Here is a 57,671-nt window from a genome sequence, read left to right on the forward strand (position 1 = left end):
AAAGATCTCACCCTGACAAGATTGCCTGAGTGAGCTGTGTATAAGAGACAGCCCTCAGGGAGAGGGGTGTTTTTAAACAAAACCCCTCGATTTCCCCCCAGCTTCCGGTTTACATTGGTTGTTCGCAACACTGTAAACCAGGAGAACCTCACCGTGTTTCAAAAAGTTGACGCCTATGCTGGCGACCCAATCCTTTCCCTTATGGAACGTTTCAAAGTCGATCCGCGCAGCGACAAGGTAAATCTCAGCATTGGTCTCTATTACGATGAAAATGGGGTCATCCCACAGTTACAGGCTGTTGCTCAAGCGGAAGAACGCCTGAATGCCAGTCCGCATGGCGCATCAATTTACCTGCCGATGGAAGGCCTGAACAGCTACCGTAGCGCGATTGCCCCGCTGCTGTTTGGTGCTGAACACCCGGCGTTGCTCGAAGGGCGTATCGCCACTATTCAAACACTTGGCGGATCAGGTGCGTTGAAAGTGGGTGCGGATTTCCTGAAAACTTATTTCCCAAGTTCTCAGGTATGGGTCAGCGACCCGACCTGGGAAAACCACGTCGCCATCTTTGGCGGTGCGGGTTTTGAAGTGAACATTTACCCTTGGTTTGATAATGAAACCAACGGCGTGCGTTTCGAAGCGCTGCTGGAAACCCTGCAAACGCTGCCTGCACAAAGTATTGTGTTGCTGCACCCATGCTGCCATAACCCGACGGGCTCTGATCTGACGGATGCGCAATGGGATGTGGTGGTTGAAATTCTCAAGGCGCGCGAGTTGATTCCATTCCTTGACATCGCCTACCAGGGCTTTGGTGCGGGCATGGAAGAAGATGCCTATGCGATTCGCGCGATTGCCAGCGCCGGGCTGCCAGCGTTGGTCAGTAACTCATTCTCGAAGATTTTCTCTATGTATGGCGAGCGCGTGGGCGGCCTGTCTGTCGTTTGTGAAGATGCTGATGCCGCAGGCCGCGTATTAGGCCAGTTGAAAGCAACCGTGCGCCGTAACTACTCCAGCCCGCCAAACTTTGGTGCGCAAGTGGTATCGGCCGTGCTCAATGACGAGCAGCTGAAAGCCAACTGGCTGGCAGAAGTTGAAACCATGCGTCGTCGTATTCTCGATATGCGCCAGGCACTGGTTTCGGTGCTGAAAGCTGAAATGCCAGAGCGTAACTTTGATTATCTGTTGCAACAGCGCGGGATGTTCAGTTACACCGGCTTGAGTGCTGCTCAGGTTGACCGTCTGCGCGACGAGTTTGGTGTGTACCTGATTGCCAGCGGGCGCATGTGCGTGGCCGGGCTGAACAGCCATAACGTTCAGCGCGTGGCACAGGCGTTTGCAGCTGTAATGTAAGTACTTACTGACATGCGTTAAGCCCTCACCCTAGCCCTTTCCCCCAGGAGAGGGAACTGGTCTGGTTCACTCCTTCTCCCTCAGGGAGAAGGCTGGGATGAGGGTGGTTCTTCACAAATCCCATTCTGTGATTCATCACCTTTTTCTATGACAAATCCTGAAAAATTCCTTCCTCTGGCGCTTTTGCATCGGTATGGTCGAATTGATTTTTTACCATCTGTTCTGCTTTATCACCCTCACTAATCATAATTAAAGGGAAAATGATGCGTAAGCTAACTATGGCATTGAGTGCCGTTTGTTTGTTATTGGGATTGAACCAGTCTGTTGTTGCTAAGGAATCTGCACCCGTACCACTCAACCCCGGCGTAACCGTCGCGCAACTGGCGCAGCAAGTTCCGATTCACTGGGTTTCTGTCGCTCAAATCGAAAACAGCCTGCTGGGACGCGCGCCGATGGCGGTGGGTTTCGATATCGACGACACGGTTCTGTTCTCTAGCCCTGGCTTCTATCGCGGGCAAAAAGAGTTTTCGCCAGGCAAGCAGGATTACCTGAAAACCCCGGCGTTCTGGGAAAAAATGAACAACGGCTGGGATGATTTCAGCATGCCGAAAGAAGTAGCGAAAAACCTGATAGCCATGCACCTGAAACGCGGTGACAGCATTTACTTCGTTACTGGCCGCAGCCCGACCAAAACAGAAACCGTGACTAAAACGCTGCAAAATGATTTCCAGATCCCGCAGGCCAGCGTGAATCCGGTTATTTTCGCGGGCGACCAGCCAGGGCAAAACACCAAAACGCAGTGGCTGAAAGATAAGAAAATCAAAGTATTCTATGGCGATTCTGACGGGGATATTACTGCCGCTCAGGATGTTGGCGCACGCGGTATTCGTCTGTTACGTGCTTCAAATTCCAGCTATCAGCCATTGCCAAAAGCAGGGGCATTTGGCGAAGAGGTTATCGTTAACTCCGAATACTAATTTTACCCGTCATACTTCAAGCCGCAGGTGCGTTGGCTACACTCACTCACCCCAGTCACTTACTTTAGTAAGTGACTGGGGATGAAGTTCTCTTGCCGCGTTACTCGGCAAAGCCTCGCCTCTGTCGAGGTCAGCGCAAGCGCTGCTCAAAAGGCTAAAGCCTTTTGTCCTTCAGCTCGAATTATTAGGGTAAAATCGGTTTTAATGACGCAATACTAATCCCGCTGCCGTTTTTTTCATCAAATTCCCCCGGTTGAATTTTACTTTTGGCGAGTTGCTCGCACACTTAGAGATGCCAGTTTCTTAAACTGGTTAGCACATCCTTTTCACGGGAGTCTCTCAAGGGGAATCAAAATGACCAATTCGGAGCTATTGCAGTACTGCATGAACAAATCCGGAGCGGAACAAACTGTTCATAGCGACTGGAAGGCGACACAAATCAAAGTTGCGGATGTGATGTATGCGATGGTGCATGACGTTGAGGCTCGCCCGGCTGTGTCGTTAAAAGCCAGCCCGGAACTTGCAGATTTACTTCGTGAAAGCCATTCAGACGTTTTCCCAAGCGCGCATCTCAACAAAGCACACTGGAGCACGATTTATCTGGATGGCTCGCTGCCAGATTCGCAGATTTATTACCTGGTAGACGCCTCCTACCAACAGGCATTATCGCTGCTGCCTCAACAGACAAGGCAGCAGCTTTCTGACTGACTACTTCATACCCGTCATACTTCAAGTTGCATCATTGTTGGTTACGTTCTCTTACCGCCTCGATGCCACTCGAATTATTTTCGGTATAGCAAAGGTTTAAGGAAGCGCGCGGTATGTGATGCTTCACACTCTGCGACGGTTTCTGGCGTACCAGAAACGAGGATTTCGCCGCCGCCGCTACCGCCTTCCGGGCCAAGGTCAACAATCCAGTCCGCGGTTTTAATCACGTCCAGGTTATGCTCGATAACCACAATGGTATTGCCCTGGTCGCGCAACTGATGCAGAACTTCCAGCAACTGCTGAATATCGGCAAAGTGCAGGCCAGTGGTTGGCTCATCAAGAATATACAGCGTTTGGCCGGTACCGCGTTTGGACAGCTCACGCGCCAGTTTCACACGTTGCGCTTCACCACCGGATAGCGTGGTTGCCGACTGACCCAGGCGAATGTAGGACAGGCCCACGTCAATCAAGGTTTGCAGCTTACGCGCCAGCGCCGGTACGGCATCAAAGAACTCGCGGGCATCTTCGATAGTCATATCCAGCACTTCGTGGATGCTCTTGCCTTTATACTTAATTTCCAGCGTTTCGCGGTTATAGCGTTTGCCACGGCACTGGTCGCACGGCACATAAATATCCGGCAAGAAGTGCATCTCGACTTTGATTACGCCATCACCCTGGCAGGCTTCACAACGCCCGCCGCGCACGTTAAAGCTGAAACGACCTGGCGTATAACCACGCGCACGAGATTCCGGCACACCGGCAAACAACTCACGCACTGGCGTAAACACGCCGGTGTACGTCGCCGGGTTTGAACGCGGTGTACGGCCAATTGGGCTTTGGTCGATATCAATAACTTTGTCGAAATGCTCCAGGCCGTGAACTTCGCGGTATGGCGCAGGTTCCGCAAGCGTCGCCCCGTTCAGTTGGGTTTGCGCAATCGGGAAAAGCGTATCGTTAATCAGCGTCGATTTACCGGAGCCTGAAACCCCGGTCACACAGGTAAACAAGCCGACGGGCAGCGTCAACGTCACATCTTTCAGGTTGTTGCCCTTGGCGCCAACCAACTTCAACACCTTCTCTGGGTCAGCCGGAACGCGGTTTTTCGGCAGTGCAATTTCACGCTTACCGCTGAGGAACTGCCCGGTCAGTGATTCTGGCGCATCGATAATATCCTGCATCGTGCCCTCGGCAACGACATAGCCGCCGTGAACACCCGCTCCCGGGCCGATATCAATAATATGGTCTGCGGCACGAATCGCATCTTCGTCGTGCTCGACCACAATCACGGTATTCCCGAGGTCGCGCAGGTGAATCAGAGTTTCCAGTAAACGTTCGTTATCGCGCTGATGCAGGCCAATTGAAGGTTCATCAAGCACATACATCACACCGACAAGGCCTGCGCCAATCTGGCTTGCCAGACGAATACGCTGTGCTTCACCGCCCGACAGTGTCTCTGCGGAACGGGAAAGCGACAGGTAATTCAGGCCGACGTTCACCAGGAATTTCAGGCGATCGCCAATCTCTTTCAAGATTTTTTCAGCGATTTGCGCACGCTGGCCGCTCAATTTCATGTTCTGGAAAAATTCCATCGCATGGCCGATGCTCATATCCGAAATGGTTGGCAACGGCGTGTTTTCAACAAACACATGGCGTGCTTCGCGACGCAGACGCGTGCCTTCACAGCTTGCACATGAACGGTTGCTGATAAATTTCGCCAGCTCTTCGCGCACCGCGGAAGATTCGGTTTCTTTATAGCGGCGTTCCATATTGTGCAACACGCCTTCAAATGGATGGCGGCGCACCGAGGTATCACCACGGTCATTAATGTATTTAAATTCAATACTTTCTTTGCCAGAACCATTGAGCACTACGTTTTTCACGCTGGCGCTCAGCTCGTCCCATGGCGTTTCGATATCAAATTTATAATGCTCCGCCAGCGATCGCATCATGGTGAAGTAATAAAAATTACGGCGATCCCAGCCGCGAATGGCACCGCCAGCAAGGGAAAGCTCGCCATTTTGTACGACACGTTCCGGGTCGAAATATTGCTGCACACCAAGCCCGTCACAGGTTGGGCAGGCACCGGCCGGGTTGTTGAACGAGAACAGACGTGGTTCAAGCTCACGCATGCTGTAGCCACAAATTGGGCAGGCAAAGTTTGCGGAGAACAGCAGCTCTTCGGCTTTTGCGTCGTCCATATCGGCGACAACCGCAGAACCACCGGATAAATCCAGCGCGGTTTCAAAGGATTCGGCCAGACGCTGCGCGATATCTTCGCGCACTTTGAAACGGTCAACCACCACTTCAATGGTGTGTTTTTTCTGTAATTCTAGTTTTGGTGGATCCGAGAGATCGCACACCTCACCGTCGATCCTGGCGCGGATGTAGCCCTGGCTTGCCAGGTTTTCCAGCGTTTTGCTGTGCTCGCCTTTTCTATCTTTAATGATTGGAGCAAGCAGCATCAGGCGCTTGCCTTCTGGCTGCGCTAAAACGTTATCAACCATCTGGCTGACCGTTTGCGCCGCAAGCGTAACATCGTGATCCGGGCAGCGCGGTTCGCCCACGCGGGCATACAGCAGGCGCAGGTAATCGTGAATTTCAGTAATGGTGCCGACGGTTGAACGTGGGTTATGCGACGTGGATTTCTGCTCGATAGAAATCGCAGGCGATAAACCTTCAATGTGGTCGACATCCGGCTTTTCCATCAACGACAGGAACTGACGCGCATAGGCGGAGAGGGACTCAACGTAACGACGCTGCCCCTCGGCGTATAAGGTGTCGAAAGCCAGTGAGGATTTGCCAGAACCCGAAAGCCCAGTCACGACAATCAGCTTGTCGCGTGGAATGACGAGGTTAATATTTTTGAGATTGTGGGTGCGGGCGCCCCGAACTTCGATCTTATCCATTCACCTTTCCCGGTTTAAACGCTTTTTGCCAGGCCGCACAGGAGGCCGCCGACGATCACAAACGGCTAATTATGACACAATAAAACCTGAATGAATATCCAGTGTTTTAATGCAACAATGTATACCCCTACGACATTCTGGAATGCACGCCGCAGCTATAAACATTATGGGTGGCGTGGTAGAATCGAGGGTTTACACTATTTATAAAACGTATCAGGAGACACGACCATGGCCAGCAGAGGCGTAAACAAGGTGATTCTCGTCGGGAATCTGGGTCAAGACCCGGAAGTACGCTACATGCCAAATGGTGGCGCAGTTGCCAACATTACTCTGGCCACGTCAGAGTCCTGGCGCGATAAGCAAACCGGCGAAACTAAAGAAAAGACTGAATGGCACCGTGTTGTGCTGTTCGGCAAACTGGCGGAAGTGGCGGGTGAATACCTGCGTAAAGGTTCCCAGGTTTATATCGAAGGCGCATTGCAGACGCGTAAATGGACTGACCAGGCTGGTGTTGAAAAATTCACCACTGAAGTTGTGGTTAACGTTGGCGGCACCATGCAAATGCTGGGTGGACGTGCAGCGGGTGGTGCTCCTGCCGGCGGCGGTAACGCTGGCCAGCAGCAGGGTGGTTGGGGTCAACCTCAGCAACCGCAGCAAGGTGGCAACCAGTTCAGCGGCGGCGCGCAACAATCTCGCCCGCAGCAGAGCGCTCCAGCGCCATCTAACAATGAACCACCAATGGACTTCGATGACGATATTCCATTCTGATAATGGTTCTGGCATTTAGCATTATCTAAAACCCCGCTTGCGGGGTTTTTTGTTTTTTAGCGCTTGTAAAAACGACTATTAATAACCCGAATGTATTGCCCCGCGTCATAAGTAATCCTGCTTGCATTAAAACGTTATCCAGCTAAGTTGTTTATGCAAACACAAACACTTATAACTCCACCGGAGCGCAGCATGACGGATTTTGTGATACCAGAAATAAAAGCCTCTGAAGATGAGATGATTGCAATACGTCATTATCTGCATGCAAACCCAGAATTAAGTTTGGAAGAGTTTAAAACCAGTGATTTAGTAGCAAAGCAACTTGAAACGTGGGGATATAAAGTCACACGAGGAATTGGCACTACTGGTGTTGTGGGTTCGTTGAAAAAAGGGGATTCGAATAAATCTATTGGCCTGCGTGCTGATATGGATGCACTGCCTATTTTTGAAGAAACCAACTTACCCTGGGCAAGTACGGTGCCAGGTAAAATGCACGCCTGCGGTCATGACGGGCACACCACCATTTTATTAGCGGCAGCGAAGTATATCGCGTCGCAAGCCTGTGACTTTAACGGCACGGTCCACCTGATTTTCCAGCCAGCCGAAGAAGCGATTGGCGGTGCAGATTTAATGATTAAAGACGGATTATTCGACCGTTTCCCATGCGACCGTGTTTTTGCTCTGCACAATATGCCAGGCTTGCCGACTGGGAAGCTCGGGTTCTATTCAGGCAATTTTATGGCCTCGGCGGATACGGTAAAAATCACCATCAAGGGTTATGGCGGCCATGGCGCTTATCCGCATCGCACCGTTGACCCCATCGTAACCGGGGCTACATTAATTACCGCGCTGCAAACCATTGTTTCCCGCAATGTCACGCCGGGTGAAACCGCGATTGTTACCGTGGGAACATTCCAGTCGGGTATTGCTTCCAACGTTATCCCAGACACTGCGGTGATGGAGCTGACCGTGCGTGCGATGAAACCTGACATCCGCGATCTGTTAATTAAACGAATCGAAGAATTAGCGGACTTTACCGCTAAAAGCTTTGGTGCGAGCTGTGAAGTGGAAGTTTACGACTCCTACCCGGTACTGATTAACGATGATGAGCAAACGGCGTTTGCCCGGGAACTGGCCGTCGAGTTCTTTGGCAAAGATGCGGTGCTCGATAAAGTGCTTCCGTCGACCGGCAGCGAAGATTTTGCGTTTATGCTGCAAGAGCGTCCGGGCAGTTATTTCTTGTTGGGGAATGGAGAGAAGGGCGATAAGGGTGGCTGCATGGTGCATAACCCAGGGTACGATTTTAATGATGACATTATTTCTACCGGTGCCTCATTCTTTTCCTGCTTAGTCCAAACGTATTGTCGCTAATCCCTGGAGCTAATATGAAGAAATATATACTGCCGTTAATTGCTCTGCTGGCGACCAGTTCGGCACTGGCGAATAATATTAAAGAAATTCGTTTTGGTGTTGATCCTACATTTGCGCCGTTTGAGTCGAAAGATGCGTCGGGAAAAGTGGTGGGGTTTGATATTGATTTAGGCAACGCGATTTGTGAGAAACTTCAGGCCAAATGTGTCTGGGTAGAAAATAATTTCGATGCGATTATTCCTGCACTGCAAGCCAGAAAGTTTGATGCAATTCTTTCAGGTATGTACATGACAGAAAAACGAAAAGAGCAGGTCGCCTTTAGCGATAAAATTTATAACGGCCCGGTATTCCTGGTGGCGAATAAAAACACTGCGATTAAGTCAGATATTGAACAACTGAAAGGGAAAACTATTGGCGTCGAACAAGGTTCAGCGCAGGAAACCTATGCCAACAAAAACTGGCGCAGTGCGGGTGTGAATGTTGTGGCCTATCAGGGCGCTGACCATGTTATTCAGGATCTGGAATCCGGGCGCATTGATGGCGCGGTTCTGTCAGGCGTGATGGCTGAATACAGTTTTCTGAAGAAACCACAGGGCAAAGATTTTGCATTTGTTGGCGGCGCACTGCAGGACCCTGAACTGTTTGGCGCAGGTGCGGCAATTGGCCTGAGAAAAGATGACACCGAGCTGCGTGAAGCAATTAATAGCGCGATTAGCCAGATTCTTGCAGACGGCACCTATAAAAAACTGGCCGCAAAATATTTTAGCTTCGACATCTATTCCGGGACGTAATGCGTTAACGGCTCGCTGTTAACACAAAAAAGGCCTCGCGCTATGCAGAGGCCTTTTTTATGTTCAAATCATACCAATCAGGTTAGCACCATCGGCCATTCAGGCGGAGCATGGCTTGAGATCTCAATCATAATGTCTTTGAACGACGCCCAGATAACCGGGAAATCGGCCAGCGTCAGTCCCAGTAAACCGGTCGCAAACCACAGCGATGCGGCGATGCCCAGACCACTGCTCACGACAGCCAAAAACGTGTAGTCGGATTTGCGAAACTGGATATTCAGCGTGCTGGCTAAAAACATCAAAACCGCACTGACTAAAGGCCAACGCATAAGCAAAACGCTGGTAGTGATTGCCGCCATGAAAACTGTTCCTCGATGATTACGTAACTCATTACGCTCAACGGTTATGCGCGACACAAGGTGCGCCAATACAGCTCAGGGACCGTCAGGGAAATGAGTGGGTGCAGAAAATGTAATAAGAATCCTGTCTCACAGGATTTGTGAACTATATCACACTTGTTCTTTTAATCGCCAGTGGGCGGCGTATTTTCTGACCCAATTCTTCGAGTATTCAGGCAACAATATCTGTGCAAACAACGTCAGGCGTGGTGACGGTAATCGGTTGGCGTCCGGTCAAACTCACGGCGGAAAACGCGTGAAAAAGTCTGCTGGGAAACGTAACCGTAATCCATCGCAATATCAAAAATGGGCCGCTGGGTGCTGCGTAATTCTTTGGCTGCCATCAACAGGCGGCGCTGTCTAATGTATTCACCCAATGTCTGGCGCTTCACCGTACGGAACATCCGCTGAAGATACCATTTTGAATAACCAGATTTTTTTGCCACAACATCAATGTTCAGCGGCTGATCAATATGATCGTCAATCCATTGAGTCAAAGTTTGAATAATATCCTGGTGTGCCATAAACCATTCCCATAGCCGGATGTGTTGGCAGCGAGTATAATTCCTCAAGTTAACTTGAGGTAAAGAGCATTATGGAAAAGAAATCACCGCGCTTTAAATCTTTACTTAGCCCGGGCGAAGTTGCGAAGCGCAGCGGCGTGGCTGTTTCTGCTTTGCACTTTTATGAAACCAAAGGGCTTATCAAAAGCGTGCGTAATAGCGGCAACCAACGGCGCTACACGCGTGATGTGCTGCGAAATGTGGCGATCATTAAAATCGCGCAGCGCATCGGAATCCCGTTGGCGACAATTGGTGAAGAGTTTGGTGTCTTGCCTGATGGGCACAAAATTAATAAAAACGACTGGAAAAAGATGTCATCACAATGGCGTGAAGAACTGGAGCGGCGTATTCATACGCTGACGGCATTGCGTGATGAGTTAGATGGCTGCATTGGTTGCGGCTGTTTGTCCGGTGCCGATTGCCCATTACGCAACCCAGGCGACAAACTTGGCGAGCAAGGAACGGGCGCGCGTCTTTTAGAAGATTAGAACTGGATGGCACAGTTTCATGGATTTGAACCAAAACTAAAGCGCCCAACATCGGCGCTTTAGTTTATTCCCGGTCTTTGTCTTTCGATCTATCCCGCTTTTCGCAAGGAGGGTTTCCCCCGACATCAGCGTCCCTCAATTACACATTCTCAGGAGGTTCCGGATTGCGCTGACAATTTAAGTGTAGAACCCTTCAGCCAGGTTTCAAGGTGTTTTTGACTGTTTTTTGAACAATTCTAATACTTCACTTTTTGCGCATTTACCTATAGTTAACACATCTTGCTAAACAGAAGGTTACCCCATGCTTATTGTTCATCATCTCAATAACTCCCGCTCGCAGCGCATTTTATGGATGCTTGAAGAGCTACAGGTGCCGTACCAGATTGTTCGCTATCAGCGTGAACCGACCATGCTGGCACCCGATTCATTAAAAGCTGTGCACCCGTTGGGGAAGTCACCGGTGGTGGAAGATAATGGCAATATCCTCGCGGAGTCGGGGGCAATCATAGAGTACCTGCAAGAAACGTATGACACTGAAAGCCGCCTCAAGCCGATTACCAATGAAGACAAACTCCGTTATCGCTTTTGGCTGCATTACGCCGAAGGATCGTTAATGCCGCTCTTAATGATGAAACTGGTGTTTGGTAGTCTCGGGAAAGCCCCCGTTCCGTGGTTATTACGCCCGGTTGGAAAAGTGTTAGGGCAGGGCGTGCAAAAGGCTTATCTGAATAAACAGATTATGACCCATGCGCGCTATCTCGAAGATTCGCTGCAACAAAATCCGTGGTTTGCCGGGCAGGCGTTTAGCGCGGCAGATATTCAGATGAGCTTCCCGGTGATCGCACTGCTCTCGCGAGGTGGCATCAACGACTTACCGAATCTGCACAATTGGTGCAGCAAAGTGCAAATGCGCCCTGCCTGGCAGCGGGCGATTCAGCAAGGTGGGCCGTTCGAAATCCCTTAACTCATACTGCAAGTTGCCTCTATGTTGGGTATAGGTTGACCCATCGAAAAATCCTATGAGTCAGGAAAATCTATAACCAGTATCTTGCATCATTGTTGCTAAATTGCGCATCGACGATAACGTTTGCGCACGAGGTGGCGATATTTTGACCGGCTAATGCCTTTTTCGACAAAAAGCGGCAAAGTTCGGTTGAAAATCCATGTAAGAAGGCCGGATAATCGTTTGCCTTAATTTTGACGCCTAGTTTGTATGCGCGGAGTTAAACGTTTGCTTTTTTTGTGACACCCCTTTTTGTCACAAACGCAGCACAGGGATCAATTCGTATCATTTAAGAATTTGAACGTTTAATTGGCAGCGGTCTGCCAACCACGCATACCAACGTAATCATAAAAATCTCAGGGGATTTTTCACTATGTCTAATCATTCTCCGCGTGCAACCAGCGGTATCGACGCCTGGTTCAAAATATCTGCACGTGGCAGTACCGTTCGTCAGGAAGTTGTGGCGGGTTTAACGACCTTCCTTGCGATGGTGTACTCCGTGATCGTTGTACCGGGCATGCTCGGTAAAGCAGGTTTCCCTCCTGCGGCGGTCTTTGTGGCGACTTGCCTGGTAGCCGGTGTTGGCTCTCTTGTGATGGGCCTTTGGGCTAACCTGCCTTTGGCAATTGGTTGTGCCATTTCGTTGACCGCGTTCACCGCGTTCAGCCTGGTGCTGGGTCAACACATCAGCGTACCCGTTGCGTTAGGTGCCGTGTTCCTGATGGGTGTGCTGTTCACCATCATCTCTGCAACGGGCATTCGTAGCTGGATTTTGCGTAACTTACCGATGGGTGTTGCGCATGGCACCGGCATCGGTATCGGCCTGTTCCTGCTGCTGATTGCGGCAAACGGTGTCGGCCTGGTAATTAAAAACCCACTTGATGGCTTGCCAGTTGCGCTCGGTCATTTCGACAGCTTCCCGGTTATTATGTCGCTGATTGGCCTTGCGGTTATCATCGGCCTGGAAAAACTGAAAGTCCCTGGCGGCATTCTGCTGACCATCATCGGTATTTCTGTTTTCGGCCTGATTTTTGACCCAAGCGTTCATTTCTCTGGCATTTTCGCTATGCCTTCGCTGAAAGATGAAGCGGGCAACTCGCTGATCGGTAGCCTGGATATCATGGGCGCGTTGAACCCGGTAGTGTTGCCAAGCGTTCTGGCGCTGGTAATGACTGCGGTATTTGATGCAACCGGCACTATCCGCGCCGTTGCGGGCCAGGCAAATCTGCTGGATAAAGACGGTCAAATCATCGATGGCGGCAAAGCGCTGACTACCGACTCCCTGAGCTCTGTGTTCTCAGGCCTGGTGGGTGCGGCTCCTGCTGCGGTTTACATCGAATCTGCAGCAGGTACTGCTGCAGGTGGTAAAACCGGCCTGACGGCAATCACCGTTGGTGTGCTGTTCCTGTTGATTCTGTTCCTCTCTCCGCTCTCTTATCTGGTTCCTGCATACGCAACCGCTCCGGCGCTGATGTATGTGGGCTTACTGATGCTGAGCAACGTTGGGAAAATCGACTTCGATGATTTCGTTGATGCGATGGCTGGCCTGATTACTGCGGTATTCATCGTGCTGACCTGTAACATCGTTACCGGCATCATGATTGGTTTCGCAACTCTGGTGATTGGCCGTATCGTCTCTGGTGAGTGGCGTAAGCTGAATATCGGCACAGTCGTGATTGCTATTGCATTGGTCGCATTCTACGCAGGCGGCTGGGCAATTTAATCTCTATACTTCAAGCTGCAGGGTTGTTGGCTGCAGCTTGAATTATTTAGAGTAAAAACTTTCTGAACATTCTTTCCAAAACCCCTTCAAGTCTTTTCCTGTTTCCTTCCGGTGTATAAAATTGTTTTATGATTAGAACAACATCCTGCAAAAAGGGTTTCACAAAACACCGCGACTAAGGAAAGCATGGAAATTTTCTTTACTATTCTCATCATGACCCTTGTGGTTTCGCTCTCTGGTGTGGCTACACGCATGCTGCCGTTCCAGATCCCTCTTCCGTTAATGCAAATTGCGATTGGGGCCTTGCTCGCCTGGCCACACTTCGGATTACACGTCGATTTCAACCCGGAACTGTTCCTGGTGCTGTTTATTCCGCCGCTGCTATTTGCTGATGGCTGGAAAACTCCGACAAACGAATTTCTTAACCACGGGCGAGAAATCATCGGCCTTGCGCTGGTGCTGGTGCTGGTCACCGTGGTTGGTATTGGCTTCCTGATTTACTTCCTGGTGCCGGGTATTCCGCTCATTCCTGCGTTTGCGCTGGCGGCGGTGCTCTCGCCGACTGATGCCGTGGCACTTTCCGGCATTGTTGGAGAAGGGCGCATCCCGAAGAAAATCATGGGGATTTTGCAGGGCGAAGCGTTGATGAACGACGCCTCCGGCCTGGTATCGTTAAAAATGGCGGTCGCCGTAGCGGTGGGAACGATGGTGTTTTCCGTCGGTGGTGCCACCCTTGAGTTCTTCAAAGTGGCGATCGGCGGCCTGCTGGCAGGTATTGCGGTCAGCTGGTTGTACGGTAAATCGCTGCGCCTGATGAGCCGCTGGAGTGGCGATGAACCCGCTACACAAATCCTGCTGCTGTTACTGCTGCCTTTCGCCTCTTACCTGATTGCCGAACATATCGGCGTTTCCGGCATTTTGGCGGCGGTTGCCGCGGGTATGACCATTACCCGTTCTGGCGTGTTGCGCAGCGCACCACTGGCGATGCGCCTGCGTGCGAACAGTGTATGGGCGATGCTCGAATTCGTGTTCAACGGCATGGTTTTCCTGATGCTGGGCCTGCAATTTCCGGGCATTCTGAAAACCTCTGTGGCGGCTGCAAATGCCGATCCGAACGTTGAGTTATGGATGCTATTTGTTGATGTCGGGCTTATCTATTTCGCGCTGATCGGTGTGCGTTTCTTATGGCTGTGGACCATGAAACGCATCAGCCTGCGTTTTATGAAAAAGCGTCCGCTGGAGTTCGGCAGCTACTCAACTCGCGAGCTTTGCATTGCGTCATTTGCCGGTGTACGAGGGGCGATTACTCTTGCGGGTGTGCTCTCAATTCCGCTGCTATTGGGCGACGGTACGCCTTTCCCGGCGCGTTACGAGCTTATCTTCCTCGCCGCGGGCGTGATTCTGTTCTCGTTATTTGTGGGAGTTATCATGCTGCCGATTTTATTGCGTAACGTGGAAGTTCCCGATAAATCAATGGCGCGTAAGGAAGAACGTATTGCCAGGGCCGCCACTGCAGAAGTCGCGATTACCGCCATTGAGAAAATGGAAGAGCGTCTACAAGCCGACGTGAACGAAAACATCGACGATCAACTGCTAAAAGAGGTGAGTTCGCGGGTTATCGGGAATTTGCGTCGCCGGGCTGACGGGCGTAACGATGTGGAAAGCAGCGAGCTTGAAGAGAATCTTGAGCGCCGCTTCCGTCTGGCGGCGTTACGTTCTGAACGTGCCGAACTGTATCATTTACGCGCCACGCAGAAAATCAGCAACGAAACGCTGATGAAACTGCTGCACGATTTGGATTTGCTCGAAGCATTGTTGGTCGAGCAGCAATAAAACAACCCTCATCCTAACCTTCTCCCAGAGGGGTAAGGGATCTCGATTTTAGCCCTCTCCTGGCGAGAGGGTTGGGGTGAGGGCGCTATGAACTGACTGGCCAAAACTCCTTACAGCAGGCAATCCACGCCTGTGCACTTTGCGAAATATAAACCCCTTCACGCCAAATCATCGCTAGCTGCCAGGTTAAATCGCTATTTAACGGTAGCCACATCAGCGTGTTTTTATCCAGCTTCTGGCAGATAGTCTCCGGCAGAATGGCAATCCCAACACCGGCCTGCACCATTGCGGCAAGAAAATCCCACTGCCCGCTGCGCACCGCTATTCGTGGCGTAAACCCGTGCTCGTGGAACAACTGAATGAGCTGGCGGCTCAGGGCGAAATCTTCGTTGTAGATCAGTAATGGGTGTGCGGCCAGCTCTATAGGGTCGATACTTTCGCGCTTAGTCCACGGGCCCGAGCGTGGCACCAGAACGCACAGTGGATTCTGCAGCAAAGGCAGTGTGGAAAAGGTGTGCTCGTCTTCTACCGGGAGTGCCGTCATCGCTAAATCCAGTTCGCCGTTAAGCACCGCTTGTTGCACCGTTAGCCCGCCAAATTCGGAAATCTTCAGTTCAACACCGGGGTAGCGCTGGCGATAAAGGCTAATCGGCCCGGCCATTAACATGCCAACCATCGGCGGAATACCCAGGCGCAGCACGCCTTTATTCAGATGGTTGATATCGCCAAGTTCGGCTTCCAGCTGACAAAATTCCGCTAAAATGGCTAAACCTCGTTGATAAACCACTTCTCCGGTATCCGTTAGCAACAGTTTACGCCCATCGCGAATCAGCAGCGTGCAACCCAACTCGTCTTCCAGGTTGCGCAGCATTTTGCTGATGGTCGGCTGAGTGACGAACATCTTCTGTGCCGCGCGGGTAAAACTTTGCTGGCGAACCACTTCAACAAAATAACGCAGCGTTCGGATGTCCATAACTATTCCTGTTGACTATACCTGTGATGATTTTAATTCATTTTTTTCAATGAAGTTGGCTAACTATAATCGCTACCTCACATTTCTTTGGAGTGCCGCTCTCATGGCCGTGGCGTTACGTGGTTTTACGCCTGTTCTTTTTCGCCGCATTCAGGTGCCGGTACAAGTTGCGCTATATGCAGGGCTATTTATTTTTGCCCAACAATTGGTTGACTGGTGGCACTTACCGCTGCCTGCAAACCTGGTCGGAATGCTGCTTTTACTCGCGCTAATTGTCTGCCGCGTGGTGCCGCTAAAATGGGTGCGAGCCGGTTCCCGCTGGTTGCTGGCAGAAATGCTGCTGTTCTTTGTGCCTGCCGTGGTTGCGGTGGTGAACTACGCCGAATTACTGATGGTGGATGGCTGGCGCATTTTCCTGGTTATCGCCATAAGTACTTTGCTGGTACTGAGCACCACCGCCCTGGTGGTGGATAAAGTTTACCGTTATGAGCTGGCGCGTATTGCACGCAGGCAGGCTAGTGGTGAGTAATTTCCAGTTGAGTATTCTTTGCCTGGTCATCACGCTCGGACTCTATTTTGCCAATAAAAAGCTTTATCGCCGTTTTCGTAAATTGCCGCTAATGCCGCTGGTGTTAACGCCACTGTTGCTGGTGGCGATACTGATTTTTGGCCACATCTCCTATCAGAATTATATGGGTGAAGCGCACTGGCTTTTGTGGTTGCTTGGCCCGGCGACCATCGCCTTTGCAGTGCCAGTTTATGACAACCTGAACGTTATAAAACGCCACTGGATGTCACTTTCAGCGGGTGTTATTACTGCGACCGTTGTTGCTGTTACCAGCTCGGTCTGGCTTGCGCGGTTGTTTACTTTATCGGACGAAATCCAGCGCAGCCTGGCGGTGCGTTCGATTACCACACCTTTTGCGTTAGCCGCGGCTAAACCGCTTGGCGGGCAACCGGAGCTGGTGGCGTTATTTGTAGTGGTGACCGGCGTGTTTGGTATGGCGGTGGGCGACGTGCTGTTTTTGCGCCTCGCCATTCGTGAAGGAATGGCAAAAGGAGCCGGTTTTGGCGCGGCTTCTCACGGCGCAGGTACTGCACGTTCCTACGAACTCGGCCCGCAAGAAGGCGTGGTCGCAAGCCTGGTGATGATGTTTTCTGGCGTCGTGATGGTATTGATTGCGCCATTGGTTGGCTGGCTGATGTTTTGAGCCATTTTCACCCTCACCCTGGCCCTCTCCCCCAGGAAAGGGAATGGTACGGTTTTCTCCCTCGCCCTCAGGGAGAGGGTCGGGGTGAGGGTTGTTTAATCATCTTTTTAAGCGTGAAACCAACTCAAACTCTTTAAACCACACCGGGCGTTGCTGCTGCATCGAAATATTCCCGGCGATACCGGTCAGAATCGACATTGCGCCTGAGCGGTGGTCGGCGGCGCGTTTTAGCGGGTCGTTGCCAGGCTCGCCAAACAAATCGGCCAGCATTGCATTATCACCACCACCGTGGCCGCCCGCTCCGATACTGAAGTCGGCTTTATAAGGTGCTGCGAACATCGGGAACACGGTGATATCACAGCTTTCCAGGCTACCTTCGTTTTCACGGTCTCCACCGGCATTCACGTAGGACATTTCCACCAGTTTCATCTCAAGCCGCCCACGGCTGCCGTTGAACACCACGTTCAGCCCTTCCCACGGTAGATATGCATTAAGTGAGTAAGTCATCTGCACCTGGTTCTGGTATTTCACCAGCACCGATAACGTATCTTCGATATTGATGCCGTCGCTGAATACGCTTTGGTCGCGGAAATAGTTATCTTCATGTTCCGCATCCAGATACAGCTCTTTAAGTTGCGAATTTTCTTCCATATGCAGTGCAAACGGGTCATCTTTCGCGGCGGCATAGCCATGAGCGCGTGGATAAAACTGCGAGACTCCCCGCATTTGCGCATTCTCTTTGCCGTAAAAACGCAGCCCACCTTCCGCATAAACACGTTCCGGATAGCTATCCAACCAGAAGTTCATCAGGTCGAAATGGTGGGTGGATTTATGCACCAGCAGGCCGCCACTATTACGTTTTTCTCGGTGCCAGCGGCGGAAATAATCCGCGCCGTGCTCGGTGTTCAGCAGCCATTCGAAATGTACTGAAAACACCTCGCCGATGGTTTCTTCCATCAGCAATTCACGGATTTTGCTGTGGTGCGGTGCGTAACGGTAATTAAAGGCGACACGCACCTGGCGGCCAGTTTCTTCGATGGCGTCCAGAATGCGCAGCGCCCGTTTTTCATCAATAGTCATTGGCTTTTCGGTTATCACATCACAACCGGCGTGTAGCGCCCGCACAATATAATCGTCGTGAGTGCGGTCCATAGTGGTGACGATAATAATATCCGGGCGAGTCTCACGGATCATGGTTTCGAAATCAGCCGCTTGCCAGGTGGATACTTGTGCGGCCCCTGCATTACTCAACAGCTTATTGGCGTACTTCATGCGCGTCTGGTTAGTGTCGCAAAACGCGACCAGTTGCGAATTGTCTTTCCATTTACCGCTGATGGCTTCGATATATAACCCGGCACGGCCACCCGTTCCCACTAATGCATATTTTTTCATTTTCCCCTCGCTTCGGAAGTCATGGTATTTTCGTTTTTCTGGAATATTTTTGGCGCAACGTATGAAACTGGTTCCGCATCAATTAATGGAGTTAAACAGTCCTTTTATTTGGCACTGGCCGTGGTTTATTTCCTGCGTCGATGCCGCCAAAAAACACGGTTTTACCGGTATTATTCTTCATCAGCAGGAATTGCTTTCGCTGCTCGCTACGCCGTCACCGCTCAGTTATCGCCATGACGTCGAAAACCTTATTCATCAGCAAAAAAATGCGCTGCAATATTTAAAAAAGGTCAGTGCTTATTTGCGTGAATTTAACCTCAGCTTCTGGCTGCAAGGCGAAGCTGCGCCGACCGATGACATCATCAGGCGTAAATTCCCGGAATTTTCTTTTGATGAGCGCAGCACGCCCGACTTCTGGAAACAGTTTTATTCGTCGATCTTTTCTCCGCTACTGCCGTTATTTCCGCACCTCAGCGGCGTGATCCTCAGCCTGACCACTCCGCAATTTCAGACCGCCGGCTGGCAACAAAGCTTGCATCATGTCTGGAGCCTGTTACGCGCTCAGGGCAAAAAACTTATCCTGCGCGATTTCATTGATACCAGTTGGCCGCGCCAGCAACTTTCCCGTGTGTTGTCGGGCCTGCCGGATGACGTTCGTGCATCAATCAAAGCCACAGAGCTTGATTACCACCCGGGTTTTGCCAACCATCCGCATATTGTTTCACTCACCGGCCATAAAAAATGGATCGAATACGATCTCTGGGGCACCGGTTACGGCTGGACTGTCCTGCCGTGTTATCTGGCCGATGAGATCCAGGGCCGCCTGAGCTGGGCAACAAGCCTTGACGACCACAATATCGAAGCCGTTACTTCGCGAGTTTCGTGGCAATGGCTGCCGGATGGCCTGACGATGGACTCCGCCAACGCCGTCAATCTTTTTGGCCTGAGTGCGGCGAATAACACCGAACCGACTTGCGTTATCGACACCTGGATTGAGCAGCAAAAACTCGGCTTTCGTAGCAAATCAGACCGCCAGCGTTTTAGCGCGTTGTACGCCTCCAGCTACGACTGGCTGTGCAAAACCCCCAATCTTCTGGGGCGGCGCATGCACTACCAAAGTCAAATCCCGGAAAGCTATTCGCAGGCCCAACAACTGCTGCATACTGACATCCGCAGCGCCAACTGGGTGCAGGCGTTTCAGCCACTTTTCCCGACTGATGACCCAGCATTTGGTGCTGAACAACGCCAGCTGATCGCTCTGGAAAAACAGAGCGCCCACTTCCTTGCAAACTCCGCCTTACAGCAGCTTCGTGAACTGCGCATCACTTGCCACAACGACACCCTCGAGCGCCTCGAAGCCGCATGGCACAACGCCGAAATGTACGGCCAGCTGTTCTCGCATGTCGCTTTTGCGGTCAGTGATATGCAAATGGGCGAACACTACGGTGATGCAACACAGGTGGCGAAAACTGCCGCTCAGCACCGCGAAACACTCCTGCGCTTTGCAGATATTCTGGAACGTTGGGCCGATTCACCACCACAAGGTAGCCCGCACTATGTTTCATTGTTGCTTAATGGAGAACGGCTGCGCGGATTCGCCATGAGTTTGTTGGGATAATCATATGAAGGCGGGGAAGGGTTGTCGTGCAGGAACGAGCGGGCAAAACGCTGCTGGAATCGACAATAGCGAAACTCGCGATCTTCCTCACGAAATGGAAAAATTGCTTGTGATGACGATCACTTTGCTTGAGTTAATAACTGTGACGAGCGGCAAGTAGCGCGGGGAAAAGTGTGAGATGAAACGGAGCAGAATTTTCCCGGCTCAAACGCGAGCCGGGAAGGGATTATTGCGAATCAGTGCGCACGGCCTTGTTCAATGCCAATCCCGGTCTGGGAACGGATGAACTGAGCACGGAATTTCTCACGTTCGAGATTACCTTCCGGGCTGTTATCCGTCGCTGAGAACACCCAAATACCGACGAACGCCACCAGAATCGAGAACAGTGCCGGGTATTCATACGGGAAGATTGCTGTGGCGTGGCCGAGCACTTGCACCCAAACCGTTGGGCCGAGAACCATCAGGATCACTGCCGTCAGCAGGCCGAGCCAGCCGCCAATCATCGCGCCGCGCGTGGTCAGTTTCGACCAGTACATCGAGAGCAGAATAATCGGGAAGTTACAGCTCGCCGCAATCGAGAACGCAAGGCCAACCATGAAGGCGATATTTTGTTTCTCGAACAAAATACCCAACCCGATAGCCACCACGCCCAGTACCACAACGGTGATTTTGGAGACTCTCAGCTCGTCACGTTCAGATGCCCCTTTGCGGAACACGTTGGCGTAAAGGTCATGCGAAACCGCAGATGCCCCTGCCAGTGTTAAACCTGCAACCACCGCAAGAATGGTGGCGAAGGCAACCGCTGAGATAAAGCCGAGGAACAGACTGCCGCCCACGGCATCAGCCAGGTGAACCGCCGCCATGTTGTTGCCGCCAATCAACGCCCCTGCGGCGTCTTTAAAGGCAGGGTTAGCACCGACTAACATGATGGCGCCAAAGCCGATGATAAAGGTCAGGATGTAGAAATAACCCATGAACCCGGTAGCGTACAGCACGCTTTTACGCGCTTCGCGGGCATCGCTGACCGTGAAGAAGCGCATTAAAATGTGTGGCAAACCTGCCGTACCAAACATCAAACCTAATCCCAGCGACAGCGCCGATATCGGGTCTTTTACCAACCCGCCAGGGCTCATAATCGCCACACCTTTTGGGTGTACCGCAATCGCTTCAGCGAACAGGTTGTTGAAGCTAAAGCCGACGTGTTTCATCACCATAAAGGCCATGAAACTTGCGCCGAACAGCAGCAATACGGCTTTGATAATTTGCACCCATGTCGTCGCCAGCATGCCGCCAAACAACACGTACATCACCATCAGCACGCCAACCAGAACTACCGCAACGTGGTAGTTCAGGCCAAACAACAGCTGAATAAGTTTACCTGCGCCAACCATCTGGGCAATCAGGTAAAGCGCCACCACCACCAGTGAACCACAAGCGGACAGGATACGAATCGGCCCCTGCTTCAGGCGATAGGATGCGACATCAGCAAAGGTATATTTACCGAGGTTTCTCAGGCGTTCTGCAATCAGGAACAGGATAATTGGCCAGCCGACCAAAAATCCCAGCGAGTAAATCAAGCCGTCATAGCCCGAGGTGAATACCAGCGCCGAAATACCGAGGAACGATGCGGCGGACATATAGTCACCCGCAATCGCCAGTCCATTCTGGAAGCCAGTGATATTGCCGCCTGCGGTGTAGTAATCGCTACGCGTGCGGGTTCGTTTTGACGCCCAATACGTAATACCCAACGTAAAGGCGACGAAAATCACGAACATGATAATTGCCTGCCAGTTCGTGGGCTGGCGTTGTACCGCCCCCGTAATCGCATCCGCAGCAAACGCGGAGGCAGGCAGGCTTAACAGCGGTGCGGCAGCAAGGCCGAGAAGACGTTTCATGATACCTTCACCTCGCGCAGCACAGCGTTATTCAGACGGTCAAATTCACCGTTCGCTCGCCAGACATAAACGCCGGTGAGGAAGAATGAAATCAGAATCACGCCAACCCCAATAGGAATGCCGCGCGTCACGGTTGTGCCTGCGTGCAAAGGTGTGCCCAGCCAGCCAGGCGCGAAGGCAATGAGCAGGATAAAGCTGATATAAATCACCAGCATGATGATGGACAAAATGGTGGCAAACCGTTGCCGTTTAGCGACTAACTCCCTGAAATGCGCACTGTCTTCTATCCGTTGATAAATGGTTGGATCATTCATCACACAGTCTCCAGAGGTAAGGGGATATTGTTATGTTTTGGCTCCTTCTCCTGAGGGAGAAGGTTGGGATGAGGGCGAAGCCGCAGGACATACCCTCACCCCAACCCTCTCCCATTGGGAGAGGGGGAAGAGCAGTTAAGGCATGGTAATAGATTGTTTTTCTTCCAGTAACTTCTCAACAACACCCGGATCGGCAAGCGTTGAAGTATCACCAAAGTTGCTGGTATCTCCGACGGCAATTTTGCGCAGAATACGGCGCATAATCTTGCCGGAACGGGTTTTCGGTAGTGAATCTGTCCAGTGCAGAATATCCGGCGTGGCAAGCGGGCCAATCTCTTTACGTACCCAATTGCGCACTTCGGTATACAGTTCAGGCGTTGGCTCTTCGCCGTGGTTAAGCGTTACATACGCATAAATCGCCTGGCCTTTAATATTATGCGGAATGCCGACGACTGCGGCTTCGGCCACTTTCGGGTGCGACACCAGCGCTGATTCGATTTCAGCTGTACCCAGGCGGTGGCCGGAAACGTTCAGCACGTCATCCACACGTCCGGTGATCCAGTAGTAACCGTCTTCGTCACGGCGTGCGCCGTCACCGCTGAAGTACATATTTTTGAAGGTCGAGAAATAGGTCTGCTCGAAACGCTCGTGGTCGCCAAACAGCGTGCGCGCCTGGCCTGGCCATGAATCGGTGATGACCAGGTTGCCTTCGGCGGTACCTTGTTGTGGGTTGCCTTCGTTATCGACCAGGGCTGGTTGCACGCCAAAGAACGGGCGCGTGGCGGAACCGGCTTTCAGCTCGGTCGCGCCTGGCAGTGGGGTGATCATGAAGCCGCCGGTTTCGGTCTGCCACCAGGTATCAACTACCGGGCATTTCTCGTTACCGATTTTCTTCCAGTACCATTCCCACGCTTCCGGGTTGATAGGCTCACCCACGGAACCCAAAATGCGCAGCGAAGAACGGTCAGTGTTTTCAATCGCTTTATCGCCTTCGGCCATCAGCGCACGGATTGCGGTAGGTGCGGTGTAAAGAATGTTAACTTTATGCTTATCAACGACTTGTGCCATGCGATTTGGTGCAGGCCAGTTTGGTACACCTTCAAACATCAGCGTAATCGCGCCACACGCCAGCGGGCCGTACAGCAGGTAGCTGTGACCGGTGACCCAACCCACATCGGCGGTACACCAGTAAACGTCGCCCTGGTGGTAATCAAAGACATATTTAAAGGTGGTTGCAGCATAAACCAGGTAACCGCCGGTGGTGTGCAGCACGCCTTTTGGCTTGCCGGTTGAACCTGAGGTGTAGAGGATAAATAGCGGATCTTCGGCATTCACTTCCACCGGCTGGTGGTGTGCGCTGGCTTTCTCAACCAGTTCGTTCCACCACAGGTCGCGGCCTTCATGCCATTCGACTTTACCGCCGGTGCGTTTGAGCACCACCACGTGTTCAACGGTTTTAACGCCTGGGTTTTTCAGCGCCTCATCGACGTTTTTCTTCAGCGGAATGGAGCGCCCGGCACGAACGCCTTCATCGGCAGTAATGACCAGTTTGGAGCTGGAGTCGATAATGCGCCCGGCGACGGCTTCTGGTGAGAAACCACCAAAAATCACCGAATGCACCGCGCCAATGCGTGCGCAGGCCAGCATCGCAACAGCCGCTTCCGGCACCATCGGCATATAAATCGCTACCACATCGCCTTTCTTGATGCCCAGTTCTACCAGGGTATTGGCAAAACGGCACACTTCACGATGCAGTTCACGGTAGGTAATAGTTTTACTCTGGGTGGCGTCATCGCCTTCCCAGATGATCGCAGTCTGATCGCCACGATCTTTCAGGTGGCGATCGAGGCAGTTGGCGGCCAGGTTCAGGGTGCCGTCTTCATACCATTTGATTGAAACGTTTCCGGGTGCGAAAGAGGTGTTTTTCACCTTCTGGTAAGGCTTGATCCAATCAAGGATCTTACCTTGTTCGCCCCAATATGCGTCGGGGTCATGTACCGAGTGTTGGTACATGGATTGGTACTGCTCCGGGGTTATCAGGCAATTGTCCGCGATATTGGCGGGAATGGCGTGTTTATGTATTTGGCTCATGCTTTTTTTCTCCTTTTAGGATGTTAATAATATGTCACATAAACGTTAATCGCAGAGTGCTTGGGAAGCTTTGTTTATTATTTGGGCGACAGATCACGCATTAATTAAATGGTTGAAAATTTAATCAATCAATCCTGCAAGGAAATGGGGAGAGAACGGGTTATTTAGTGTGATAACAATGAGATGAAGAGGGATAAAAAAAGAGCCGCCGGGAGGCAGCTCTTTCTGGTTTAACCCGCCGCGCTTTCGCGCAAACTGGCTTTTAGCTTGTTGTACTCGTCAATCACATACTGCTCGGCAGCTTTCTGATCGGCGATAGGCTCTACACGCACGGCGCAGTATTTATACTCCGGCGTTTTAGTAATCGGGCTGAGGTTTTCAGTCACCAGCTCGTTACAGGCACCAATCCACCACTGGTAAGTCATGTAAACGGCACCTTTATTAGGACGCTCGCTCACATTCGCACGTGTGATGACTCGACCTTTACGTGAATTCACCCAGATTAACGCTTCATCTTCGATACCCAAACGAGCGGCATCATCGATGTGGATTTGCGCATAACCCGGTTCATCCGCGAGGGCTGCCAGTGCCGCACAGTTGCCGGTCATTGAACGACAAGAGTAGTGGCCCACTTCACGCACCGTGGAAAGCACCATCGGGTACTCTTCGGTGATGCGGTCAATTGGCGGCGCCCAGTCACAAGTAAAGAACTCGCCCAAACCGTTTTCACGGTCGAACTTGCCGTCGTACAGGAACGAGGTTCCCTGGTCACTTTCCGCTACATCGCGGCAAGGCCACTGGATATAACCCAATTCACCCATTTTCTCGTAGGTAGCACCGTAGAAATCTGGGCACAGGCCACGCAACTCATCCCAAATTTCCTGGGTGTTGTTGTAGCTCATTGGGTAACCCATACGAGTGGCGATTTCACTGATAATCTGCCAGTCCGTTTTCAGGTCCCACTTCGGTTCCACTGCTTTAAAGAAGCGCTGGAAGCCACGGTCAGCGGCGGTATAAACGCCTTCATGTTCACCCCATGAGGTGGACGGCAAAATCACATCGGCCGCAGCCGCGGTTTTGGTCATGAAGATGTCTTGTACAATCACCAGCTCAAGCTCTTCAAACGCTTTACGTACGGCTGAAAGCTCCGCATCGGTTTGAAGTGGATCTTCACCCATGATGTACGCGGCATAGACTTCGCCATGTGCCACACGGTGTGGCAGTTCGCTGATGCGATAGCCGGTGTGAGCAGGCAACGAGGGTACGCCCCACGCTTTCGCGAATTTCTCGCGGCTGACTTCGTCTTTCACGTACTGGTAGCCAGGATAAGTATCCGGCAATGCGCCCATATCGCAGGCACCCTGAACGTTGTTCTGGCCACGAACCGGGTTAACACCCACGTTCGGTTTACCCAGGTTGCCTGTCATCAACGCAAGGCTTGTCAGCGAGCGAACAGTTTCCACGCCTTGATAGAACTGGGTTACACCCATGCCCCACAGGATCGTGGCAGTTTTCGCATTCGCGTACATGCGTGCTGCGCTGCGAATTTCCGCCGCAGTAACACCGGTAATTTCTTCAACAGACTCAGGCGTGTAGCCCGCAACAATTTTGCGATACTCGTCGAAACCTTCGGTACGGGAAGCCACGAATGACTGGTCATACAGGTTTTCTTCGATAATCACGTGCCCAATTGCGTTAAGCAGGGCGATGTTAGAACCATTTTTTAACTGCAAATGCATGTCAGCGATGCGCGCGGTTTCAATTTTACGCGGATCGACAACAATGATTTGTGCCCCTTTTTGCTTCGCGCGAATCACGCGGTTAGCAACGATAGGGTGTGAATCTGCCGGGTTATATCCGAACACAAACACTAAATCGGTATCTTCAATCTCAACGATTGAGTTACTCATTGCGCCGTTACCGACCGATTGGTGCAGACCTGCAACCGATGGACCGTGTCAAACGCGTGCGCAGCAATCGACGTTATTGGTACCAATAACGGCGCGCGCAAATTTCTGCATTACATAGTTGGTTTCGTTGCCTGTACCACGGGAAGAACCGGTGGTCATGATGGCATCGGAGCCGTGTTTAGCTTTGATTTCACTCAGACGAGTACTGACGTAGTTCAGTGCTTCATCCCAGGAAACGTTTTCGAGTTTGCCGCCTTTCTGGCGACGAATCATCGGTGATTTAAGGCGCGGGGTGAGGATTTTAGTATCGTTAATAAAATCCCAACCGTAGTAACCCTTCAGGCAAAGATCGCCCTGGTTAGTTTTACCTTGAGCCGCTTCCGCCTTGACGACTTTGCCGTTATCGACCACGAGGTTGATTTTGCAACCCGAGGCACAATAGGGGCAAACCGTGACGACTTTTTTCATCAGTGTTGCTCCAGTCAATGCACCCGTCATACTTCAAGTTGCAGCCTTCCTGCTACCTGAACTATTTAGGGTACTTAAAGGTGTGTGACACTCACACAGCTGATCATATCTCCCCGCTTTAATGCATTATCTATGCCACATAGAAAGAGTGGGAATAACCGCCATCTTACGGTGATAAAAGCAACAAAATGCTGACGAAAAACAGGTCATCGTCAAAAGTGACGTGTCGAGAAGGGCAGGGATTGTGACACTGGTTGAATTTTCAGCACAGGCCGTTGGGATTTATGCGGCACTCCATCAACAATCACTCACACTTATATTCACACCTGCATCCTCCCCGGAGATAAACCATGAAGCCTGCAATTTTGCTGGTGGATGATGATCCAGCGATTTGTGACGTGCTGCACGATGTGCTTAATGAACACGTCTTTGACGTTAAGGTGTGCCACACAGGGAATGATGCGCTGACAGCGATTGCTCAACATCCAGGTATTGCGCTGGTGCTGCTGGATATGATTTTGCCGGATATTAATGGGCTGCTGGTGTTGCAGCACATTCAGCGCCAACGCCCGGACTTGCCAGTGGTGATGTTGACGGGCCTTGGCAGTGAATCGGATGTTGTCGTGGGGCTAGAAATGGGGGCCGATGATTACATCGCGAAGCCTTTTAATCCTCGCGTGGTGGTGGCGCGTGTCAAAGCGGTGCTGCGTCGTACCGGCGCGCTGGCAGTCGAAACGGTGACGACAAAAACCAGCGGCCTGCATTTCAACGGTTGGCGGCTGGATACCGGGCGCTGCCAGCTTTTTAATGCGCAGGCCGAACTGGTCGATCTCACGCAAGGGGAATACGGCCTGCTACTGGCGTTGATGCAGAACTCGCGCAAAGTGTTGTCCCGTGAAAGGTTGCTGGAATTGACCCACAGCGAAAGCCTCGAAGTCTTCGACAGGACGATTGATGTGCTGATTATGCGGCTACGTAAAAAAATAGAGCCGAACCCGCATCAACCGGCATTAATCCGGACTATACGCGGTGTGGGATATGTATTTTCGGCGGATGTTATTCAGGCGGAGAATAATGCGGCTTAATACCCGTCATACTTCAAGTTGCCTCTTTGTTGGCTACGCTCCCTCACCCGATTACTTACTTATGTAATATACGAAAATATATATAATCTAAATAATTCGAGTTGTAGCCAGGCGGCAAGTGAGCAAATCCCCAGGAGCTTACTAAAGTAAGTGACTGGGGTGCGCGAGGGCAGCCAACAACGCTACAACTTGAATTATGACGAGTATAAATTAATAAGCAGATGACAACAGTTCTTGTAGGCCTCATGCCTTTTTACTCCTTGCCTTGCAGCGAGTATGTACTGACCCCAAAAAGTTGGACAGATTAACCGAGGCATCAGAGAAAGAGTCCATTTAATACATGGGCTCTTTTTTGTTCCCTATAAAGCTAAATAATCAATTTCGCAGCCGTATTATCCATTCCACAGCATTCCTACTGCACGTGCATTCTTGTCTAGCCATTAACTCGTTCACCATCTTCTCTCATGAAGTATGTCTATTGAACTAACCGCATGCGCACCATTTAATTATTGCTCATAAATTCCGAACATAAGGTCCTTTCGCATTACTGAGGGAGTCTGAGGAACAATGTCCGCGGCTGAGTTTGTGATGGTTTGAAACCATGGTGAATGTAGAAGTTTTTGGCTTCTTCTGTGAGCGCATGAACCATGATTGCACGTACACCTATATTCTCGGCAACCCGATAGCAACGAAGCACTGCATCATGAAGTAAATCAGCGCCAAGCCCTTTTCCGCGCAATAAGAGATCGACAGCAAGGCGGGCAAGTATGATGACAGGGATGGGATCTGGCATATTACGCCGAAGATTCCCTGTCGCTTCAGTATGATTGACGCTCCCGGTGGCCAGAGAGTAAAAGCCGGCTATTTGCTTCGTATCTTTCTTACATACCACAAACGTTCTGGCCGCTCCGAGAGCCTGGTTTTTAAGGCCTTTCTGCTTTAACCAGTCATCGAGCACAGTCTCACCGCTGACGAACTCAGCCACTTGATGAAAAGCGGACAGAGGTTCTGGTGCTGTTACATGTCCCACTGGGGTTTCCTTGCCAGCAGTTTTTCGATAATGGGATCATCTGCGACCGGTGCATCAAGCATATCGATGAACTCCGCATATTGCTCATCGTTAAAGTTAAATACCCGGCGATCGAGGATCACATTCTCGGCAGCCTGACAGGCCATTTCAAGAATGAAATCTGTACGTGACTTGTGGAGGATTTCCGCAGCCGCATCTATGAGCGCCCGCTGCGATTCCTTAGCTCTAAGGTTAAGTTGAACATCTGATTTCATAAGACACCTCTGTATAGCATTTGCTTTACAAGAATAGCACAACGACCACGTATAGCAAATGCTATACAGAAAGTTATCTTTTTTCAAATTTTTGAATACTGATGTCCGCTGTGTGCCAGGAGCGGACATAATGCGTTTAGAAAGCAGGCCAGTCTGCCTGCGGGAATGCCAAGCTAAAGCATCATGATCATTTCATGCCGCCATGCTCTGACTCAGAAGGCTTGATATAGGCGTAGCCGAATTTCTTGTTGGGCCCAACATGATGCGAGGTGGATTGTTTGCCTGCCTTTTTTTCTCATCGCGCTGATGAATTCGCGCATCATCAGACCGACATATCCCCTATAGATAATTCAGGGTTTCACGATAAAAAGTGATACAGCAGAACCATCGCATAGCTTGACAGCATTGTAACGGTAGTCACTAAAACGATCCTGCGAAGAACCTTGTCATTACATTTTGAAAAATTCATAACGAGTAGCCTGTTTGCTAATGTTCAATCATCATACATAAACTAGTTAACACTGTTAACTAGTTTATGTATGATTAGCCTCTATCATTCAATGCAGGCAAGATTTATGAAAAAAAATGAAGTACGACCGTTTCGTTCAGCATTACGTGAAATGGTCAGAGAGCTGGGTATGCTCAGTCGTAAAAGCAGCGGAACTGAATTATCTCCCCTTCAGAGCCATATTTTGATTGAACTGAATAGTAAACCTTCCGGTGCAACAGAATTGGCAACTAAGCTCTGCGTTGAGAAAGCGAGCATGAGTCGTACACTCCGCACCCTGATTGAAGCAGGATATTTACTGAGAGAATATGATGGTCAGGACGGCAGAGCTTCAACATTTCGGTTAAGCGATTCAGGAAAGCAACGGCTTTTATATTTGGAAGAAAATGCCGATAGGTTTACTGAGGAGGCTCTTGCCTCATCCTCAGACCAGGAGGTACAGGAATTCCTTAAAACTATCATGCAATTCTCCGGTAGCCTTCGAAACGCACGTCGTCAACGTGAAGCAGGAATGACCCTTAGGCCCATTGAGCCTAGAGATAATGCCGCTATAGCAGAGCTCATACGCAACAGTTTTCGGGAGAATAAAATCGATCATCTGGAGGGTGTGAGCCTCCACGATCCCGAACTCGACCATTTAAGTGAGGCATACAATAAGCCTGGAGCAAGATACTGGGTTGTTGAGTCCATGGGAAAAATTGTTGGGGGGGGGGGTATCGCTCCGCTGGCTGGCGAAGATGGCATTTGCGAAATGCAGAAGCTTTTTTTCAGCAGTGATGTAAAAGGAATGGGGATGGGCAGACGAATGATCTCCTTCATTATGACTCAGGCTGCTGCCATGGGTTATCAGTCCTGTTATCTCGAAACGCTTGACGAGCTGAAGGATGCCGTTCGTCTTTATGAAATTTTCGGCTTTCGTCATCTCGCCAAAAGACTAGGCGATACAGGCCATAATAGCTGCGGAATCTGCATGCTCAAAAAGCTATAACATGATAAAAGCCTAACTCATATTATGGATTTATCGGATAGCCGCACTTATTGCCCTTATCCGGTAAAATCCCTTTGTTTTATTCAATAATTCTGCATTTCTATAATTCCCATCCTTTATGATGTGGATATTTGGGACAAATGCCACGGTACAATTCACTGAATATGGCTTTTTGGTAACGCAACGAGCTTAGCCAAATTTTCAACTGATAACAGTGGGCATGGTTGTTTTCTCAATGTCCATTCCTCGCTCATAGCGGAAATGAGCGTCCTCGTGTCCTATGGCGCTTCGGCAACGGCATCTGGATGGTGTTTTAAACTCATTAGCCAGAAACATAAGAATCCAGAGCATGCAACTGGCTCTTATCTAAACGTTTTCCAGACAACCTCCTTGATAAAGTCATTGGTTTAAATTCGTAGTGGATAGGTCTGTAGGCGATACTCAAGCGGGCTGAGGCCGTTGAATTTAAGGCTAATACGGCGGGTGTTGTAGTAACGAATGTAATGGGTGCAGTACATTTACTGAGTTTTTATATATTTGATATAAAATCGACAATGTAATTTATTATTGTAAATTACATTGTTTTGGAATGTCTCTCGCAAAAAAATATATTCACGCCATCATTATTAGTCGATGACGTAATAAATATTAACGCTGCTCACTAATAAAGCTCTGCAACTCCGTTAATGTTTTTGCACCATCAATTGCATTGGCGCATAAAAGATTAGCGCGTGCGCAGGCATGGGCTAATTTAAGGCTCTCGACCAGCGACCATTTTTCATGGCAGCCATATAACATCCCGGCACAGAAGGCATCACCTGCGCCAACACTACCGATGATTTCCGCCTGAGTTAATCTGAATGACGGCACCCACACGCCATCGGTTCCGGGCTCAACGCCCCATGCGCCTTCCGGGCAATGAATCACCACCCGTTGGCGAACGCCTGACTCAAGCAGCAAACTCGCGGCCTGGGCGATATTTTCTCTGTGGGGATCGCCATTCGGACGGCGGATTTCCAGCCCGCTAAATTCACCGGCTTCCAGTTCGTTAATCACCAGATAATCGAGCCAACGCAGGGCTGGCAGCACCATCGGCCGGTAGCGCGGGTCGCCCTGGCGTGAGACTAAATCCAGCGACGTTTCATAGCCTTGTTGCGCCATCATCGCCAGCAATCTGGCGCTGCGGGTGCCGTATTCCGCATCTTCCATATCGAGGCTATCGAGCAGCAATAAATAACCGAGATGGAAGATTTTGAATGACGACTCAAGCCGATCAAAGGCGGGTAAATCGAGCAGGCGGTTGGCCCCTGGCGAGTGGAAAAAAGTACGCTGCCCGCTGGGGTCAGTCATGACTTGCGACATTGACGTTGGTGCAAAAGTGGTGCGGTGTACGTGCTGGCGATTCACATGGTATTGATCGAGCATCGCCATAATGTAGTCACCGTCATGGTCGTCACCGACTAAACCTACCGCCTGAAGTGGCAGGCCAACGTGCATTTTAGCAAGCGTCAGCAGCACGTTTAGCGGTGCGCCGCCGGTTGAGCGTTCACTGTGGACAATTTCCGCAAGCCAGCCGCGCTGCGGCCACTGCACAATTTGATGCACATGGTCGACCAACATGTTCCCTGCGGCGATAATCCCGCTGCGCTCTGTCATAATTTTTCCTTACGCCTTACCCGAACTACCAAAAATCCGCATCTGTTGTGCGACGACATCCGTAATCGCCTCTTCAATACCCAGCAATAACTCTGCGAACTCGTCATAAATGGCATGGCGTTGATTCATGCGTTGTTCGACAGCACCCAACGCGGCCTGTGACATGCCGGTATAGAAATTGATTTTGTGGATACCGAGCGTTATCGCTTTGCGGAAATCTTCATCGCTGATGCCGGAACCACCGTGTAGCACCAGCGGCAAACCGGTTTGCTGGGCAATTGCGGCAAGTCTGTCGAAATCGAGTTTCGGCTCACCTTTGTATTTGCCGTGCGCGTTGCCGATGGCGACGGCCAGCGTGTCGATACCTGTTCTGTCGACAAAATCGCGTGCCACAGCCGGGTCGGTAAACTTGTTGCTGTCGGCCTCACCATACAGCGCACCGCCTTCATCACCGCCCACGGCACCCAACTCGGCTTCAACGGAGACACCTACAGCGTGGCACATCTTCACCACTTCCCGGGTCTGGCGAATGTTTTCTTCATACTCAAGTGTAGAACCATCAAACATGACTGAGCTAAAACCGAGGCGTAAAGCACGAACCACCGCTTCAAAATGCAGGCCGTGATCGAGATTCAGCACCACGGGAATATCGTGGCACGCCGCTTCGAATTTGACGGCTTCGACCAGTGAATCCAGCGAGACATATTTAAAATGCACTTCGGCAATATTGATGATAAACGGTGAGTTTTCTTGTTTTGCCGCAGCGAAAATGGCACGCAGAAAGTGACTGTCGAGAACGTTAAAAGCGCCGAGGGCATAGCCGTTTTTGCGGGCGTGAGCCAGCCCATCTTTAAGTGAAATCAAAGCCATAATAGTTTCCCCTGGTGTTGTTACCCTTCATACTTCAAGCTGCTTGTGCGTTGGCTGTGTTCATTCACCCCAGTCACTTACTCAAGTAAGCTCCAGGGGATTCACTCACTTGCCGCCTTCCTGCAACTCGAACTATTTTGGGTAAAAAGAAATTGGCGATACTCGTTGCACAGCAATTGCCGCGCAGGTTCGTCTTCAATAATGGAATTAAAGCGCTCAAGCGGTTTGAGGAAACGGTTGTCGCGGTCGTCATCGTTGACCATCGACACTTCCCCAACCAGCACGTCGCCATAACCCGGCTCGCCCCAAAAACTGTGGTAAATGCCCGGTACCAGACAAATGCTCTCGCCTGGCGATAAACGCAGCTGGCTGCCCGCCGCATGAGTCTGGCGACAGCCATCAATGGTCACCGTGATATCGCTCTCTTCGGTCTGCTCGAACTGGTCGGAATTCCACAACTCGACAATCAAATTACCACCGCCACGATTGATAATGTCTTCGCGTTTGCGCCAGTGAAAATGCATCGGTGTGAGCTGCCCTTCGCGGACATGCATGATTTTTTCGGCATAAGTTTTGGCATACGGTGTGCCGTCGGGCGAGCCGTTACGCAGCGTGAAGAGTGTTAGCCCCTGAGTGAGAAAATCATTGCCACCGAATGCGGTAACATCCCACCCGAGTTTTAAATCAAGCACTTCCTGCCAGATTTGTTTATCGAGTTGCTGCCATTTTGCCAGGTCAAAAGAGGCAAACGGCGGCAAGTGGATATCGTGCTGCATAAAGAAATGACGCGTTTGCGCGAGGATCTGGTTTACTTCAGAACGTTTCATTTTCCCTCCTTTTACCCGTCATACTTCAAGTTGCAGGGGTGTTGGCTACGCTCACTTACCCCAGTCACTTACTTATGTAAGCTCCTGGGGATAAGCTCGCTTGCCGCCTACCTGCAACTCGAATTATTTAGGGTAAATATGCATTCCATAACCCGAAGGATTATTCACCTACGAGTTTGGAAAATCGGTTATTTCACCGTCCAGCCCTTATACGTGCCGATATTATCTTTATCGATCATGGTCACTGGAATCAGCACCGGCTCTTTAGGCGCTGGTTTGCCTTGCAGAATGTCGTAACCAATCTCCACAGCTTTCGCCGCCATCACTTGCGGGTCTTGCGCAGGTGTTGCCACAAAAAGTGTTTTTCCGCCGCGTTTCAGCGCTTCTTCCGCGTCCGGGCTTCCATCCACACCAACGATAAAGAACTCGCTACGTTGGGCTTGTTTCGCCGCCAGATCGGCACCGATCGCGGTTGGATCGTTGATCGCAAACACGCCGTCGATCTTCGGGTTTGCGGCAAGTAAGGATGTCATCACCTCGAGGCCACCTTCACGGCTGCCTTTGGCGTTCTGGTTAGAAGACAGCACCTTAATATCAGGGTGCTTTTTAAACTCGGTTTCGCAGCCTTCCACACGGTTCTGTACCGCAGAAACCGGTGGTCCGTTAATGATCACCACGTTGCCTTTGTTTTTCAGGCGATCCGAAATGTATTTACAGGCCATTTCACCTGCCTGGGTGTTATTTGACGTGATCGTGGCATCGGCACCTTCCGCTGCGACGTCAACCGCCACCACCACGATCCCGGCATCTTTCGCACGTTTCACCGCCGGGCCGATCCCTTTAGAATCCGCCGCGTTCAGAATGATCATGTCCACTTTGGCGGCAATAAAGTTATCAATTTGCGATACCTGCTGGCCAAGATCGTAACCGCTGGAAACCAGCGTCACTTTCACGTTATCACCGGCAAGTTTACGGGCTTCAAGTTCCGCACCTTTGGTTATCTGCACGAAGAAGGGGTTGGCGAGGTCACCTACCGTCACCCCAATGGATTTCAGTTCTTTTGCCTGAACGAAAGGCGCTGTGGCAAGCATGAGAACAGTGGCTAGTAGCTTCAATCGCATGGTGTTTTCCTCACATAGGGTAGAGTTTTGTTGTTATGCACTTTGATGGTGGCGGGTACGGTATTTGTCGATCAGCACCGCAATGATGATCACCGCACCCTTGATCACCAGTTGCCAGAAATACGAGACGCCCATCAGCGTCATGCCATTGTTTAATGTGGCGATAATCAGCGCCCCGACCAGCGTGCCGGTAATCGTACCGATACCGCCGACGAAACTGGTACCGCCGAGAATCACCGCAGCAATGGCGTCCAGCTCATAACCCATCCCAAGGTTGCCGTTTGCGCTATATAGCCGCGAAGCACTCATGACCCCGCCAAGCCCGGACAGCAAACCGCTCATGCCGTACACGAACAGCAACACCAGCCACACTTTGATGCCCGTCAGGCGTGCGGCCTGCATATTGCCGCCGACCGCGTAAATATGAACACCGAGCGTGGTGCGTCGCAGAATGAACCAGCAGACCACAATCACCGCCAGCGCTATCACTACAAGCCACGGAATTGGGCCAAGATACGAGTTGCCTATCCATTCAAAATTGATATTGGAGTTAATCACCGTCGTGCCGTCAGCCAGCAAATAAGCCGCCCCACGTAGCGCGGTATAGGTGCCGAGCGTGACGATAAACGGCGGTAGCCCGGCCCAGGCGACAAGCATGCCGTTAAACAACCCAAGCCCGGTGCCCATCATTAACGCGGCAGGAATCGACAGCGACTCCCAGCCTGGCATCAGCGAAACCACCATTGCAGTCACCGCCGTGGTGCCCAGAATAGAGCCAACGGAAAGGTCGATCCCACCGGTCAAAATAATGAACGTCATCCCCGCAGCCAGAACGATGTTAATAGACGACTGACGGGCGATATTCAGCAGGTTAGATTCGGTAAAAAAGTTCGGCGTGATAAACCCAAAAACGGCGACGATCAGGATCAGAATCGGCAAAATGCCGACGGTTTGCATCAAATCGCCAAACAATGCTTTTTTCAGCGAGGCGGATTTGGCGACTTGCTGGGGAGTTGTGTGCACAAGCGGCGTTTCTTTAGGTTGATTAGTTGCCATGGTGAACCACCTTTTTATGGGCATCTTCAACGCCGGTTGCCAGCGTCATAATGTTCTCTTGTGTGATATCAGTGGCATGCAACTCCCCGGCAATACTGCCTTCGCGCATCACATACACCCGGTCGCTCATACCGACCACTTCGGGCAATTCGCTGGAGATCATCAGGATCGCCACACCCTGTTTTGCCATCTGGCTCATGATCCGGTAGATCTCACTTTTCGCGCCGACATCCACCCCGCGCGTTGGCTCATCGAGGAGCAAAATACGCGGGCCGATCGCCACCCAGCGCGAGATCAACAGCTTTTGCTGATTGCCGCCAGACAGCCCGCCAGCACGCACCTGCGCGTGTGGCACGCGGATATTCAGCAAACTGATAGCATCGTCAGAAATGGTCTGAGCTTTTTTGCGATCCAGCCAGCCGTAGTGCGCGTCGCGTTCAAGCGTCGCCATGGTGATGTTGTCTTGTGCGGCCAGTTCGAGGAACAAACCCTGCTCTTTGCGGTTCTCGGTGAGAAAGCCGATGCCGTGGTGAATAGCTTCACGCGGTGAATGAATTTTGACGGGCTTGCCGTCGATTTCGATGCTCCCGCTCGTCGATTTACGCACACCAAAAATCAGCTGTGCCAGCTCGGATCGCCCGGCACCGACCAGGCCCGCAAGGCCGACTATTTCACCGGATTTCACTTGCAGACTGACCGGCTGCACTTTTGCGCCGTCCGTCAGGTGGTGAACGTTCAGGCGCACAGCACCTTGCGGGATATCGCGTTCTTTATTGAACAGGTCACTGAGCGGGCGGCCCACCATCATGCGCACCAGTTCGTTGGCATTGAGGTGTTCACGCGTCAGGCTGCCGACGTATTGCCCGTCGCGCAGCACGCTGACACGGTCAGAAAGCTCATACACTTCAGCCATGCGGTGGCTGATATAGATAATCGCCATGCCCTCATCGCGCAGTCGCATAATCAGCTCAAACAGGCGGTGTGTTTCACGCGATGAAAGTGCGGCGGTAGGTTCATCCATCACTAAAATTCGGCTGTTGCGGTGCAGCGCACGGGCGATTTCCACTTGTTGCTGCTCGGCAATCGTCAGGCGCGATACTAAATCGCTGGCCTTAAACTGCGCCCCGAGGCGGTCGATGACCGTCTGGGCCTGCATCAGCATCTCTTTGCGTTTCACTAAACCACCGCGTGAAAGCTCGCTGCCAAGGAAGATGTTTTCCGCGACGGTGAGATTAGGCGCGAGTTGCATCTCCTGGTAAATCAGCGTGATACCAGCGTTGAGTGCGTCTTTCGGCCCCTTGATGCTGTAGGGTTCGCCGTTAATTAAGATCTCACCGCTGGTCGCCGTATAGGCGCCGGCGAGGATTTTCATCAGCGTGCTTTTACCGGCACCGTTTTCACCCATTAATGCGTGGATTTCGCCGGGGAACACCGTTAAGTCGACACCTTTCAACGCATAAAACTTGCCAAATGACTTGGCAATATTGCGCATCTCCAGAATGGGAACGCTACTCATGGTGCGACTCCTGCAGGTAAGTTTTTGATTGCTGCCAGTTGAACACGTCTAAGTAAATGCAGAATGTCAGAGGCTGTTCACATTTGTCATATACCCATCATTCTTCAAATTGCAGGTGCATTGATTGCGCCTCGGAGAATGTTGGGAATATGAGTGAAGAGTTTTGTGATGAGAGGTTATTTTTCTATACGCTTCGCTATTTTCCAGACCGCGACGATGACAATAAAAATTGAAAGAAACGTTAATTTCCCCCAATGCTCAGGAAAATATCTGTAAAAAGTGCAGGACAAAATAATAATAATGGCTAGCGGGAGATATGAATACAATGTTTCTGTTTTTATCCAGTCAAAAATGAACTGTTTCATGAATTTTTTCATTTTGTAATATCTCTTAATATAGCAATGGCATCTCTTTCATTAAGGGTGGTATTGATAATTCCTATATTTCTTTGCAGTGCAGGCTCAATGATGAAATACAGCATTTCCAGATTATTTCGGTAGAGAATGTGATAAAATACTGGGTTAAGTGTTTTCAATCGTCTCGCTGAAAGAGCTGCTTTTTGTATGTTACTATAGAAATCAAGTAACGTAAGAATAACATTGCTTACTTTACCAATCGCTACTCGAATTTTAGTGGTGAAGTTTATTGACTCTGAAATAGACTTCGCTATTAAATATGACAGTGCTGATTTAGTTGAAAATTTAGTTCTATTTTTTGCCAAAAAACCTGTCACCTGAATGACAATTCTTTCCCTGGTAGAATCACTGAAGTTATCTAAAATATGTCCAGTGTATAACTCAATCATATCAAATATGACATCTTTCCTACTAAAGACTTCATTGATGGCGGCAATCATCCTTTTGTCTTCTTCTTTTAACTCCTGGCATACATCATGGTAATTATCAAAAAAGCAGGATGTGTACCAGCTCGCCCTCTCTGCACCAAAGTAGATGCTATTGAGCACTTCATTCCCATTTTTCCGAAGCGATGTGAACCCTTCCTCTAAAGATAATGCTATTTTTCTTTCTGACTCCATATTCATTTTCAAATAATCAGAATTATTCATACCTATAGTCCATTAATAGGGATATAATCTTGAATGCGTTAAAAAACACGCTCCATCCATAAACTGTAAGAACTTGTCCCCGCAGAGCAGTGCTCCCAGCTAATGGCTTCATAAACAAATGAGACAGTCTCTTCTGCAAGTCCTTTACTATCATCGACTACATGTGGGACAGAAAGTTGTAAGTCACAAATACGAGCCTCCGTAAGCTTAATGATGTAGTACATTTCATTCATCCCAAAACGATTTGTTCGATAAACTGGAAATTCGCAATTTAATATTTCATTATCATTAATAGCTTTGCTTAATAATGGGGATGATTTGTCAATAGGTTTTCTGATTGTAAGACACTGGTGATTCACGTTATCAATACGTGTTAAACGGTGGTTTAACTCATACACCATAATTTGATCCAAATGTGCAATCTGTGCCTTATTTCCTAATGAGTCTAGCGACATACAACCAGAAGATATTAACCCCTGATTTTTTCCATTAAGTGTCAGATAAATTAAATTTGCCATGTTGCACCTTACTTTAATGTAAATAACTAATAATTTAAGGGCTGCTTATTTATTCAGTGTCGAATAAATAAGTCTACCGACTTGTCGAAAGAACAATTAAGGATTCCATGCTTTATTGCCGCGGCACCCTTTGGGTGGGGAATACTAGACACTTGCTGGAGAATATGGCAATTCTGTTTCCATACTTTCGGTTACAGTCCGGAGCCAAAACATGCCGCAACCCCGCACGCCCTTTCTGACCAGTGCCCGTGGCCGCCTGCTGTCCTTTAACTTGCTGGTGGTGGCGGTGACGTTGATGGTTTGCGGCGTGGCCATTCTCGGCTTTAATCATGCCAGCCGTTTGCAGGAACAGGTGCAGGGGCAAACGCTGAGTGATATGTCCGGAAGCATGGAGTTGGCGCGGGATACCGCGAATGTGGCGACAGCAGCGGTGCGCCTCACGCAGGTGGTTGGTGCACTGGAATATCAGAGCGAAGCGCAGCGTTTGCAGCAAACACAGCAGGCACTTCAGAACTCGCTTAACCACCTGGCGCATGCACCACTCGCCAGCCGTGAACCGGAATTGGTGAAGCGCATCACCGAGCGCAGCAATGAACTGGAAAGCAGCGTTACGCGGATGTTGGAACTTGGTCATCGCCGCCATCTGGAGCGCAACGCGCTGCTCAGTGCGCTGTATCAAAACCAAAGTTACCTGCATCATATTCAGGATATTAATGCTCGTGATGGGCGAGCGACCCCGGAAGCGCGGCTGTTAACCGAAATGGACAGGCTGATTCTGATTGCTATCCAGACCCCTTCCCCGAAAGCCACCGTCGTACAGCTTACCGAAGTGATGGCGCAGCTTCCTGCGCATGATGATTCGCCATTAATCGCTGGGATATTGCAGGAGTTCACTACCCATTTGCAGCAATTACTGCCGCTTTCGCAGCAGCTTGAAAATAGCGATTTGGGGATTTCCTGGTATATGTACCACATCAAAGCGCTGGTGGCGTTTTTGAACCAGGACATTAACCAGTACGTGCAACAAGTGGCGCAGGAGTCGCTCAGTCGCACCGACCAAAGTCATAAAGAGCTGCAATCAATGATTGCCTTTATTGGCCTGTTTGCCTTACTGGCGCTGGTGATCACCGGGTTTGCAGGCTGGTATATTTACCGCAACCTTGGCTCGAATTTAACGGCAATTTCCCATGCGATGACGCGGCTGGCGCGGGGCGAACGCGATGTTAGCGTGCCTGCTTTGCACCGTCGCGATGAACTGGGCGAACTGGCGCGGGCATTTAACGTTTTTGCGCGCAACACCGCATCGCTGGAACACACCTCAAAACTTCTGAAAGAGAAAAGTACGCAACTGGAAACCACCTTCCACGCGATGCGCGACGGTTTTGCTCTGTTTGATAACGACGGCATTCTTGTGGTGTGGAACCCGCAATATCCGCTGCTGCTGGGTCTGGAACCGGAACAATTGCAGCGCGGGCAACACTACCTGAGCCTGCTAAAACAGATGTCACCGCTTCAGGAGCATATTCTTGAAAACCTTTCCCGCCCGCTACCCAAGCCACAGGAGCTGCGGCTTGCGGATAACCGCACCATTGAGCTGCGCTTTAGCCCGGTGCCGGGGCGCGGCATGGTGAACGTCGTGCTGGAACGCAGTGAGCGCAAAGCGCTGGAAGAAGCGTTAGTTCACAGCCAAAAAATGAAAGCGGTGGGGCAGTTAACCGGTGGTCTGGCGCATGACTTTAATAATTTGCTGGCGGTGATTATCGGCAGCCTTGAGCTGGCATCTACCGATTCCCCGGACGCCATGCGTATTCAGCGTGCCTTAAAAGCCGCCGAACGCGGGGCGCAACTGACGCAACGTTTACTGGCGTTTTCCCGCAAACAATCGCTGCATCCGCATGCAGTTGCCATGAAAACGCTGCTGGAAAACCTCGACCCACTGATTCGCCATTCACTGCCTGCGACGTTGACGCTGGAAATTGAAGCACAGCATCCGGCATGGCCGGCGTGGATCGATGTGAATCAACTTGAGAATGCGATTATCAATTTGGTAATGAATGCCCGCGACGCGATGGAAGGGCAAAGCGGTACTATCAAAATCCGCACCTGGAATCAGCGTGTGGTGCGCTCGAGTGGGCGCAAGCAAGATATGGTGGCGCTGGAAGTTATCGACAGTGGTCACGGCATGTCGGCGGAAGTAAAAGCTCAAGTATTTGAACCGTTCTTCACCACCAAGCAGACGGGTAGCGGCAGCGGGTTGGGTTTGTCGATGGTGTATGGTTTTGTGCGCCAGTCCGGTGGACGCGTGCAAATTGAAAGTGCGCCGGGGCAGGGAACGTTAGTGCGTTTGCAACTCCCGCGAGCGCCTGTGCAAGCGTTGAGTGAAACGTTACCCGAGCCGCTGGCAGTGAATTCTGATGAAGACCAGTTAGTGCTGGTACTGGAAGATGAACACGATGTGCGCCAGACGCTGTGTGAGCAACTGCATCAGTTGGGCTATTTGACGTTAGAAACCAGCGACAGCCAGCAGGCGATACAACTGCTGAAAGACGTACCGGATATTCAGATTTTAATCAGCGATTTAATGCTGCCTGGGCCGATGAGCGGGGCCGATGTGGTGCAACATGCGCGTGAGCATTACCCGCATCTGACGTGCCTGTTAATCAGCGGCCAGGATTTGCGCCGCAGCGGGCAGCAGTTGCCGCAAGTCGAACTGCTGCGCAAACCCTTTAACCAGCAAAAACTGGCGCAGGCTTTACGCCGTGCACAGTTTTGTAAGTTGTAATGAAAATGATTGAAAAGGACATCGCCAAACAATTGACTCCGCGTCCTGAAACGGACATTAATAGAACGACCCCTTCCAGTATCCCAGGAGGAAGTGGGTGAGTTCAGGAATTCAACTTAGCGGCCTCATGTATTGATATGCACCTCATTGATCATCCTGTAGCAAGGACTTAGCCCCTCTGTGAAGAGGGGCTGACTTTGAAGCCTTTCCCACCAGGCTTTAACCCTCTTTCCCCATACCCGTCTGCTGAATCAACATCAATGACACGCTATTAAACCAGCGATGCGCGAGACTCTGCCGTTTACTCTCTACGCTAATATCCGCGAGATTTTCCCGGTTAACCGCTGCTGCATTTCCTTCGCCTTCAATCGACACGCGATACCAGACGCCTTGCGGGCGCAGATCTTTTGCCTGAGCAGTCGGGTTAAGCTGCACCGGGCCACCGTGATCTTTTGCCAGCAACAGCGAAGGCAAACGCGTCACCACATTATGGTCGATAGAAACCACGCGCCCGATAAGCGGTTGCAAACTCCCTGGCTGGTAAACTTTGGCCTCAGATCCCATATGCAAACGCGAGAGATCCTCTTCACCGACGAGTGCCTTCACCCGCCAGCGCTGGGAGTTGACCAGATTGGCGATATGGGTGGCAGGCGAGATCCAACTGCCCGGTTGTAGCGAAAGATCTCTGTCTTCAATGTGCCCGTTCGATGCGGCAACCAGGCGCAGGCGTAGCAATTCGCTGTTACCCGCGTTTTGTTGTAGCGAAAACTGTCGTGCCATTTGCTCCGCCAGCACCTGTTTTGCCGGGCCATCTTTCTCCAGCCCTAACGCGCCACGGGCGCTCAACTCCCACGCGCGGCGCATCTCCTCGGCTTTGCGTTGCGACGTTTCAGGGAGCGGGGCAATAAGCTCAAACAACGGTTGCCCGGCTTTCACTTGTTGCCCATCGGTCACTAACACTTTCTCAAGACGAGCGCCGTATGGGGTATAAATTGGCTGCACGAAACCGGCTTCAATCACCCCCGGCAGGTTCACTTTATTCGACCACGGCACAAAAATAACCAGCAGCGCGGCGATAGCAATCAGCAGCAATCTTCGGCGCTGGAAAGGCTGACTTTCCGCGCGCCGGGCCCAACAGTGTTTGATTTCTCTGATCATCGGTTGCACCACAAAAGTCACTATCTCTATCAAAAACAGAATCACGCCCAACGCCTTGAAAAAGGCGTGATAGATAACCACCGCGATGCCGATAAACAGCAGCAGGCGGTAAATCCAGGTGGCGAAGGCGAATACCGTCAGAAAACGTGCAAAGGCCGGGGTGACGTTGTCGGGTTTTTGATCGTTGATACCAAATAGATGCCAGCGCATCGCCCGCTTCGCCCAGTTTCCTGCGCGTTCATGGAGCCCAGGAAAATCCAGCATGTCGCTCAGAATGTAATAACCGTCGAAACGCATAAACGGGCTGGCATTAACCACGACTGTCATAACCCAGGCGGTGGTCGCAAGGAAAAATAACGCGTTTTTGACGCTGCCTTCCGGTGCAAACGACCACAGCAAGGTAGCCCATGCTGCCAGAACTAATTCTGAGGCAATCCCGGCGACGGCAATTTTTAAACGGTCGCGCGAACGGATGAGCTTCCAGCTTTCCCCGGTGTCGGTATAGGCCATAGGTAACATCACCAACAGCGCAACACCCATGTGCCCCACCCGCACACCGTGTTTTGTGGCGGTGAGTGCGTGACCCATTTCATGCCAGCATTTGGAAAACACCAGTGCGATAGCAAATGCCGCAGCACCTTGCCAGTTCACTGAGTTATGCAAAGTGGCGACGACCGTATCCCACTGGCGCGCCGCCAGCACGATGCCAGTTATCGCGACAAACAGCGTCAGGAAAAAGAAGGTTTTGCTAAACAGCGGTTTTAGCCATGGCAGGGCTTTGCGCAGGCCTTTTTCCGGGTGAACCAGCGGTATACGGATAAACAAATAACTGTGCAACAGCCATTTCCAGGCCGATGACGCCGGGCGATAGCGGGCGGTGCGCAGCAGCTGTTGTTGCTGTAAAAACAGCACAAAGGCTTTGATATCTTCTTCATCGACATTCAGCGTGGTTTGCTGATTAATCGCCTGCGCTATTTTCCCAGCATCCGCCAGTTGCCAGCGCTTGAGGATCTCAATTTCCAGCCAGCCAAGACGGAAAAACAGGTTACGCACCGGGTCGGCCAGATGCCAGGCCGGAGAGCCGTCGCGGTTGCTTCCTGCGCTGTTCAGTCGCAGTTCGTCACGCAGCGCAGGCCACGGAGGAGCGGTTGCCGCACCGGATATCACCACCCGCTCCCGGCACGTAACGTAGCAATGGGGCGGCGCAGCAACAAGTAGCCGAGCATTGCCCAGTCACCCGTGACACGAGCGGTTCCCTGTAAACCAATTCGTGCCACTTCAGGTTTGCCTTCGAGCGTGCCACGCAGCAGATAACTGGCGATACCATTCGGTGCTTCAACGGTTTGGTAGCCTGCGTAATCCAGTTTGGCGTTAAATGAATCAAGCGGTGCGACCTTCAAAAATACCTTCATCGGTGCGCCGTGATTCAGGTTGGTGTATTCACTGACCGGCGCCCAGGCGCGAATACCTAGATTATTCGGGTCAGCCAGCAGGCCGATACGTTCGCCGGTTTGCACCGGACGGCCAGCCCAGTCGTCGGGGTCGGAATAGACAAATACCCCGTTACCGGGGGCGCGAATCGTCAGCTTTTCGAGGTCACGTTTAATGGACTCGACTTCGACTTTTTTCTCACGCCATTTCCCTTCGGCCATCGCCAGTTCTGACTTAGCCTGTTGGTCTTCAATCGCCTGCTGAGAAGCCTGGTGCAGCGTCGTTTCGGTGGTTTCCAGCTCCGCCTGCGCCACGGCAAGACGGTTATGCAAAGTGGTGTCGTCGAGCGTTGCCAGCACCTGTCCTTTCACCACATCGCTATTGGGTAGCACCACCATGCGCTGAATAACGCCGGAATCGGGAGCGGCAATCACTTCACTTTGTAGCGAGATAATTTCAGCGGGCACCAGCGTGTATTCGCGCACCGGAATACACAACACCACCAGCAGCGCCAGCATGATATAGCCGAGGCGACGCCCGGTGTTGCGCTGCCAGAACTGTTTGAAACGCGACGGTCGCGCGGTTAATGCCCACCAGGCATAACCGTATAAACCACTAAGATGTAACAGCGTAAATTCAGCGGATGTCGGGGCAAGAGAGGTCGGCCAGGGTTCATCACGGCCCAGAAACCAGAGTGCGTGAATGTCGCCATCGGCACCGGTTAGCGGCAATACCCAAACGTGGGGAGGCAGCCATTCATCCCACTGCGGGGAAAGGGATTCACTCAGTTGTGCCGGTGAGAGCGCCAGCACGCGGGCTTCGGGCGGTAATGCCCGGCAATGTGGGGCAATTTCGCGCGCCACATCCGCCAGCCATAAAGCATACGGCGTATTGTTGTCGGTATCACTGAGCCCGGAATGGGCGACCAGTTTTGCGCGGTTATTCGGAGTAAGAGACAGCAGCGCTGACTGGCGATAATCCACCAGTTGGCGCGTTTCGTTGCATATAACAAAGCCCAACTCGGCTGAGTTGCTTATCGCTTCTACCCGGGCTGCTAACGGGTAGAAGGCTGTACTGGATATCACGAATTTGCAGCTCCGCTATTCAGGCAACGTTTTTCGTCAGCCGGGCAGATAGCCACGGCCTGCCCACTCATGCCCGGCAGCACATCGTCCGTTTTTTCCGGGAAGCGGGTTTCGATTTCGATGGTCTGGCTAACGGCATCGACTTTGCCGCTGATGTTGGTGACGGTCAGCGGATATTGCTTACCGGTTTCACCGACAGACGCATTCAGCTGTGAGCCGATTTTCAGCCACGCCACCCAGTTTGATGGCACGTTTAAGCGTGCCCGTAACGTGCCGCTGCCGACAAGATCAATCACCGGCGCACCGGCACCAATGCCCTGGCCTTCTTTGACGTAGATTTTTGCCACGCGCCCGTTGAACGGCGACACAAAGCGGCATTGCGCCAACTGCGCGTCAAAAATACCCATCTGGCCTTTGGTGCGGTTAACTTCAGAGGCGGCTAAACCCACTTCCAGTGCGGCTGCGGATTGTAAACCTTGCAGTTTGGCTTTGGCTTCATAGCGCAGTTGGGCGGCGTGAAATTCGGCTTCAGCGGCATTTTTACGCGCCACCAAATCGCTACAGTCCATGGTCGCCAGCAGTTTGCCCTGGGTCACGGTATCACCCAGTTGGACGTTAATTTTCGCCATGCGCCCCGGTACCACACTTGAAAGCGGGCTTTCACGATTCGCGAGCACCAGGAAACGCACCGTGGTGCTGCCCTGTGCGGTTGGTTGAGCGGCGGGTTGCGCCGCAGGCGTTTCAGCCGCCAGTGCGGGAGCGCAAAGTCCGGCCAACAGACAGATAAAAGCCGTAGCAAAGGTGGTCTTATTGTTATTCATATACTGCCTCATGGCGTCGCGGTCAGAACAGGTGTCGCCCCTGCAAGCCTTTGCAAATCTGTGGTAATGGATAATGTTGCCGCTTCAGCCAGTGCACTTATCGAGCGTGTGCTGGTTTCGTTTGGTAGGTAACTTGTGTACTGGCGAGTCAGCACTTCAGCCCCGTCTGCATCTCTGACGCGCATCGTCCAGACACCTTTCTGTGTGCCGTTGCTGGCCCCGGCGCTAAAGCTCATGAGCAGCGTCAGGCTTTTCGGCGACGGCTCAAGCGACAGGTGGTTTGCTTCAATCACGCGCCCGACAGATTGTTCGATGCTGCCGCGCGAAATACCGGCGGGTACGCGCGTAATCTGGATTGAAATCGGGCGTTTTTCGACAGTGATCCCAGCCGTGTGAGCAAATACGCTGCTCTCTTGCTGGCGCAAGCTGGTGGCGATTTGTCGCGATAAGCTGGCAACATCGGTCTGCGTGACTTGATCTGGCAGTAAATCAATCCCGACTGAGTTCAGTACACGCCCGTAAGCGGCTTGTGCTTCCGCATATGACGAGGCTTCCTGGAAGCGTGAAACGATTGAACGCGCCTGAGTACGCAATGTTTCCAGATCGCTGGTCAGTGAGTTATCAGAACCAGCGCGGGAAATGCTCGCCAGGCGCTGGTCGACTTGCGCCGATTGTTCGGCAATCTGGAAGTCATAAGAAGCCAGTTTATAGCGCTCAGTGGCGACACGCACCTGCGTCAGAACCGCCATGCTCAATGCCATACGGCGAGCATCATCGGTCTGGGCACGAGCGTCATTTGCGGTGCTAATTGCCGGAATGCTCAGCAATTTAAACAGGTTCATCGAAACGCCGACGCCGCCCTCAATCCAGTTATTGTTGTAGAGGTATTCGTTGGAGTCGTAGTTCAGCCCGGCAAACAGATTCAGGCTCGGGAATAATGACGCTATCTGGCGCTTGGTTTCCACGCTGTCGATGCGTGTTTTGTAATCCTCTTCACGCAGTTCCGGGCGGCGTTCCAGCGCCATTTGCTCAAGTTTATCAATGTTGGTCGGTGCCGGAGCAAGCGGCGTTGGCGTGTCCTGCAACACCAGCGGCGTGCCCGGCGGCAGGTTGATAAGCGCGGTCAGCTCGCTTTTTGCCAGCTCCATTTGCTGGCGTTTTTGGTTCAGCAATGTCATGGCATCAAGCAGGGCGCGTTGATATTCCAGCCCTTCAATTGGCGGCAGGATCCCGGCTTGTTCTGCTTCACGCGTTTTATCCAGCGCCTGGGCAATTTGCTCTGCCAGCGGTTGGGTTTCGTCGAGCAAACGCTGTGCACCCAGCGCACGCCAGTAGGCATCACGCACTTCCTGGACAATGTTTTGCAGCACTTTACGGCGGCGTTCTTCGGCAATGTTGACTTCATCGGCCTGCTGTTTGGCGCGGTAATAGCTCATGCCGAAATCGAGCAGATCCCAGGAGAAGGTTGCGCTGGAAAGATAATGCTCGCGCTCTTCAGACGTGGAGGGACGCAGGCTGACCAGCCCGTCATCGATACCGATGCTGGTGCCGCCTGAGTCGTTGTCACGCCAGCGATAGCCCGCGTCTGCCATCAGTTTTGGCAGCATGTCTTGTTGTGAGACATCCAGCAAACTGCGCGACAACGCGGTTTCCATCATTTTCAGACGGTAGTCGAGGTTGTATTTCAACGCTCGCGCCATGGCGTCGGGTAACGTCATCGGCCCGCTAAGCGACTCCTGCCCACGGTACATTTCTGCCCGGTCACGATTCACTCGCGCGGTAATCTCATCCTGAGTCAGCGGTTCCGGTTTAATCGTTCCACAGCCGGCCAAAATCAGCACCGCAATCAACCCAGCAACAGGTTTGACTAACGGCACGCCACGTTTTTTTTCTTCTGCCACCACGTATGCGTTCATCGTTTTTTTTCCATCTTAAACAGTTGCTTTCAGCCTTTACCGGCGATTAATTGTCGGGACTGTAATGTGCTTTCCAGACGCCAAAGTGTGTTTTTCCAAAGCAGCAAGTTGCATGGATAACGGTTTTGCTCCCGATGCGATAACAGTCGGTTGTTCAACCTGCGTCGCTTCCTGCGTGACCGACGTTTGAGCAAATGAACTGCGCTCATCGGCTTGTCCAATACCAAACGGGCCAAATGAGTTCCCAAGCGAATTCTGCCCAAGGGCGTTACTTTCTAAGCCAGGTAAAGTGCGCTGCTCACGCGTGTCGCTGTACCAGCGGGAGAACAGAACTGCCTGCTGCATAACGGGTGCATTCGCATGCTCTATCCCATAACCATAGGCGGCAAACCGGCTGTTAAGCCGGGTCTGAAGGCCAATAGCATCACTTTGTAAATCATAGACGAGCGGCAGAATAAACAAGCCCGGTTCGTAACTTTGGCTGTAAGTCGTCAGTGTTTCTTCTTCGTCAGGGCCAAAAATCTGGTCGCCATTGCGATCGTCGACGTTTGGCATTGCCGTGACGCCATGAATTAAAATAGTGAGGCGTGCTTCGCTGACGTCGCCATCGCTGTCGGTGATGGTGTAAACAAACACCTCAGTCAATGTCGCGTTCGCTTCAAGTGACGCTACGCGCGGGTCGCTGCGGTTGACTTGATAGGTCCAGTTGCCCTTGCTATCGAGTGTGAGTGTGCCGTATTGCCCGCCGCTCGCGCCGCCAATGGTGCCTGTGCTCCCGGTGTTTTCCGACACGACGCCCGTCACCGGGCCGTTGTTCGCTGCGCCATCGGCACCCATGCGGTCATCGTTAAAGACGTTGCCGCTGGCTGACTCCTGGTTTTGGTCCTGTAAGATTTCCGCGCTGTCATCGGTGGCGGTTGGGCTGTCGTTAAACACGGTAATGCGCAGCTGGCCGACGGTAACGCCGTTCACTTCCACGGCGTAATCGTTGTGCGTACTCACCAATCCTGGTTGTGACACTGCTTGGCGCAGGGTGAAGCGGTAATCCACATGCCCTTCGCCGTCGGCCGGGCTGTAGTAAGCCAAAAGCGTAATGGTGCCGGTCACGGTTTCGATGGTGATTGGCGACAGCGGATTAAGCTGCAAAAGCTGTTCGGCGGTGATGACACGCCCCTGGAAGGTGAAGGTTTTCAGCTTATCGAGCGACAGCAAATCAAGCGTGCCACTCACTTCCTGAGCGCCAGGGTCAAGCGGCGTCAGGCCGTCTTCGCGCACCTGAATTTCCACCGACGGTGCCACCAGAATGCGCAACGTGCCGTTGGTTTCGCCCCCTTCGTTGCCATCGCTCACGGTGTAGGTTACGGGAGGAACAAAGCCGAATTTGCTGTTCACTGGCGTAAAGGTGTAACTGCCATCGCGCAGTACCGTCAGGCTGCCAATGCCCGCCAGCACAGCGGTTTCGCCTGCGGCATAACGTTGGCCGCCAACCTGGAAGCTGGACAGATGAATCGGGTCGCCGTCCGGGTCTGAATCGTTAGTCAACAGGTTGCCGGAAACCGCGTTCCCTTGCGGAGTAATGACCCCTTCCGGGCTAACAACGGGCGCGCTGTTGATGACATGAACGGTGACGGTAGTAGTTTCAGTGACGCCGCCGCTGGTCACGGTGTAGGTGTAAGTATCGGTGCCGACAAAACCTGTGCGAGGCGTATAGGTTATCTGCCCGTTTGGCTGTAATACCGTGCTGCCATTTGCGCCGTTGGTCACGGCGGTGATGGTGGCGTCCTGGTTCTCGAAGTTATCGTTGGCGAGGACATCCGTCGTCACCGGATTCCCGGCGTGGACGGTGGCGTCATCGGCATTAATATCGGCTACCGGCGAAATAATAATATTCAGCGTGCCGGTCGAGATGCCGCCAATCAGCGCATCGTTAACGGTGTAGGTTACGGTCGGCACTCTGCCGTTCCAGTCGGCAATGGGCGTTAGCGTGTAACTCCCGTCGCTGCGTAAAGTGAATTCCCCCACGCCTGCGATGATAACTGGGTAGCCTGCCGGAGCCGTTTGGCCGTCGACGTTGAATTGCGTCACGGTGAGCGGGTCGCCGTCGGGATCGCTGTCGTTATCCAGCACGTTGCCGCTGACCACGTTATCTTCCGGCGTAATGTTGAGATCCGGGCGCGTAACGGGGAGGGTGTTTTCCACCGTGACACTGACCGTCGCGGTCTCCTGAATCCCACCGCTCAACACTGTGTAGGTGTAACTGTCTGTACCGACATAACCCACGTTTGGCGTGTAGGTGATTTTGCCGTTGACGATGCTCACCGTGCCGTGGCTGCCCTGGGTCACGCTCTGAATAATTTTATCGCTGTTCGCGAAAGTGTCGTTGGCGAAGACATCGGTGGTCACGGAGGTGTTGCCGTGTACCGTGACGTTATCGTCAAAGGCATCTTTTACCGGAGTGATGATGACCCGCAGTTTGGCTTCGGACTCGCCGCCATTATTGCCGTCGCTGACGAAATACGTCACCACAGGCAGGGTGCCATTCCAGTCAGCGACCGGCGTGAACGTCCAGTTGCCGTCCGCCTGCATGACCAACACGCCCATATTCGGGATGTTGAGCGCGCCGCCCGCCGCGTAAATCGTCGTGCCATCCACGGTAAAGCCGGTGAGGGTCAGTTTGTCGTTATCAATATCGCGGTCGTTAGTCAGCACATTGCCGCCCGCCACGCCGTCTTCTGGCGTGGCGTTACTGTCATCAGCCGCCTGTGACGCGTTGTTGGTAATGCTCACTGTGACAAAGGTGGTTTCACGCACGCCGCCGCTGGTGACGGTGTAGCCAAAGATATCGTTTCCCACAAAACCGGCGACCGGGATGTAAACCACTTTCCCGTCAACAATCGTGGTGGTGCCGTGCAAGCCGTTGGTGGTGGCGGTTATCTGATGGTCGCTGTTTTCAAATGTGTCGTTGTTTAATACGTCAATGACGACTGGCGTTCCGGCGTGTGTGGTCGCGTCGTCACGCTCGATGTCCTGCACTGGTGTGACGGTGAGCGTCAGCGTGCTGCTGCTGGTGCCGCCGTTTCGCCCGTCGCTAATCTGATAAGTAATCACCGGCAGCGTTCCGTTCCAGTCCTTGACCGGGACAAACGTGTAAGTGCCATCCGCGTTGAGGGTGAACTGACCTTGCCCGGAGATAAAAACCGGGCTGCCGACCATGCGAGAAATCGAGTCGCCCGCCAGGGTGAAGCCTGTGACGGTCAGCGTGTCCTGAACGGCGGGGCGGTTATCGGCGTCGGTATCGTTGGTTAAGACGTTGCCGGTAAGGGGCGTGTCTTCGTTACCCGCGTTGACATCAGGCTGCGCCACCGGAGGGGCGTTGGTGACGGTGATATACACCGTGGCGGTTTCGGTAATGCCGCCGCTGGTGACGCTGTAGGTGTAGCTGTCGTTGCCGACAAATGCTGGCGCTGGCGTGTAGACAATACTTTTGCCGTCAGCGCTTAAGCTAACGGTACCAAATTTGGCGGTGCCTAAATCGGTGATTTCTTTGTCAGTGTTGATGAACGTGTCGTTGGCAAATACGTCCGTCGTCGTGCTGGTTCCGGCGTGCATCGTCACGTTGTCATCGGCGATATCCTTCACCGGGTTCACTGCAATGTCGATTTTACCGACCACCAGCGCGCCACCGTTGTCATCGGTCACGGTGTAACTAATTTGTGGCACGATGCCATTCCAGTCGGGTACTGGCGTGAAGGTGTATTGTCGGTCATAAGTCAGCGTAAACGTCCCAACGCCAGGAATCACGGCAACGGTGGGGCTGCCAAGATTAACTACCGGGAAACTGCCAGCGATGCCATCTACCTGGAACGATGTCACACGCAGGACGTCGTTGTCCGGGTCGGTCACATTTAGCTCACCACTTAGCGGCGTGCCATCTTCATTCATCGTCAACTGCATGTCGCCGCTCATTGGCGAAGTGTTAGTGACCAGAATCGAGACAATTGTGGTTTCAGTAATGCCGCCGCTGGTGACGGTATAGGTGAAGCTATCGCGCCCCGCGTAGCCCGCAGGTGGCGAGTAACGCACGGTGTTATCCGATAGCACTTCCAGCCTGCCGCCTTGCGCACTGATCCCGGAAACCGAGACTTGTCGGTCAGGATTGGTGAAGGTGTCATTGGCTAACACGTTAATAATGACGGCGTCATCAGAGTGCGTGCTGGCCTGGTCTGCCTGAATATCTACCACCGGCGTGACGGTAATCACCAGCGTGCTGCTGACTTCGCCGCCCTGGTTTCCGTCGCTCACGGTGTAGTTTATTGGCGGCACGATGCCATTCCAATCCGCGAGCGGGGTAAATAAATACAGCCCTTCCTGGGTGATGGTGATTCTGCCCATGCCGGGGATATCAACCGGCGTCAGCCCAGCCGCGTAATCGGTGCCGTTAATCGTGAACTTAACAATGCTCAGATTATCGTTGTCGCCATCCGTCGCCTCGCCGAGCAGGGTGTTGAGAATCGGGCGGTCTTCCGTGGTGGTGATATACACATTCGGCACCGTCGGCGCGGCGTTGGTCATCGTGACCGTGACGGTCGCGATTTCGGTGACGCCGCCGCTGGTGACGGTGTATGTGAAGGAGTCGTCGCCGACATAACCCGCATCCGGCGTATAAACCAGTTTGTTATTCACAATACTCACCGAGCCATGCGCAGGCGCGCTGGTGTCGGTGATGGTGGCATCAGCATTACTGAAACGGTCGTTGCGCAGCGCATCGATGGTGACAGGTGTCCCGGCGTGCGTGGAGACCGAGTCATTCACAAAGTCCTGAACCGGAGTGACGGTGATATCCAGCGTGCTTTGGGTTGGCGGGTCGAAGGTATTATCCGACACGTTAAACGTAATGGTTGGCACTTTGCCGTTCCAGTCGGCAATCGGTACGAAGGTGTAAGTGCCATTGGCGCGCAGGATAAAGGTGCCCTGGTTGGGGATAATCACGCTTTCGCCCGCCTGGTGCGTTCCGGCGATACCCGCAATCTGGAAATCGGTCACATGCAGCGGGTCGCCATCCGGGTCAACAATGGTATGCAACACGTCGCCATTAAGCGCCGTATCTTCCGGCGTTGAATCCACCTGAGCGCTTGGCGATGGCGGGGTGTTGGTCAGCAGAATAAACACCGTGGCGGTTTCGGTAACGCCGCCGCTGGTGACGGTGTAGGTATATTTGTCCTGGCCGACATAGCCCGGCGTCGGGGTGTAAATCAGTGAATTACCAGGGCCGCGGGTCACGGTGCCGTGCGCACCCTGGCTGAAATCGGTGACCGCACGGTCCGAATTGACGAAGCTGTCGTTCGCCAGCACATCGGTGGTAATGACGGTGCCGGTATGCTCTTTTTCGATGTTATCGACCGCATCGTCTACGGCGGCAATGTGCAGCCCTAAGGTCGCGGTTTTGTCACCGTTCATGTTGCCGTCGGTCACGACATAGCTCACCAGAATATCGCCGTGCCAGTCGCCGCCAGGGGTGTAGTTGTACGTCCCATTAGCATTAACGGTCAGGGTTCCGTGACTGCCTGCCAGCGTCACGGTGGTGCCCGCGGTGTAGGTTTGCCCCTCAACGGTGAAGGTTTTCACACTGAGGGTATCGACTGCGCCATCCGGGTCGCGGTCGTTAGTTAACACGTTGCCCGAGGCCGAGGTATCTTCGTTGAGCGTCTGGTTTTCATTGGCAACAATCGGCGCCTGGTTGGTGACATTAATCGTCACCGTCGCCTGTTCTGTTACGCCGCCGCTGGTGACGGTGTAGGTGTAAGAGTCGGTGCCGACAAAGCCCCGGTTTGGCGTATAAGTCAGCACGCCGCCGACGTAACTCAGCGTACCGTTTGTCGGTTGTGTCACGGAGGTGACGGTTTTATCCCCGTTGGAAAACGTGTCGTTAGCCAGCAGATCGCTGGCATTTTTAATCAGCGGCACATTGGCGTGAGTGGTGAAGCTGTCGTTGTTCGCGTCAGCCACTGCCGTAATATTCACACCCAGCGTTGCGGTATTTGACCAGTGTGAGGTCTGGTCGCCCGCGACGGCAAAATCGAAGAAATTAACGCGACCGCCAAAAATACCGCTCGCCGTGGTGTCGGTGGTATCGGAGGCGCGCAAATGCAGGCCGCCGCTGACTGAACCGTTGTAATCGGCGGTCGGCACAAAGCGCATCTGGGTATTGCTGGCGAGCACAAAGGCGTGGCTCTCGCCCAGATCGGACGGGATCGCCTGCCAGGTGGTGCCATCAAAATATTGCCATTGGCCTTTGCTGGCATCGGTGTCATTGGCATAAATCGCGACGTAACCCAGTGCGCCGCTGGCGTTTTCGCCGCCTGCAATGCCGCTCTGGTTATCGGTGGCATCGCCATAAACCGACTGGAACAGTTGCCCGACCGTCTGCGTGCCGTTGGTGTCTTCGGCGATGGTAAGCGTTTTATCACCCAGCGTCGGGCGGTCGTTAATGTTGGTGACGACGGTGTTGAGGGTGATGACGGTTTCACTGTAAATCGAGGTGCCGCCACGCCCGCCCGTGGTGTTGATATTGGTGACGCTGCCATTGGGCAGGACCGTCGGCGTGGAAGAAATATCGCCGTTGACGTTAGTTTCCACCAGCCGGACGCCTAATGTTGCCGGGTTGCCAAAATAGTTTGCGGCAGGCACAAAACGCAGTGACGAACTGGCCGTCAGGATTAACGCGTTACTGTCGCTGCGGTTACCGACGGCAAGCCAGTTCACGCCATCGAGTGAATATTGCCATTCGCCCTGAGCGGCGTTGGTGGTTAATTGCGTGATAGCCACGCCGTAGAAGTTATCCGCCCGGGAGCCGCCCGCGCCGCCAGTGTTGCCGTTATCCACGGTATCTTTCTGGTCGTTGAAGAAGCCGCTAAACAGGTTTCCGACATTGCTGCCCGCCACCGAGCCTCCCGGTGTGTCCTCTTCCAGCGTCGGGATCGTCACTGTCGGCGTGCCTACAACCACCGGCGCGTCATTCACCGGATTGACCGTGAAGGTAAAGGTGCGTGTCGTGATCAGTGCCGATGAGGTGCCGCCAGGACCGTCTTCATATTCCACCTGGCCTGGGTCGGAATTAGGATCGGTCAGATTGGGTAATGTCACCGGGCGAGAACCGGAGTTACCGCCATCGTTGACCGTCACCGTCACGCCAAAATTCCCGTTCCAGTCAGACGCCGTGGCATCTCCTGGCACGTCAGGCAGCGAGACTTTTAGCCCTGCCAGGTAAGTATTAATTTGCGCGTAAGAGCCGGTAAACGTCAGCGTGTCGGTGCCCGCGCCGGTGAAGGTGCCACCGCTGCCGGTTGGTGCGACAAAGGTAAATCCGTTCGGGAGTTTAACCGTGACCGTCATGGTCTGGCTGCCCGCATCCACATCACTGAGGGTTATCGGTGGCAGCGTGACCGTGGCACTGTTTTCATTGGTGTTGAGCACCGGACTGCCGCCCAGTTCGATATGTGCCGGGTCATTGGTACTGCTCTGAAAAACGGTGCGATACGTGGTGGCGACGTTTAGCTCAAGTCCGGTCGGGACTTTAGCGTAAGGGCTGAAGTCAGTAGTCGGAACGGGTAATGTCCCATCGCCCGTAGGATTGGCATTATTCCCACCGTTGGCACCGGTCGTCAGTCTGCCGTTTGCATCGCGCAATCGGTCATCAACAATCACTTCGACGCGGAAATACTGGTCGGCATCGTCAACCTGGATGCCGCTCATTCTCACCTGTAGTTGCGCGAGATAAGCGTTGATTTGGTCGATGGTGCCGGTGATCACCAGCGGTGCATTGACGCCATTTGCAGGCGGGTTGATGCCATCCGGGCTGGTGGATTGCACTGTCACGCCTGAGGTGGTGTTCAGCGAGGAGATATTGACCGCTGAGTTTTGCTGGTCACGATACTGTAAAACCTCGAACGGATTCCCGTTTTGATCGGTGATGCGCACGGTCACTTGCACGATATTTTGTTCGCCCGTCGCAATGCCGCCAGCATCTGAAACATCCGGGTCGCTTATCACAATTCCGCCCACGCTGTTGCCACCAGGCGCATTGTTATCCAGTAAAATAGTGTCTGTTGGGGCGGTCACTGTGGGCGCATCGTTAACCGGTGTAATGGTTATCGCGATTTGCACATCGGCGGGCACCACGCCTGTGGTATTCCCGACGTTAGACGCCGAGGTATCCAGATGAATAGTGAGCGTCACATCGCCCGCCGCTCCACCGTTTTGATCGTGGTTGGCATCTTTATCGCTCAGGTAAGTCAGGCCACTGGTCGGGTTATTGAGCAATGCCTGAATGGCGCTGGCAGTCCCGGTGAGCACTAATTTCCCGCTGTTATCGCCGGTAATCGTGACGCCATCAATAATAAAGCCGCTATTGTCATCTGCGCCCGCAATCCCCAGTTGGCCTTGTGGGACGGTCAGTGTCACGGTCACGTTTTTGCCGAAAGCCGCTGATTCGTCATCCGTGATAGTGATATCACCGCCGATAATCGTCGGCTGATCTTCAAAGGTGGTTTTGTCAGTATTACCGACCACCAGGGTGCCAGGGTCATTGGTTTCTGAGGCGTTAATCACCACCTGATTAGCCGTAATGTTGCCGTTATTGGCGGGAACGCCGTCCAGATACCAGTTGTAAGGGGTGCCATCAACCGTGCCGGGCGGTGTGCCGAATGCCGGAGTGGCAGGCTGGTTTACCGGGCCGCCGTTAGCCGCCCCGCTTAAATTACCGTTCACGTCACGCAGGCGGTCATCGGTGATGACTTGCACCTGGTATTGCGCGTTGCGATCATCAGGGAAGGTGACGGTCAAACCCGCCAGCGCTGCGTTAACCTGGGCGACGGTTCCGGTGATCACCAAATAGCCATTGATACCGCCAGTCACGGTCGCCCCGCTGTTTGCCGCCGCCGTCAGTACAATGTTGTTGTATTCGGCCTGGCTAAAGGCACTGCCATTGCTGTGCAGTAAGCGCACGGTCGTTTCGAGGATATTGGTAGCGCTCGAACCGCTGATGATATCCGGGTCGGCCACGGTAAAACCGTTGACGGCGTGCGAACTGCCGCCGATATCAATCGGGCCGGAAGGCGCTGTCACGGTTGGCTTATCGTTGGTCGGAGTGACATTAATCGCGAAGTGATTCCCCGATTGCTCTTTGTCGCCATCCGAAAGCGTGAAATTAAAACCATCGGCATTCAGACCGCTGCCG

41 protein-coding genes (1 of these 41 running past the window's edge) are annotated in these 57,671 nt (G+C 52.3%); 16 read left to right on the forward strand and 25 right to left on the reverse strand.

The window, feature by feature from the left end:
• Positions 1 to 153 precede the first annotated feature (153 nt).
• The 3 genes from tyrB to M975_RS20455 all read left to right on the forward strand — a co-directional run bounded on the left by tyrB (position 154) and on the right by M975_RS20455 (position 3,032).
• The gene (gene tyrB, locus M975_RS20445) at positions 154 to 1,347 is read left to right on the forward strand and encodes an aromatic amino acid transaminase (RefSeq protein WP_064561715.1); all 1,194 of its coding nucleotides are present in this window, start codon (positions 154 to 156) and stop codon (positions 1,345 to 1,347) included.
• Between the two features lie 263 nt (positions 1,348 to 1,610).
• Positions 1,611 to 2,324: an acid phosphatase AphA gene (gene aphA / locus M975_RS20450; protein ID WP_064561716.1), complete on the forward strand. Its 714-nt coding sequence runs from the start codon at positions 1,611 to 1,613 to the stop codon at positions 2,322 to 2,324.
• Positions 2,325 to 2,678: 354 nt separating this feature from the next.
• A complete protein-coding gene (locus tag M975_RS20455; protein ID WP_064561717.1) occupies positions 2,679 to 3,032 on the forward strand; it encodes an MmcQ/YjbR family DNA-binding protein in 354 nt (117 codons plus the stop codon).
• 74 nt (positions 3,033 to 3,106) lie between these two features.
• Here the strand turns inward: M975_RS20455 and uvrA are convergent, their stop codons facing one another.
• Positions 3,107 to 5,938: an excinuclease ABC subunit UvrA gene (gene uvrA, locus M975_RS20460; RefSeq protein WP_064561718.1), complete on the reverse strand. Its 2,832-nt coding sequence runs from the start codon at positions 5,936 to 5,938 to the stop codon at positions 3,107 to 3,109.
• Between the two features lie 228 nt (positions 5,939 to 6,166).
• On the opposite strand from uvrA, the gene ssb1 reads away from it, so the two are divergent.
• From ssb1 to M975_RS20475, 3 genes are all read left to right on the forward strand, one after another.
• Positions 6,167 to 6,706, forward strand: a complete 540-nt coding sequence (ssb1, locus tag M975_RS20465) for a single-stranded DNA-binding protein SSB1 (protein ID WP_064561719.1) — start codon at positions 6,167 to 6,169, stop codon at positions 6,704 to 6,706.
• A gap of 192 nt (positions 6,707 to 6,898) precedes the next feature.
• Entirely contained in the window at positions 6,899 to 8,077 is a 1,179-nt protein-coding gene (locus tag M975_RS20470; RefSeq protein ID WP_064561720.1) for a M20 aminoacylase family protein, read from the forward strand.
• 14 nt (positions 8,078 to 8,091) lie between these two features.
• Complete coding sequence (locus M975_RS20475; protein WP_064561721.1) at positions 8,092 to 8,868, forward strand: ABC transporter substrate-binding protein; 777 nt, start codon at positions 8,092 to 8,094, stop codon at positions 8,866 to 8,868.
• Between the two features lie 77 nt (positions 8,869 to 8,945).
• Here the strand turns inward: M975_RS20475 and M975_RS20480 are convergent, their stop codons facing one another.
• Together M975_RS20480 and soxS are read right to left on the reverse strand one after the other, a co-directional pair.
• Positions 8,946 to 9,227, reverse strand: a complete 282-nt coding sequence (locus M975_RS20480) for a YjcB family protein (protein ID WP_064561722.1) — start codon at positions 9,225 to 9,227, stop codon at positions 8,946 to 8,948.
• 239 nt (positions 9,228 to 9,466) lie between these two features.
• Positions 9,467 to 9,790: a superoxide response transcriptional regulator SoxS gene (gene soxS, locus M975_RS20485; RefSeq protein ID WP_064561723.1), complete on the reverse strand. Its 324-nt coding sequence runs from the start codon at positions 9,788 to 9,790 to the stop codon at positions 9,467 to 9,469.
• A gap of 71 nt (positions 9,791 to 9,861) precedes the next feature.
• Here soxS and soxR point away from each other — a divergent pair, with 71 nt between their 5' ends.
• The 4 genes from soxR to M975_RS20505 all read left to right on the forward strand — a co-directional run bounded on the left by soxR (position 9,862) and on the right by M975_RS20505 (position 14,876).
• On the forward strand, positions 9,862 to 10,317 hold the full coding sequence (gene soxR / locus M975_RS20490) for a redox-sensitive transcriptional activator SoxR (RefSeq protein WP_064561724.1): 456 nt from the start codon (positions 9,862 to 9,864) through the stop codon (positions 10,315 to 10,317).
• A 301-nt stretch (positions 10,318 to 10,618) separates the two neighbouring features.
• Complete coding sequence (locus tag M975_RS20495; protein WP_064561725.1) at positions 10,619 to 11,281, forward strand: glutathione S-transferase family protein; 663 nt, start codon at positions 10,619 to 10,621, stop codon at positions 11,279 to 11,281.
• Positions 11,282 to 11,693: 412 nt separating this feature from the next.
• Positions 11,694 to 13,043 (forward strand): NCS2 family permease, encoded by a 1,350-nt coding sequence (locus M975_RS20500; RefSeq protein ID WP_064561726.1) that lies wholly within the window; start codon positions 11,694 to 11,696, stop codon positions 13,041 to 13,043.
• Positions 13,044 to 13,229: 186 nt separating this feature from the next.
• Positions 13,230 to 14,876: a Na+/H+ antiporter gene (locus tag M975_RS20505; protein ID WP_064561727.1), complete on the forward strand. Its 1,647-nt coding sequence runs from the start codon at positions 13,230 to 13,232 to the stop codon at positions 14,874 to 14,876.
• 85 nt (positions 14,877 to 14,961) lie between these two features.
• Here M975_RS20505 and M975_RS20510 read toward each other — a convergent pair whose 3' ends face one another.
• Positions 14,962 to 15,849 (reverse strand): LysR family transcriptional regulator, encoded by an 888-nt coding sequence (locus M975_RS20510; protein ID WP_064561728.1) that lies wholly within the window; start codon positions 15,847 to 15,849, stop codon positions 14,962 to 14,964.
• Positions 15,850 to 15,952: 103 nt separating this feature from the next.
• On the opposite strand from M975_RS20510, the gene M975_RS20515 reads away from it, so the two are divergent.
• Both M975_RS20515 and M975_RS20520 read left to right on the forward strand, forming a co-directional pair.
• Complete coding sequence (locus M975_RS20515; protein ID WP_034492476.1) at positions 15,953 to 16,378, forward strand: CidA/LrgA family protein; 426 nt, start codon at positions 15,953 to 15,955, stop codon at positions 16,376 to 16,378.
• Positions 16,371 to 17,060 carry an LrgB family protein gene (locus M975_RS20520; protein WP_064561963.1) on the forward strand — a complete coding sequence of 230 codons (690 nt, stop codon included), beginning with the start codon at positions 16,371 to 16,373 and terminating at the stop codon, positions 17,058 to 17,060. The genes M975_RS20515 and M975_RS20520 overlap by 8 nt, the downstream gene beginning before the upstream one ends.
• Positions 17,061 to 17,159: 99 nt before the next feature.
• Here M975_RS20520 and M975_RS20525 read toward each other — a convergent pair whose 3' ends face one another.
• Complete coding sequence (locus M975_RS20525; protein ID WP_064561729.1) at positions 17,160 to 18,452, reverse strand: Gfo/Idh/MocA family protein; 1,293 nt, start codon at positions 18,450 to 18,452, stop codon at positions 17,160 to 17,162.
• Positions 18,453 to 18,501: 49 nt separating this feature from the next.
• Between M975_RS20525 and M975_RS20530 the strand changes: the two genes are divergently transcribed.
• On the forward strand, positions 18,502 to 20,070 hold the full coding sequence (locus M975_RS20530) for a hypothetical protein (RefSeq protein WP_064561730.1): 1,569 nt from the start codon (positions 18,502 to 18,504) through the stop codon (positions 20,068 to 20,070).
• Positions 20,071 to 20,306: 236 nt separating this feature from the next.
• Here the strand turns inward: M975_RS20530 and actP are convergent, their stop codons facing one another.
• The 4 genes from actP to fdhF form a co-directional block, all read right to left on the reverse strand.
• Positions 20,307 to 21,965, reverse strand: coding sequence for a cation/acetate symporter ActP (gene actP, locus M975_RS20535; protein WP_064561731.1), 1,659 nt, complete (start codon positions 21,963 to 21,965; stop codon positions 20,307 to 20,309).
• Positions 21,962 to 22,279 carry a DUF485 domain-containing protein gene (locus tag M975_RS20540; RefSeq protein WP_064561732.1) on the reverse strand — a complete coding sequence of 106 codons (318 nt, stop codon included), beginning with the start codon at positions 22,277 to 22,279 and terminating at the stop codon, positions 21,962 to 21,964. Before M975_RS20540 ends, actP begins: the two co-directional genes overlap by 4 nt.
• A gap of 135 nt (positions 22,280 to 22,414) precedes the next feature.
• On the reverse strand, positions 22,415 to 24,370 hold the full coding sequence (gene acs, locus M975_RS20545; protein ID WP_064561733.1) for an acetate--CoA ligase: 1,956 nt from the start codon (positions 24,368 to 24,370) through the stop codon (positions 22,415 to 22,417).
• Positions 24,371 to 24,600: 230 nt separating this feature from the next.
• Entirely contained in the window at positions 24,601 to 26,748 is a 2,148-nt protein-coding gene (gene fdhF, locus M975_RS20550; protein WP_083967918.1) for a formate dehydrogenase subunit alpha, read from the reverse strand.
• 350 nt (positions 26,749 to 27,098) lie between these two features.
• On the opposite strand from fdhF, the gene M975_RS20560 reads away from it, so the two are divergent.
• Positions 27,099 to 27,833: a response regulator transcription factor gene (locus M975_RS20560; RefSeq protein ID WP_064561735.1), complete on the forward strand. Its 735-nt coding sequence runs from the start codon at positions 27,099 to 27,101 to the stop codon at positions 27,831 to 27,833.
• Positions 27,834 to 28,377: 544 nt separating this feature from the next.
• Here M975_RS20560 and M975_RS20565 read toward each other — a convergent pair.
• Together M975_RS20565 and M975_RS20570 are read right to left on the reverse strand one after the other, a co-directional pair.
• Positions 28,378 to 28,863, reverse strand: a complete 486-nt coding sequence (locus tag M975_RS20565) for a GNAT family N-acetyltransferase (protein ID WP_064561736.1) — start codon at positions 28,861 to 28,863, stop codon at positions 28,378 to 28,380.
• Complete coding sequence (locus M975_RS20570; RefSeq protein WP_032611697.1) at positions 28,851 to 29,117, reverse strand: type II toxin-antitoxin system TacA family antitoxin; 267 nt, start codon at positions 29,115 to 29,117, stop codon at positions 28,851 to 28,853. The genes M975_RS20565 and M975_RS20570 overlap by 13 nt, the downstream gene beginning before the upstream one ends.
• A 575-nt stretch (positions 29,118 to 29,692) precedes the next feature.
• Here M975_RS20570 and M975_RS20575 point away from each other — a divergent pair.
• Positions 29,693 to 30,613 (forward strand): bifunctional helix-turn-helix transcriptional regulator/GNAT family N-acetyltransferase, encoded by a 921-nt coding sequence (locus M975_RS20575; RefSeq protein WP_064561737.1) that lies wholly within the window; start codon positions 29,693 to 29,695, stop codon positions 30,611 to 30,613.
• 407 nt (positions 30,614 to 31,020) lie between these two features.
• Here M975_RS20575 and M975_RS22610 read toward each other — a convergent pair whose 3' ends face one another.
• The 9 genes from M975_RS22610 to M975_RS20620 all read right to left on the reverse strand — a co-directional run bounded on the left by M975_RS22610 (position 31,021) and on the right by M975_RS20620 (position 39,243).
• Positions 31,021 to 31,131, reverse strand: a complete 111-nt coding sequence (locus M975_RS22610; RefSeq protein WP_083967919.1) for an IS3 family transposase — start codon at positions 31,129 to 31,131, stop codon at positions 31,021 to 31,023.
• Between the two features lie 130 nt (positions 31,132 to 31,261).
• On the reverse strand, positions 31,262 to 32,269 hold the full coding sequence (locus tag M975_RS20580) for a carbohydrate kinase family protein (protein WP_064561738.1): 1,008 nt from the start codon (positions 32,267 to 32,269) through the stop codon (positions 31,262 to 31,264).
• 9 nt (positions 32,270 to 32,278) lie between these two features.
• On the reverse strand, positions 32,279 to 33,139 hold the full coding sequence (locus M975_RS20585) for a ketose 1,6-bisphosphate aldolase (RefSeq protein ID WP_064561739.1): 861 nt from the start codon (positions 33,137 to 33,139) through the stop codon (positions 32,279 to 32,281).
• A gap of 101 nt (positions 33,140 to 33,240) precedes the next feature.
• Positions 33,241 to 33,966: a D-lyxose/D-mannose isomerase gene (locus tag M975_RS20590; protein ID WP_064561740.1), complete on the reverse strand. Its 726-nt coding sequence runs from the start codon at positions 33,964 to 33,966 to the stop codon at positions 33,241 to 33,243.
• A gap of 188 nt (positions 33,967 to 34,154) precedes the next feature.
• A complete protein-coding gene (locus tag M975_RS20595) occupies positions 34,155 to 35,087 on the reverse strand; it encodes an ABC transporter substrate-binding protein (RefSeq protein ID WP_064561741.1) in 933 nt (310 codons plus the stop codon).
• A gap of 33 nt (positions 35,088 to 35,120) precedes the next feature.
• Positions 35,121 to 36,143 (reverse strand): ABC transporter permease subunit, encoded by a 1,023-nt coding sequence (locus M975_RS20600; RefSeq protein ID WP_064561742.1) that lies wholly within the window; start codon positions 36,141 to 36,143, stop codon positions 35,121 to 35,123.
• Positions 36,133 to 37,659 (reverse strand): sugar ABC transporter ATP-binding protein, encoded by a 1,527-nt coding sequence (locus tag M975_RS20605; protein ID WP_064561743.1) that lies wholly within the window; start codon positions 37,657 to 37,659, stop codon positions 36,133 to 36,135. Before M975_RS20605 ends, M975_RS20600 begins: the two co-directional genes overlap by 11 nt.
• A gap of 373 nt (positions 37,660 to 38,032) precedes the next feature.
• Entirely contained in the window at positions 38,033 to 38,725 is a 693-nt protein-coding gene (locus M975_RS20615) for a hypothetical protein (RefSeq protein ID WP_064561745.1), read from the reverse strand.
• Between the two features lie 38 nt (positions 38,726 to 38,763).
• Positions 38,764 to 39,243 (reverse strand): Hcp family type VI secretion system effector, encoded by a 480-nt coding sequence (locus M975_RS20620; protein WP_064561746.1) that lies wholly within the window; start codon positions 39,241 to 39,243, stop codon positions 38,764 to 38,766.
• A 211-nt stretch (positions 39,244 to 39,454) separates the two neighbouring features.
• Here M975_RS20620 and M975_RS20625 point away from each other — a divergent pair, with 211 nt between their 5' ends.
• The gene (locus M975_RS20625) at positions 39,455 to 42,025 is read left to right on the forward strand and encodes an ATP-binding protein (RefSeq protein WP_064561747.1); all 2,571 of its coding nucleotides are present in this window, start codon (positions 39,455 to 39,457) and stop codon (positions 42,023 to 42,025) included.
• A 219-nt stretch (positions 42,026 to 42,244) separates the two neighbouring features.
• On the opposite strand, the gene M975_RS20630 is transcribed toward M975_RS20625, so the two are convergent.
• The 5 genes in view from M975_RS20630 to M975_RS20650 are tightly spaced (at most 36 nt apart) and all read right to left on the reverse strand, a layout consistent with a single transcriptional unit that may run on beyond the window.
• Positions 42,245 to 44,350 (reverse strand): site-2 protease family protein, encoded by a 2,106-nt coding sequence (locus M975_RS20630; protein WP_245164504.1) that lies wholly within the window; start codon positions 44,348 to 44,350, stop codon positions 42,245 to 42,247.
• A complete protein-coding gene (locus M975_RS20635; RefSeq protein WP_245164506.1) occupies positions 44,347 to 45,699 on the reverse strand; it encodes an efflux RND transporter periplasmic adaptor subunit in 1,353 nt (450 codons plus the stop codon). The genes M975_RS20630 and M975_RS20635 overlap by 4 nt, the downstream gene beginning before the upstream one ends.
• Positions 45,696 to 46,520, reverse strand: a complete 825-nt coding sequence (locus M975_RS20640) for an efflux RND transporter periplasmic adaptor subunit (RefSeq protein ID WP_064561748.1) — start codon at positions 46,518 to 46,520, stop codon at positions 45,696 to 45,698. The genes M975_RS20635 and M975_RS20640 overlap by 4 nt, the downstream gene beginning before the upstream one ends.
• An 8-nt stretch (positions 46,521 to 46,528) precedes the next feature.
• Positions 46,529 to 48,436, reverse strand: coding sequence for a TolC family protein (locus tag M975_RS20645; RefSeq protein ID WP_064561749.1), 1,908 nt, complete (start codon positions 48,434 to 48,436; stop codon positions 46,529 to 46,531).
• A gap of 36 nt (positions 48,437 to 48,472) precedes the next feature.
• Positions 48,473 to 57,671: the 3' portion of an Ig-like domain-containing protein gene (locus tag M975_RS20650; protein ID WP_083967921.1), read on the reverse strand. It continues 3,521 nt past the right edge of the window; 9,199 of the gene's 12,720 nt are visible here — the last part of the coding sequence; the start codon falls outside the window, past its right edge; its stop codon occupies positions 48,473 to 48,475.

It is taken from the genome of Buttiauxella brennerae ATCC 51605 (assembly GCF_001654925.1).
GTDB classification, from domain to species: Bacteria; Pseudomonadota; Gammaproteobacteria; order Enterobacterales; family Enterobacteriaceae; genus Buttiauxella; species Buttiauxella brennerae.

Bases quoted from the DNA above. Each gene is read 5' to 3' on its own strand.
- M975_RS20625 (WP_064561747.1), top strand. From the start codon at position 39,455: ATGCCGCAACCCCGCACGCCCTTTCTGACCAGTGCCCGTGGCCGCCTG.
- M975_RS20560 (WP_064561735.1), top strand. From the start codon at position 27,099: ATGAAGCCTGCAATTTTGCTGGTGGATGATGATCCAGCGATTTGTGAC.
- M975_RS20505 (WP_064561727.1), top strand. From the start codon at position 13,230: ATGGAAATTTTCTTTACTATTCTCATCATGACCCTTGTGGTTTCGCTC.
- ssb1 (WP_064561719.1), top strand. From the start codon at position 6,167: ATGGCCAGCAGAGGCGTAAACAAGGTGATTCTCGTCGGGAATCTGGGT.
- M975_RS20640 (WP_064561748.1), bottom strand. From the start codon at position 46,520: ATGAATAACAATAAGACCACCTTTGCTACGGCTTTTATCTGTCTGTTG.
- M975_RS20570 (WP_032611697.1), bottom strand. From the start codon at position 29,117: ATGAAATCAGATGTTCAACTTAACCTTAGAGCTAAGGAATCGCAGCGG.
- M975_RS20645 (WP_064561749.1), bottom strand. From the start codon at position 48,436: ATGAACGCATACGTGGTGGCAGAAGAAAAAAAACGTGGCGTGCCGTTA.
- M975_RS20510 (WP_064561728.1), bottom strand. From the start codon at position 15,849: ATGGACATCCGAACGCTGCGTTATTTTGTTGAAGTGGTTCGCCAGCAA.
- M975_RS22610 (WP_083967919.1), bottom strand. From the start codon at position 31,131: ATGTACTGCACCCATTACATTCGTTACTACAACACCCGCCGTATTAGC.
- M975_RS20495 (WP_064561725.1), top strand. From the start codon at position 10,619: ATGCTTATTGTTCATCATCTCAATAACTCCCGCTCGCAGCGCATTTTA.
- soxR (WP_064561724.1), top strand. From the start codon at position 9,862: ATGGAAAAGAAATCACCGCGCTTTAAATCTTTACTTAGCCCGGGCGAA.
- M975_RS20470 (WP_064561720.1), top strand. From the start codon at position 6,899: ATGACGGATTTTGTGATACCAGAAATAAAAGCCTCTGAAGATGAGATG.
- M975_RS20500 (WP_064561726.1), top strand. From the start codon at position 11,694: ATGTCTAATCATTCTCCGCGTGCAACCAGCGGTATCGACGCCTGGTTC.
- M975_RS20515 (WP_034492476.1), top strand. From the start codon at position 15,953: ATGGCCGTGGCGTTACGTGGTTTTACGCCTGTTCTTTTTCGCCGCATT.
- actP (WP_064561731.1), bottom strand. From the start codon at position 21,965: ATGAAACGTCTTCTCGGCCTTGCTGCCGCACCGCTGTTAAGCCTGCCT.
- M975_RS20605 (WP_064561743.1), bottom strand. From the start codon at position 37,659: ATGAGTAGCGTTCCCATTCTGGAGATGCGCAATATTGCCAAGTCATTT.
- aphA (WP_064561716.1), top strand. From the start codon at position 1,611: ATGCGTAAGCTAACTATGGCATTGAGTGCCGTTTGTTTGTTATTGGGA.
- M975_RS20620 (WP_064561746.1), bottom strand. From the start codon at position 39,243: ATGGCAAATTTAATTTATCTGACACTTAATGGAAAAAATCAGGGGTTA.
- acs (WP_064561733.1), bottom strand. From the start codon at position 24,370: ATGAGCCAAATACATAAACACGCCATTCCCGCCAATATCGCGGACAAT.
- M975_RS20575 (WP_064561737.1), top strand. From the start codon at position 29,693: ATGAAAAAAAATGAAGTACGACCGTTTCGTTCAGCATTACGTGAAATG.
- M975_RS20590 (WP_064561740.1), bottom strand. From the start codon at position 33,966: ATGAAACGTTCTGAAGTAAACCAGATCCTCGCGCAAACGCGTCATTTC.
- M975_RS20580 (WP_064561738.1), bottom strand. From the start codon at position 32,269: ATGACAGAGCGCAGCGGGATTATCGCCGCAGGGAACATGTTGGTCGAC.
- M975_RS20600 (WP_064561742.1), bottom strand. From the start codon at position 36,143: ATGGCAACTAATCAACCTAAAGAAACGCCGCTTGTGCACACAACTCCC.
- soxS (WP_064561723.1), bottom strand. From the start codon at position 9,790: ATGGCACACCAGGATATTATTCAAACTTTGACTCAATGGATTGACGAT.
- M975_RS20615 (WP_064561745.1), bottom strand. From the start codon at position 38,725: ATGAATAATTCTGATTATTTGAAAATGAATATGGAGTCAGAAAGAAAA.
- M975_RS20595 (WP_064561741.1), bottom strand. From the start codon at position 35,087: ATGCGATTGAAGCTACTAGCCACTGTTCTCATGCTTGCCACAGCGCCT.
- uvrA (WP_064561718.1), bottom strand. From the start codon at position 5,938: ATGGATAAGATCGAAGTTCGGGGCGCCCGCACCCACAATCTCAAAAAT.
- M975_RS20480 (WP_064561722.1), bottom strand. From the start codon at position 9,227: ATGGCGGCAATCACTACCAGCGTTTTGCTTATGCGTTGGCCTTTAGTC.
- M975_RS20585 (WP_064561739.1), bottom strand. From the start codon at position 33,139: ATGGCTTTGATTTCACTTAAAGATGGGCTGGCTCACGCCCGCAAAAAC.
- M975_RS20455 (WP_064561717.1), top strand. From the start codon at position 2,679: ATGACCAATTCGGAGCTATTGCAGTACTGCATGAACAAATCCGGAGCG.
- M975_RS20525 (WP_064561729.1), bottom strand. From the start codon at position 18,452: ATGAAAAAATATGCATTAGTGGGAACGGGTGGCCGTGCCGGGTTATAT.
- M975_RS20475 (WP_064561721.1), top strand. From the start codon at position 8,092: ATGAAGAAATATATACTGCCGTTAATTGCTCTGCTGGCGACCAGTTCG.
- M975_RS20540 (WP_064561732.1), bottom strand. From the start codon at position 22,279: ATGAATGATCCAACCATTTATCAACGGATAGAAGACAGTGCGCATTTC.